We start from the raw sequence: 53,850 nt of genomic DNA on the forward strand, positions 1-53,850 counted from the left end.
CGAGCGCTCGAACCTCCAGCGGCAGGTGATCCACGGCGACGCCGACGTTGGCGAGCCGAAGGTCGAGTCCGCGGCGCGGTACGTCGACCGGCTCAATCCCGACACCGACGTGGAGGCCCACGAGACCCGGCTCGACGAGGGGAACGTCCGCGACCTGCTGGCCGACTACGACGTGGTCGTCGACTGCGCGGACAACTTCCGGACGCGGTACGTCGTCAACGACGCGGCCCGGATCGAGGGCCTCCCGGTCGTGCACGGCGCGATTTACAAGTTCGAGGGGCAGGCGACGACGCTCGTCCCGGACGGCCCCTGTTACCGATGTCTGTTCCCGGAGGCGCCCGAGCCCGGGACGGTGCCCGACTGCGCGGCGACGGGCGTGCTCGGCGTGCTTCCCGGCACAGTGGGCTGTATCCAAGCCACCGAGGCGATCAAGCTCCTGCTCGACGCCGGGGAGACGCTGGACGGCCGGCTCCTGTTTTACGACGCGATGGACCTGACGTTCGAGACGGTCCCCTACCGCCGGAATCCGGACTGCCCGGTGTGCGGCGACGACGGCATCGAGACGATCGACGGGATCGACTACTCTGGCGGCTGTCGGGTGAACGCGGACTAGCGGCTCGGGCGAGGCTCCCGCGTCGGGCCGCCCGCCGCTCACAGCGAGCGCTCGGTCATCGACGAGCCGTCCCCGGCGCCCGGGCCGTCGGTCGCGAATCCCGACCGGACGCACCACCGACAGTAGCGGAAGTCGGGACGGTTTTCGGCCCCGCAGTGCCGGCAGACGACGGTCTCGCCGTCGACGTCGAGCGGGGGCGGGTCGCCGTCCGGGTCGGTCCCGGTCGCCGTCGAGTCCGCGTCGGCGGCCACGGCGAACTCGGGCCCGGCGGTCGAGACGGCCTCGGAGTCGCCCCCCGAGGCGGACTCGGTCTCCGAGGGCGACGAGTCGCCGGCGGACCCGAGGATCTCGGGCGGGCCCCAGTCCCGCTTCGCGAGGAGCCACGCGAGCGCGAGGTTGGCCGCGAGCACCCCGACGAACACGGCGGCGACCGGAAGGAGGTCACCTCCCGTCATGTGTGGGGTGTTAGCAGGCGAGGAATATATGACCAGCGGTGATCGAGGGCGGGATCGGCTCGATGCCCCAGCGGTCGGCCTCGGTTCGGCGGCGGTCGGCCTCGGTTCGGCGGCGGTCGGCCACAGTTCCCCCGCACTCTTAGGGCGGCCCGTCGAACGGGGGGACGTATGAAGGAGATCGTCCACACCGACGCGGCGCCCGAGGCGGTCGGGGCGTACAGCCAGGCGACGACGAACGGCGAGCTCGTGTTCACGGCCGGGCAGATCCCGCTGACGCCTGACGGCGAACTCCTCGACGACGCGCCGGTCGCCGAGCAGACGGAGCGCGCGCTCGACAACCTCGTCGCCGTGCTCGACGAGGCGGGCGCGACGCCGACCGACGTGCTGAAGACGACCGTCTTCCTCGCCGACATCGACGACTTCGACGAGATGAACGAGGCGTACGCCGGGTACTTCGACGAGTCGCCGCCGGCGCGGTCGGCGGTCCAAGCGGGCGCGCTCCCGAAGGGCGTCGGCGTCGAGATCGAGGCGGTCGCCGTCGTCGAGTAGATGGGCGCCGAGCGCGACGAGACCGGGAGCGGAGCGGACGCGGCGGAGCCTCCCGCGCGGCCGACGAAACGCGCCAGGGCGAAGTCGGCGGCGCTGTGGGGGCTCGTCGGCGGGTTCGCCTTCCTCGTGGTCGCGCAGGGGTTCCTGCTCGTCGCGGGCGGCCTCCCGGTCGGATACGGCGGGCTGATCGGGCTCGCCGCGGCGATCGCCGTCGCGTCCGCCGGAATCGCCTACGCGGCCGAACACCGACTGCGGGCGAAGCGCGTGAAAAGAAGGACTTAACAGTCCCAGCGGATTATCTCGGAGCGAGCCAGGATGGCCGAGTGGTAAGGCGCACGCCTGGAAAGCGTGTTCCCTTCCGGGATCGGGGGTTCAAATCCCTCTCCTGGCGTTCTTTGTCGACGCCGACCACGAGCGAGGAGCGGAGCGACGAGCGAGTCCGGCGTCGACGAACCCGGACGAAGGGATTTGAATCAGGGAGTGAAGCGAGCGGGGCGAGCGGAACGACTGGGGCTCAAATCCCTCTCCTGGCGTTCTTTGTCGACGAATTCACCGCTGTTAGCCGCGGTGCCGTCTGCTTCCCGACCGTTGTCTGACTGTCTCACACACTGACACAAGACTCATGTGTATGGGTGGTGTTGACACGGGTGACGATGCCAGACACGAAATCAGGTCGCGAGCGGAAAGGAAAGAACAAGCGCCGGCAGCTGGAGAGCCGTCTCAACCGACGCGAGCTCGACGCCCCCGACGAACCACCGGAACCGTCCCTCGACGAGATCGACTCGGAATATCTCGACGAGGACGAGCTCGATCGGTGAGCGCTCGCGACCGAACGCCGTCTCCGTTTTTCCGTCGGTAACCCCGCCCGAGAGCTGTTCATCCGTCCATCGTGCGCCGAGAACGACTGATCACCGGGAGCGACGCTTCGTCCGTCACCGATCCCTCACATCCGCACCGTGGCGGGCACTGACATATATAAACGAGGCAGTACGGACGTCCGAACCCTCTCGGAGAGCCATGCTAACTATCCCCACAAACAGACGGTGAGCGTTCCGGAGTCGTGCGGTTTTCTCGGATCGGTAGCCGTCGGCCGCGGTGGCGCTCGATCGCTCCTCAACGATGGGTTTATATAGAATCACAATCAATCAAACGCTGTATGAGCCAGCGAATGCAGCAGGGGCAGCCGATGATCATCATGGGCGATGACGCCCAGCGCGTCAAGGACAAAGATGCGCAGGAGTACAACATCTCCGCGGCGCGCGGCGTCGCCGAGTCCGTACGGTCGACGCTCGGGCCGAAAGGGATGGACAAGATGCTCGTCGACTCGATGGGCGACGTCACCATCACGAACGACGGCGTCACCATCCTGCAGACGATGGACATCGACAACCCGACCGCCGAGATGATCGTCGAGGTCGCCGAGACCCAAGAGGACGAGGCCGGCGACGGCACGACGAGCGCGGTCGCGATCGCGGGCGAGCTCCTCAAGAACGCCGAGGACCTCCTCGAACAGGACATCCACCCGACAGCGGTGATCAAGGGCTTCAACCTCGCGAGCGAGTACGCCCGCGAGCAGGTCGACGAAATCGCCACCGAGGTCGAACCCGACGACACCGAGACGCTGAAGAACGTCGCCGAGACGTCGATGACGGGTAAGGGCGCCGAGCTCGACAAGGAGACCCTCGCCGACCTCGTCGTCCGCGCGATCCAGGGCGTCACCGTCGAGGCCGACGACGGCTCCCACGTCGTCGACCTCGCGAACCTCAACATCGAGACCCGCACCGGCCGCGCGGCCGGCGAGTCCGAGCTCCTCTCGGGCGCGGTGATCGACAAGGACCCCGTCCACGACGACATGCCGACCGACTTCGAGTCGGCCGACGTCCTCCTCCTCAACGACCCGATCGAGGTCGAGGAGGCCGACGTCGACACCTCCGTCAACGTCGACTCGCCCGACCAGCTCCAGAAGTTCCTCGACCAGGAGGAGAAGCAGCTCCGCGACAAGGTCGACACGATCGTCGAGAGCGGGGCCGACGTCGTCTTCTGTCAGAAGGGGATCGACGACCTCGCCCAGCACTACCTCGCGAAGGAGGGCGTTCTCGCGGTCCGCCGGACGAAGAAGTCCGACCTGAGCTTCCTCAAGAACGTGCTCGGCGCGCCGATCGTCACCGACCTCGACTCGCTCACCGCCGACGACCTCGCGGTCGGCTCGGTCGAGCGCGACGAGGAGGAGGGGCTGTTCTACGTCGAGGGCGAGGACGCCCACGGCGTCACCCTCCTGCTGTACGGCACGACCGACCACGTCGTCGACGAGCTCGAGCGCGGCATCGAAGACGCGATCGACGTCGTCGCGACGACCGTCTCCGACGGGCGCACGCTCCCCGGCGGCGGCGCCATCGAGGTCGAGCTCGCCCGCCGGCTCCGCGACTACGCCGACTCCGTCTCCGGCCGCGAGCAGCTCGCCGTCGAGGCGTTCGCCGACTCGCTGGAGCTCATCCCCCGCGTGCTCGCCGAGAACGCCGGGCTCGACGCGATCGACCTGCTCGTCGACCTGCGCGCGGCCCACGAGGCCGGCGACGCGCACGCCGGGCTGAACGTCTTCTCCGGCGAGGTCGTAGACACGGCCGAAGCCGGCGTCGTGGAGACGGCCCAGGCGAAGGAGCAGGCCATCTCCTCGGCCGCCGAGGCCGCGAACCTCGTGCTAAAAATCGACGACATCATCTCCGCGGGCGACCTGTCGACCGGCGGCGACGACGACGAGGGCGGCGCCCCGGCCGGCGGCATGGGCGGCATGGGCGGTATGGGCGGTGCGATGTGAGCTTCGAGTAGGAAACTCACAGCCCCCTGACGCGTTCCGTTTCGACCGCGCACCGCTCCTCGACCACGCACCTCGCGTTCCCCCGGTTCCGTTTTTTGGCATCCGATCCGGAGAGCCGCGGCGCTGTCGGAGCGTGACTGAGGATCGCTGCGGGTACGTCGGCCTCGCCGCTACGCGGCTGATAAACGAGAGAATCCGAGAGACCGCGGCGGGCTTACTTGCCCTGGCGGTCGTTGCCGGTGACGCTCGGGCGGGTCTTCTCCGTGCCCTTGCCGCGCGTGCGCTGGCCGCGGCCCTTCGTGCCGGCGGAGGTGAGCCCGCGGAAGGCGCGCCCGCGGTGGTCGTCAGAGGTGATCCAGCCGAGGTCGTCGTCGTTCTCGATCGCGGGGTGGGCGGGGTCCACGAGGATCACTTCGTGCCACTTCTGCGAGCCGTCCTCACCGACCCAGTAGGAGTTGAGCACGCGGAGGTTGCGGTACTTCCGCGAGGCGCGCTCCTCGGCGATGCGCTGGATCGACTTGCGGCGCGAGAGCCGGTTGACCCCCTGCCGCTTCGAGCGGCGGCCGGCCTTGTGGCGCTGCTTGCGCGAGCCGCCCTTCCGGACGCTCACGCGGGCGACGATGACGCCCTGCTTGGCCTTGTAGCCGAGTTCGCGGGCCTTGTCGAGGCGGGTGGGGCGCTCGATGCGCTCGATGGCGCCCTCGTCGCGCCACTCCTGTTTGCGCTGCCACTGCAGCTCCGCCAGTTTCCCCTCCTTGGGGGACCGCCATGCCTCCTTGATGTGCGAGTAGAAGCTTCGTGCCATATTGTTGTCCGCGGACGGTTGCGATTCAGCCGCGAGGCGGCCACATGTCGTCTCGTCCCGGGGGCGTCGACGGCGTTGACGAGCTCCGCTCGTCAGCCCACCAGACGCAGTCTGATGACGTCGACGGCGCCCCGGCGGCGAGTGCCCGCTGTGTCCGCAGCAGCGAGTTGTCCGTATTTCCCGCGGTTCGCCCTTAACCGCTTCGCTACGGCGTTCGCGTGGGGAGCGGTGGCACGCGGAGACGGCGGGGGCGCGTCATCGGTACCGATCGCGTCGACGCGGCGCGGCCGACATCGCGTCCCTGTGCGCCCGGCTTGCTCCTCCCTGTGCGTCCGGCTCACCCACCCGCCGCGTTTTTACCAGCGTCGAGCCCTATGACCGAACGGGCGCGGTCGGACACGTCACCGCCTCGGGTAGGGGGTCGTGTCCGGCCGCGCCGCATTTCCCCCGGACCGACGCTCCGCGCCGTCGGGGCGTCAACCGCGCCGCGATCCGACCCCAGAGGCACACGCCGCACGCCGGCGGTCCGCGATGCGGTCGGTCGACGGCGACGACGACGGACTTGTCAGCCGGCGATGACGACGAACCGATCAGCCGGCGACGACCTCGTCGCGTGAGATATTCTCGAGAGACTCTCCGAATAAGAACGCTCTTATCGGTCCGAGGTCGACGGAGCGGTATGCCCAAGATAAGCGTCGAGATCCCGGGCGAACTGCTCGACGACCTCGACGAGCACGTCGGCGACGACGGGAAGTTCGTGAATCGCAGCGACGCCGTCCGCGCGTCGATCCGCAAGACGCTCGACCTCCTCGACGAGATCGACGCGCGTCACGACCGACTCGACCCCGACGGCGACGAGGCGGAGCGCGAGGCGAGCGATGAGTAGCCGGACGCGGACCGCGGGGACCGACGGCCCCTTCGCGGTCGACCCCTTCGACCGCGGCGCGGTGGCGGCGGTCGGGCTGATCACCCTGTTCGTCGTCGCGCTCGCGACCGCGCAGCTCACCGCCGCGAAGGTGATCGCCCTGCCGCTGCCGGTCGCGCTCCCCGTGGTCGGTCCCGAGATCACCCTGCCGGGCGCCGCGCTCGCGTACGCCCTGACGTTCCTCGCGTCCGACTGCTACGCCGAGCTGTACGGCCGCCGCGCGACGCAGGTGGTCGTCAACGTCGCGTTCCTCGCGAACTTCCTCGTGCTCGCCCTCGTCTGGTCGACGCTCGCCGCCCCGGGCGTGAACCCCGAGGTCTCGGCCGCGTTCGAGACCGCGCTCGCCCCGGCGACGGGGGTCGTCGCCGGCAGCCTGCTCGCGTACGTCGTGAGCCAGAACTGGGACGTGTTCGTCTTCCACGCGATCCGCGAGCGGACCGGCGAGCGCCTGCTGTGGCTGCGCAACATCGCCTCGACCGCGACGAGTCAGCTGCTCGACACCGCGATCTTCGTCGGCGTCGCCTTCTACGCCGCCCCGGTCCTGCTCGGCACCGGCGAGCCGTTCGAGCCGTCGCTCCTCCTCGCGCTCGGGCTCGGTCAGTACCTCCTCAAGCTCGCGATCGCCGTCCTCGACACGCCGATCGTCTACCTCGTCGTCGGCGCCGTCCGGGAGTAGCGCCGCGTCCGGTCGCGGTCGACGGCCCACACTAGTTGCGACGGATCAGCAGACCGCCAGCGCTCGCGGGGGCGACGCGGGCAGGTCCGCGGGCACGCGCTCGAAGGAGTCACCCGCGTCACCCGTCCGGTAGAGCCCGCGGTCGGACGCCGCCCAGAGCTCTCCCGCCTGATCGCCGCTCGCGAGAACGGCCCGGTACGTCCCCTCACCCGTCGGCATCCCCCGGTCGACGAGCCGGTCGAACCCCGCTCCGTGCCGATAGCGGTAGAGGTACGCCTCGCCGTGGCGGTGGGCCGCGTTCGCCCCGGCGGCCGCGCTGACGAGCGCCGTCCCCGGGTCTCCGGGATCGACCGTGAGCCCCCAGAGGTACCCGTGGTCGAGTCCCGCGTCGACGATCCGCCACGACGCGCCGCGGTCGTCGCTCACGGCGAACCCGTCGTTCGACGTCGCGTAGACGCGGTCGGGCGCGTCCGGGTGCGTCGCGACCGCGTGGTTGTCCCGTCGGGAGCCCTCCGGGCGGTCGATCCACGTCGCGCCGCCGTCGGGCGTGACGACGAGCGCGCCGGCCTCGATGGCGACGAACCACCGTTCCGGGTCCACCGGGCACGGCTCGATCCACCGGACGTGGTGAGTGTCGGGGCGGGGCGGGAACGACCACGACTCCGCCGAGGGGACGTCGACCAGTCCCTCGACGCGCTCGAAGGTCGCGCCGCCGTCGAGCGAGCGGTACGCCTGCGAGGGCTCCGTCCCGACCCAGACGACCGAGGGGTCGTGCGGGCTCGTCGCGACCGCGGTGACCGCGTCGGGACCCGACCCGCCCGGGCCGAGGGTTTCGCGCGCGACGCGCTCGAAGGTCTCACCGCCGTCGAGCGAACGGAACAGCCCCGCATCGAAGGTGCCTGCGAGGACGCGGGCGCCGGCTTCGGAGCCCGCGGCGGCGGCACTCGCGGCGGCGCCATCCGCGTCGCCCTCCGTCCCGGCGGTGACCGAGAGGCACTCGACCGAGCGGTCCGCGAGCCGGACGGCGACGTCGCCCGACTCGGGGTCGACGAGCCGGAGCCCGTCGTCGTAGGCCGCGTGGAGGCGTGCGCGCATGGCGGAGAGTTCGCCGCGTCGCGACAAAAGCCTTCGACGGGCGCAAGAGACTTACCCGCCGCCACCGTGGGAACAGTAAGCATGGATCTCCGCGTGCAGGGTGACGTTCCCCCCGACCCGTTTCTCGGCGCCGCCGACCTCTTCGAGACCGAGTGCTCGCTCGCTGACCCGGTCCATGTGAAGGTCCGCGACGACCCCGACGAGCGGACGTGGGCCGGCCACTACGACGGCTACCACGTCCTCAACGTCTCGAAGCGCGCCGCCACCAGCGCGATGGCGCGTGAGCTGGCCGTCCACGAGCTCTCGCACATGGCCCGGTACGAGGAGGGTCACGCCTCCCACGTCCAATCCACCGAGGAGGCGCTGTACCTCGGGCTCTCCGGCGAGACGGTGGAGCGCCGCAAGCTCGCGCACTGCTACCAGATCGCGAATCACATGAAGGACATCTACGCCGACGACATCACGCTCTCCGTCGCGCCCGCGGACAAACTCCTCGGCTTCTTAGAGTCCACGCTCGCGACCGCGGTCGCCGACCGGCCGGACGTCTCGCGGGACGGGTCCCCGCCCGTGACGGCCGGCGCCGACCCGGAGATCACGGCCGTCAACGCCGCGTTCGCGCTCGCTCTCGTCGAACGCCACGACATCGCCGGCCCGGACCACCGGATCTACGACCTCGCGCGCGCCGCCGGCAGCGACACCGACGCGGTCGACGTGAACGCATTTAAAAAGCGCTTCCTGGCGCTCGGCCCCGACCCCTCCGAGAGCGACTACCGGAAGGCGCTCGTCGGCGCCGCGCGGGCGTACGCGGTGTGAGAGAGAACGGTGAGAGGGAGCGGCCCTTGGCAAAATTCGGTTACCGAGCGGATGAGTGCGGCGGCTATTTATAAATAAACGGTGCGGTGGCGCGCGCCTGCGAGGCCGCATCGCGGCCGAGCAGCGCGCGCGAGGGACGCCGCGAGCGATGTGGGCGACCGCAGGGAGCCCCAAGCGAGCGGCGAGGCTGGGGAGGCGTGAGGCGCGGCTGCTGTGCGGGGCGGGACTCAAAGGGGCAGCCGTGAGCGGGACGCAGGAGTTCACGAGAGCAAAGCTCTCGTGAGCCAATCAGAACGCTTTGCGTTCTGATGACGACGAAAGGACCGCAAGGAGGGAGCGATAGCGACCGACTGAGGAGCGTGGTTCGAGACGCCTTCGGCGTCTCGTCATCACGAAAGGCGCAGAGCGCCTTTCGAACGACAGCGAGCGTGCGTCCCGCTCACGGCTGGGGCTTTGCAGGTGTTCACCGAAGACAAGTCGTCAGCAGATTGTAACCGATCAAAAACGGTCGGACCCAGCTGAGAATTATTTATAAACTATTTATACCGCGTCGTCGGCCGCCGTCTCGGCCTCCCCGGCCCCGCCGTCCTCGCTCCCCTCGCCGTCGACGTCGAGCACCGTCACGCGCGCCGACATGATCCGCGTGTTATCGACGCGCTCGATGCGGATCCGGACCCCGTCGAACTCGATCTCCTCACCCTCCTCGACGAGCCGGCCGGCGCGGTTGAAGACGAAGCCGGCGAGCGTCTCGAACTCCTCGCCCTCGGGGAGGTCGATGCCGAGGATCTCGTTGACCTCGTCGATGTTCACCTCGCCCTGGACGACGGCGACGTTCTCCTCCAAGAACTCGACGGGCGCCTCCTCGTCGCCCTCCAAGATCTCGCCGACGATCTCCTCGACCATGTCCTCCAAGGTGATGATCCCCTCGGTGGTCCCGAACTCGTCGATGACGGTGACCATCTGGAGGCGGTTCTCCTGCATCTCCGCGAGCAGCTCGTCGGCGTTCTTCGACTCGGGGACGTGCAGCGTCGGCTTGACGACCCGCGCCAGCGAGGGCTCGCCCTCGGAGTAGCGCAGCTCGCGGACCAGGTCCCGCACGGTCACCACGCCGATGATGTTGTCGAGGTTCCCCTCGTAGACGGGGACGCGCTCGTGGTCGGCCTGGATGCACGTCTCGATCGCCTCCTCGACCGACGACTCCTTCGCGACCGCGGTGACGTCGAGACGGGGCGTCATCACCTCCTTGGCGATGGTGTTGTTGAACCGGAAGATGCGGTCGAGCATCTCGCGCTCCTCCTCCTCGATGACGCCCTCGCGCTCGCCCGTCTCGATGATGTCCTGGATCTCGTCGCGGGTGACGTACGTCGACTCGATCGCCGCCGACCCGCCGATGATGCTGTTGACGCCCTTCACGATGTAGTCGAACAGCACCACGAGGGGGTACAGCGCGTACTCCGACGCCTTCAGCGGGCGGGCGATCCGGAGCGCCCACGACTCGGTGTTCTCGACGGCGTAGGACTTGGGCGCGCTCTCGCCGAAGATCAGCACCAGCGTCGTGATCCCGAACGTCGTCGCCAGGACCGACTCGCCCCGCGAGAGGAAGAAGCCGAACAGCGCGGTCGCGATGGAGGTCATCGCGACGTTGACGATGTTGTTGCCGACGAGGATCGTCACCAGCAGCCGGTGCGGGTTCTCCTTCATGTCCTGGATCGTCTTCGCGCCCGTGACGCCCTCGTCGACGAGGCTGTCGACGCGGTGCTGCGGGAGCGAGAACATCGCGATCTCAGAGGAGGAGAAGAACGCGGACAGACCGACCAGCACCACGATCGCGAGGATGCCGAGGACGATCACCGTGTTGTCCCCCGGCGTCGGCAGTTGTAGCAGATCGGCCGTCAGCGTGCTCGACGACAAGCCCATGTTCATTCGTCTTCCGTCGGCGGATGGTTAAAGGATTACCTTCGGCGGCCCGTGTCAGCCGCCGATCGTCGGGCCGACGGCGGGATCGGGGGAATGCACGGAGCGTGCCGGGGCCGACACGATTACACGTCCCGCGGCCGAATCGACGCCCATGACGGATCCACAGATCACCCTGTACAGACTGCAGGCGTGCCCGTTCTGCGAGCGCGTCGTCCGGACCCTGAACCGGTTCGGGCTGGAGTACGAGTCCCGGTACGTCGAGCCGATGCACTCGGAGCGGAACGTCGTGAAACGCGTCTCCGGCGCCCGGAGCGTCCCGGCGATCGTCGACCGCGAGACCGGCGTGACGATGTCCGAAAGCGCGAACATCGTGGAGTACCTCGAAGGGACGTACGGGGACGCGGCGACCGACGGGGGCCGCGCGGCCGACGAGGGAGGTGCCTAAGATGCCGGACTTCGACGTCGTCTCCCTGCCCGAGACGGACCACGTCGCCGAGGGCGACATCGCACCCGACTTCACCCGCCCCCTCGTGAACGAGGAGTACTGGGAGGACACCGCGCTCGACGACGCCGTCGACGGGCCGACGCTCCTCCTCTTCCACCCGATGGACGGCGCCTTCCAGGCGACCTACCTCTACAACACGATCGACGACCACGGCTGGGCCGACGACCTCGACGTCCTCGGCCTCTCCATCTCGTCGCCGTACGCCCACAAGCGCCTGCTGGCCGAGCGCGGCGAGGGCGTTCGCATCTTCTCGGACCCCGGCGCGGGCGTGATCGAGGAGTACGGCGTCGCTCACGACATCGACGGCATGACCGGGATCACGGAGTCGCGCCCGGCCGTGTTCCTCCTCGACGGCGACCGCACCGTCGAGTACGCGTGGGTCGCGAGCGAGCACCCCGAGTTCCCCGACGCCGAAGAGATCGGCGACGCGATCGGCCGGCTCGTCGACTGAGACCGCCGTCCGCGGGAACCGCCGATCCCGCCTCGCTCGCGTGCGACGGCGGCGTCCACACACGTCATGCTTTTTTAAACCGGGGCCGAACGAACGCCCGTGACGGACGACACCGACGATCGGGAGCCTCGCCCCGGATCCGAGCCGGAGCCCAGCCGCGACGCCGCGAGCCGCCGAGACGACGTCCGGCGCGCGGCCGCGGCGGTCGCCGACGGCGAGCTCGTCGTCTACCCGACGGAGACGGTGTACGGGCTCGGCGGGGACGCGCTCGATCCCGACGCCGTCGAGCGCGTGTTCGACCTGAAGGGCCGCGACCGGTCGAACCCGCTCTCGCTGGGCGTCGCGAGCGCCGACGACGCGCTCCGCTACGCGCGCCCCACGGAGTTCGCGGTCGCGTTCGCCCGCGCGTTCCTCCCCGGCCCCGTGACCGTCGTCGTCGAGCGCGGCGACGCGGTCCCGGACGCGCTCACCGCCGGCAGCGACCGCGTCGGGCTCCGCGTCCCCGACCAACCGGTCGCCAGGGCGCTCCTCCGCGAGACCGGTCCCCTCACCGCGACGAGCGCGAACGTCTCCGGGACCGGCAGCGTCACCGACCTCGACGACCTCGACGACCGGATCCGCGAGGGCGTCGGCGCGGTGATCGACGACGGGGAGGCGCCCGGCACGGAGAGCACCGTCGTCGACCCGGAAGCGGGGACGATCCACCGCCGCGGCGCGATGGCCGGCGCTATCGAGGCGTGGCTGGCGGACCCGCCGGTGTAGGGCGAGGCGTGGCTGGCGGACCCGCCGGTGTAGGGCGAGGCGTGGCTGGCGGACCCGCCGGTGTAGGGCGAGGCGTGGCGTAGAACAGCGGGCGGCCTCAGACCGACAGCGGACCCTTCTCGCTCAGCACCTCGATCTCCTCGGCGTCGACCGCGTCCACGTCGAGCCAGTGGGGGACGTACTCGCGTTTGTCGTACGCCTCGCGCTCGTCCTCGCTACCGACGGTACACCAGAGCTGGGGCTCGTCCGGGCCGTGCCAGCCGCCCTGCACGTTGATGCCGAAACAGACCAGCTCCTCGCCGTCGTACTCGATCACCGCGTCCCGCCGGATGTCGGGGTCGCCGCGAATGATGAGGTGTTGCATACCCCGTCGTTCGGGGGTTCCGTGCTTAATCGCTTCGATACGGCGGATCGACCGACGGGGACGCTGGGGCGGCGGGCGCGGCGGCGCGTCGCCTCAGGCTGAGTAGTAGTACTCGCCCTCGCGCTTCTGCTTGCTGTCGAGCTGCGAGTCCGGCTTGTTGATCCGGGGGCGCCCCGTGCGCTCGTCGCGGCGGAAGGTGATGTCGAGGTCGGAGAGGAACTCGTTCATCCCGTCGCGCATGTCCTGCGGCGGCGCGGCGTGCCCGCGCTCGGCCGGCTCGCCGTCGAACACCATCAGGCGGTCGGCCAGCAGGTCGATCATGTAGATGTCGTGGTCGATCACCATGACGGTCGCGTCGTGGTTCTCGGCGTACCGGCGGATCGCCGTCGTCGCCCGGACCCGCTGCTCGACGTCGAGGTGCGCGGAGGGCTCGTCGAGCAGGAACAGGTCGGCGTCCTCGGAGAGGCACGCCGCGATCGCGACGCGCTGGCGCTCTCCGCCGGAGAGGTCCGTGAGGTTCTGCTCCATGATCCGGTCGAGCTGGAGCGGCTGGGCGATCTCCGTGTTCCAGTAGGAGCTGCCGAACTCGTCGGTGATAGAGGAGAGGAACGCGTCGACGCGCATCGGCTGGTCGATCTCGACGTACTGCGGCTTGTACGCGATGTCGAGCGCGAAGTCGAGCGACCCCTTGTCGGGCTCCAGCGAGCCCGCGAACAGCTTCGCGAGCGTCGACTTCCCGATCCCGTTCGGGCCGACGACGCCGAGCACCTCGGAGTGGTTGATCTCGCCGCCCTCGACGTGGAGCTCGAACTCGCCATCGCCGTACGACTTCGAGAGGTCGGGGTACTCGACCAGCGTCTCACTGCGCGAGGCGACGCGGGGGGCGTGCTCCTCGAAGGTAATCGCGGAGGGCCGGATCCGCATGTTCTCGTTGTCGAGGTACCCCTTCAGGTACTCGTTGATCCCGTTGCGAACCGACTTGGGGTCGGTGATGACCCCGTACGCGCCCGGCTCCCCGTACGCGACGTGGAGGGTGTCGGCGAGGAGGTCAAGGATGGCGAGGTCGTGCTCGACGACGAGCATCGAGCGCTCGGTGTCGTCGTCGTCGGCCAGCTCGCGGATGAGCCGGGCGACGATCATCCGCTGGCCGATATCGAGGTACGGCGTGATCTCGTCGAGGAAGTAGAAGTCGGCGTCGCGGGCCAGACACGCCGCGATGGCGACGCGCTGGAGCTCGCCGCCGGAGATGGAGTCGATGTCTTGGTCCATCACCGGGGCGATGTTGAGCCGCTCGATCAGCTCGTCGAGCGCGCCGCGCTCGTCGGTGCGCTCCAACAGCTCGCGGGTGTTGCCGTCGAACTGCTTGGGGATCTGGTCGACGTACTGCGGCTTGCGCGCCACGCTCACGTCGCCCTCTTTCAGCGACTTCAGGTAGTTCTGGAGCCCCGTGCCGCGGAAGCGGTCGAGCACCCGGTCCCAGTCGGCCTCGCCCTCGTGGTCGCCGAGGTTCGGGACCATCTCGCCGGCGAGGCCGTGGACCGCCGTCGACTTCCCGATCCCGTTGGGACCGAGGATGCCGGTGACGTTGCCCGGCTCCGGGGTCGGGAGCCCGTACAGCGAGAAGGCGTTCTCGCCGTAGCGGTGGACCGGCTCCTCCTCGAGCTCCGAGGGGAGATTGATGATCTCGATCGCGTCGAACGGGCACTTCTCGACGCAGATACCGCAGGTCTCGCCCAGACAGATCTCCTCGGAGATGTGGATCTGGTCCGGGTCGCCCTCGACCGCGTCCTCGCCGCGCTCGGTGATGCACTCCTTGCCCGTCCGGTTCGGCGGGCAGTAGTTCGCGCACTCGTAGTTACACCGGTCGGGCTGGCACCGATCGAGGTCGACCACGGCGATGCTGTCGTCCGCCATCTTACGCCACCAGCTGCACGCCGGACGTGGCCAGCACGGTGTAGCTGATGAACCACAGCGTGAACGTCAGGAACGCCACGTAGAGGTTGTCTTTGACGCCGAAGTCGCCGATTCCGATGACCTTGTACAGCGGGTACTGGGCGAGCACGAACGCGCCGAGGACCAGCACGACCGTGGTGCTCTGGGCGGCAGCCACGGTCGTCCCCACGTACGCGGCCGAGACGACGCCGGCGGCGATCCCCGCCAGACAGCAGATCGTCGTGACGACCACGCCGCGCGCGTGGCCGGATATGCCCGAGTCGTCGCTCATACCAACGGATCCGCGAGCGCCCGTGAAAAGCCGTTCGTTCCGCCCGCCGAGCGCGATCGAGTCGAGGGGTCGGCTCGAACCGAGACGGAAGCCGACTGGACGGGCGCCGACGGAGAGCGCGCGCGAGCCACATCGCTGACTGACTGGTCAGTCGATCCGGGGTATTCCGGATTATGTTGCTGGTTGTCAACGAATTAACCGGCAATATAAGCCGTCTTTTGCGACAAAATCGCCGAATCGGGGGCGTGGGCCATCAACATTTATGACGATGTGCGGTTTCGAATCGTAACGATGGAAGGAACCCAAACGGAGGGGCTCGACGACCTCCCACCGAGCGCCAAACTCGTCTTCAAGGTGCTCGAGTACAACGGCCCGCTGACACAGAAAGGCATCGTCGAGGAGTCGATGCTGTCTGCACGGACCGTTCGGTACGCCCTCGAGCGACTCGAGGGGATCGGGGTCGTCGACGAGGACGTCTACTTCGCGGACGCGAGACAGAACCTCTACAAGCTCACCGAGCCCGCACAGGAGTTCACCGGCGAGGAGAGCGACGCCTCCTGTACCGCCGACTGAGCCCGCACCCACCGGTCCGCACTCGACCGACTCGCCGATATCCCGGTCGTTCGCGCCGCCGAGCGATGCGTCGGTCTCCGGGTCATTCTGACCGCTCTATCCTCGCTCGACCCGCTCTATCCTCGCTCGACCCGCTCTATCCTCGCTCGACCCGCTCTATCCTCGCTCGACCCGCTCTATCCTCGCTCGACCCGCTCTATCCTCGCTCGACCCGCTCTATCCTCGCTCGACCCGCTCCGTCCTTATCCGAGCCACGCCGCTCTGTTCCTCACTCCGGCCGATCCGTCGACGCCTCGCCGGCTCCCCGCACCGCCTCGGCGATCGTGAGCGCGACGGCGACCAACAGCGCGAACGTCGCGGCCAAGACGAACGCCAGGAACAGGTACCAGACGTCCGGGCCGAACAGCGGGTACTCCCGGGTGTCGATCACGGGACCGAGCAGTTCCAGCATCCGGACGAGGTACAACAGGAGCGCGAGACCCGCGCCCGCGACGAGACCGATCCGGACGTTCCGGTAGAACGCCAGCGACTCGAGGAGGACGAGCATCGGGGGCTTGGTCGAACTGTCGTCGGTCACGGGGGCACGTAGCCGCCCGGCGCGCAAAGAGCCTCCGGAACGGCGCGGCGCCCGATCGCCGCCGCCGGAACATCACGATCGAAAATAGACGTTTCAGGGGCCTAACTACGTCAATAACAGAGATAAAGTGAGAGGGGAGAAAAGCGGGGGCATGGCGAAAGTCGTCCTGTCGTCGTTCGCGATGATCGACCCGGAGACGTACCGCGAGGTCCTCGACGAGCGCGTCGACGAGCCCGTCGAGATCGAGGTCGCCGACCTGGGGTCGGCCGAGCGGGTGACCGAGGCGGCCGCAGGCGCCGACGCGGTCGTCACAGACATCAACACGCCCGTCACCGCCGAGGCGCTCGCGGCGCTCGATCTGCGGGTGGTCGTCAGGTCGGCGGTCGGCGTCGACAACATCGACGTCGGCGCCGCGGCCGACGAGGGCGTCACCGTCACTCGCGTCCCCGACTACTGCACCGACGAGGTGGCGACCCACTCCGTCTCGCTGCTGTTCGCCTGCCTGCGGTCGCTGAAGGCGTACGACGACGACGTCGCCGCCGGCAGCTGGAACTGGGAGGCCGGGCGGCCGATCCGCCGCGTGAGCGCGTCGACGATCGGGCTGCTCTCGTTCGGCCCGATCGCGCAGCGCGCCGCCGAGCAGCTCTCCGGCTTCGACGCGGAGCTGATCGCCCACGACCCGTTCGTCGACGCCGAGGAGATGGGGGAGTACGGCGTCGAGAAGGTCGATTTCGAGGGGCTGTTCGACCGCGCCGACCACGTCGGCGTCTACGCGCCCCTGACCGACGCGACGCGCGAGATGGTCGACGCCGACGCGCTCGCGCGGCTCAGCGAGAACTCGGTCCTCGTCAACGTGAGTCGGGGGCCCGTCGTCGACGGCGACGCCCTGCTCGACGCGCTGGAATCCGGGGCGATCAAGGGCGCGGGCCTCGACGTGCTCGCCGCGGAGCCGCCGCAGGACGACCCGCTCGTCGGCCGCGACGACACGGTCGTCACGCCCCACGCGGCGTGGTACAGCGAGGAGGCCAGAGACGACCTGAACCGGAGCGGCGCGGCCGACGTCGCCGCCGTCCTCAACGGCGAGACCCCGGACGGGCGGGTCGACCCGGACGCCGACTGGTTGTAACGGCCGAGGAAAGCGACGAGACGGTTTATAAGCGATCGAGCGCGTCGAAGTCGTCGGAGTCGTTGGAGTCATCAGAGTCGTCGGAGGCGTCGCCGCCCTCCGATACGCCGCCATCGAGCGTTCCGCCGTCGTCCGCCTTCGCCGCCTCGAACTCGCCCGCTTCCAGCCCCGCCGCCAGCCCGGGGCCGAGGTCGTACGTGTCCCGGACCGTCTGCGCGAGCACGCCGTCGCGGTCGAAGACGACGTAGACGGCGACGAACTCGTGGGCGGCGGGCCGCAGCACGAACACCTCCCGCGGGTCGTCGTCCTCGCGGGACTCGTTGACGCGTGCGATGAGGGGCTCGACAGGGAGCCGCCCCGCCCGGAGGTCTGCGAAGGCGTCGCCGCCGGGCGCGTCGGCGAACAGGTACAGCGCCCCGTTCGGTTCGCCGTCGTTCGACCGGGTCGTGATCGAGCCGACGGCCTCGCCCGCGGCGCGAATCTGCTCCCACGTCTCGACCGCCGCCTCGAACATCCCCTCGACGCCGTCGGCGAACCGGAACCGGCTCTCGCGGACGACCTCGACCTCGTCGAACCGCGCCGAGCCGTCCGTCCACGCCAGTGTCGCGTCGACGACGTAGCCGGGCTTTAGCGACGCCACGCGCTCGGCGAGCTCGTCCTCGTACCCCTCAGCGGTCGCGTAGAGGGGGTCGAACTGCTCCTCGGCGTCGGGCGCCGTCGGGTCGACCGGTCCCTCCGGGAGCTCGACGAGGACGAACTCCTCCGAGGCGTCGGCGGTGTCGGTATCGAGATCAGCGACATCGGCGTCGGGGTCGTCTTCGATGTCCGGGCGCGGCCGCCGGTCGTGCACGCGGAACCGGCCGCTCGTCGTCGGGTCCATACGCGGGGATCGGTCGGCGGGCGGATAAGCGGGTCGGACCGGGTCACGACCGCGCCGGTGCCCGCGCCGACCCCACCCTCGTCGATCTCGCGTCAATCCAGTCCTCGCCGGCCTCGCGTCAACCCAGTCCTCGTCGGTCTCGCGTCAACCCAGTCCTCGTCGGTCTCGTGCCGACCCCGACGCGGTGGCGGATCCGTGTCGTTATGGGGCGGGCGGCCCAACGGAACGGTAAATGGGGATCCTCGAGGACAAGTCGAACGCCCGCCTGTTCTACAAGTACCTCTCGAAGGTGTACGACCAGGTCAACCGGTTCAACTGGAACGAAGAGATGCGCGCGGAGGCGCTCTCCTGGCTGGAGTTCGGCGATGACCCGAAGGTGCTCGACGTGGGGTGCGGGACCGGGTTCGGCACCGAGGGGCTGCTCGAACACGCCGACGACGTCCACGGGCTCGACCAGAGCGTCCACCAGATGGAGAAGGCGTTCGAGAAGTTCGGCAAACACGACCGGGTGAACTTCTACCGCGGCGACGCGGAGCGGCTCCCCTTCCGCGACGACACGTTCGACGTCGTCTGGTCGTCGGGCTCGATCGAGTACTGGCCGAACCCCGTCGAGGGGCTCCGGGAGCTGCGCCGCGTCGCGAAGCCGGGCGGACAGGTGCTCGTCGTCGGTCCCGACTACCCGCACAACCGCGTCCTCCAGCGGGTCGCCGACGCGATCATGCTCTTCTACGACGAGGAGGAGGCCGACCGCATGTTCGAGGCGGCGGGCTACGACGCGTTCGAACACCACATCCAGCGGGCGACCCCGCGGAGCCCGCGAGCGATCACGACGGTGGCGCAGGTCCCCGAGGAGTAGCGCGCGGAGCGGGAGACGCCAGCGCTCTTCTACCCCGGCTCGACGACCGTCTCCAGCGTCGCGACCGGCCGCCCGTCGACCGAGATCTCGACGGCGACCGTGCGGCCCGGCTCGAGGACCGGATCGTTCGTCCCGGCGACTCGGAACGACGCCGACCCGCCGACCCGCCAGTCCCCGTCGCTAGCGGCGTTGAACGCGCCGGTCGGCCCCGGCCGGAACCCCGCCGCAGAGAAGAACGGCACCGGCGGTTGGCGGGCGAGCGGCTCGCCGTCGACGGTGACGCGCACGTCCAGTTCGCTCGCGTCGAGGGCGTCGCCGCCGCGGTGCGTGACGGTGACCCGATCGTCGGTCGCCGACAGCGACAGCGACGCCGTCGGGGCGGGCTGGACAGGCTCGGCGGGGGAGCCGAGGGCGACGGTGACGACGCCGCCCGCGAGGACGACGGTGATCGCGAGCAGGAGAACGCCGGCGACCGGGGCGATCGCACGGTCGGAGCGGCGGGCGGCGCTCGGGGCGTCGCGAAGCGACGAGAGACATGGGAGCGGCGGTGAGCGGTCGAGCGGCACGGGGCGGCTGGCCGCGGTATCGGATAAAAACGTCGGGGAGATCGAGCGAGTCGGCTCCGAACGGCGCTACTCGTCGTCGACGAGCCGCGGCGTCGGGATCGGCCGGAGGCCGTCGACGACGACGACGCGCGGCTCGTCGACGACGGTGATGCGGTACGACTCCGCGGGCGAGAGCGTGCGGACGACGCCGTCGTCGTTCGTGTTCCCGATCGCCCTGCTGTCGCCGCCGCCGACGCTCTTCGTGACGGTGACGTCGGGGGCCGGCTCGCCCGTCTCCTCGTCGAGGACGGTCACGGTCACCGGCCCGCCGACGTAGCTCCGCTCGACGGTGACGTTGAACCCGTCGCCGGTCGCGGCGACGCGTTCGGTATCGGGGAAGTCGTCGAGGTCGATCCGCTGGTGTTCGACGAACACCCGCTCCGTCCCGCCGCTGACGAAGGTGCGGAGGAGGCCGTATTCGTGCGGGATGGTGATCCGCTGGACCGCGCCGGCCCCGAACGCGTCGGGCTGCCGGAGCGCCGCCGTTTCGGGGTACGACTCGGTCGTCACCTCGATCGCCCGGTCGTTGCTGATCGGGCCGCCGCCGCGGTCCCAGCGGTCGTACCGGAACGTCTCGCGGACGTACTCGCCGTCGACGATCGCCGCCAGCGTGACCGAGCTCGCGGTCGACTCGACGTGAATCTCCGTGGCCGAGCGCTCGCCGCGGGCGGTCGAGAGCGCGAGGTCGCGGACGGGGCCCTCGTACACTTGGAGCGCGACCTGGAGCTCGTCGAGCCGGGTCGGCGAGCTGAAGCCGTCGGTCTCCTCTGAGAGCGCGTCGATCTCTTCGAGCCGGTGGTCGTACTCCCGGGCGGTGGCGGAGATGCGGACGAGCTCGTTGAGGAGCTCTCGGTCGGAGAGGTTGCCGGACGCGTGCGCGCTGAACACGTCCGACTGACGGCTGCTGAGGCTCACCTCGTCGCGCTCGACCTGACTGAGCGCCGCGAGGATCAGGCGCTGTCGCTCCGTGTTCGTCTCGGCGTTCTCGATCCGGTCGACGACCGCCGCGGTCTCCGCGGCGGCGTCGGCGTCGTCGACCGAGAAGGAGAGCGCCGGGCCGAGGTTCGCGCCGCGGAGGGCGCTGCTGACCCGCGGATCGGCGTCGGCCGGTGCGGAGAGCGTCCGGAAGGTGAGGTTCGCTCGGTCGATCTGCGACGGGCCGGTCTGCGGCCGGGACGGAGCGATCGGGTCGGCCGAACCGACCGCGACCGGGTCGACCACGACCGGATCGGCGGAGTCGACCGCAACTGGTCCGGAAGCCTGGACGACCGCCGGAGACTCGGACCCGGCGGCGGGGGATATCGCCCCCGCGACCGGAACGACGAGCAGGAGGACCGCGACGACGACCGGGAGGGCTCTCATCACGTATGGGTTCTCTTCCCGATATAAAAAATCCACCTCAACGGACGCGCGGCACGGAGCGACGAGGCGTCGGTGGCCGCCGGGGACGGCGAAACCGGCTATGGAAAGCGTTTTGCCCGGTCCACGAGAGAACCGATGTGCATGCGGAACCCCCCGTCTCGCGTCCTCCTCGTCTCGCTGTTCGCCTTCCTCCTCGTCGGCGGCGGCGTGGCGCCCGTCGCAGGGGCCGCGGTGACGACGCCGCCGGCGCCCGCGTCAGACGCCGCGCTTTCACACGGACAGCCGACGGACGCGCCGCTCGCGGTGACGCCTCCCGAACCGACCGCGACCCCCGTCGGACAGATCGACTCCGATTTCGACCCGAACACGGCGACGCGGATCCGGATCGAACCGACGCCGGACCGCGACGCGCGGTGGGAGGTGTCCGTCAGGTACGCCCTCGCCGACGAGACGGAGGTCGGCGCCTTCGAGACCGCCGGCGAGCGGTTCCTCAACGGCGAGGTCGGCCCCGATCCGGCGCTGTTCGAGGGGTTCGCGCGGGAGGCCAGTCGGAACGTGGACCGGACGATGCGGATCCGGGACGTCGACCGCGAGGTGATCGTCCACGAAGACCCGTCAGAGTTCGACATCGCGGAGGACGAGACCGCCGCCGTGGGCGAGCTCCGGCTGACGTTCGTCTGGACGGAGTTCCTCGGGACCGACGGCGAGAACCTCGTGTTGGGCGACGCGCTGACCACGCCGGAGGGGACGTGGCTCCGGTCGCTCGGCGAGGGACAGACGCTGGAGGTGGCGACGCCGGAGGGGTACACCGTCACCGGGACGCCCGGAGCCACCGTCCCGCTCCGCGATAACGCCGTGATCGTCGAGGGGCCGCGGACGTTCGGCGAGGACGAGCAGGTCGCCGTCGTGTACGCGCCGACCGGTGCGGTGGGCCCCCCGTGGGAGATGCTCACCGCCGCGATCGTCGTCGCAGCGCTACTCATCGCTGGGAGCATCGTCGGCTATCGACGGAGGGGCGGTGACACCGGCGGCGCGGCGGGAGCGAACGGCGCGAACGGCGCGACGAGCACGGACGGCGACACACAGGGGACGGACGCCGGCGCCGACGCGGCGCCGGGCGCGGCCGCGACCGCCGGCTCCGGCCCTGACGGAGGGAGCGACGCGGACGGGGAGACGGAGCCCGCGGACGACCCCTCGCTGCTCTCGGACGAGGAGCGCGTCGAGCGGCTCCTGGCGGAGAACGGCGGGCGGATGCGGCAGGCCGACATCGTCACGGAGACCGGCTGGTCCGACGCGAAGGTCTCGCAGCTCCTGTCGGCGATGGCCGACGAGGGGCGCGTCGAGAAGCTCCGCCTGGGTCGGGAGAATCTGATCTCGCTTCCCGACGGGAACGACGATGACGGGAGAAACGGCGACAGGGGCGGCGGCACCGACGACACGGGCGGCAGCACCGGCGATACGGGCGGCAGCGATGCAGACGACGGCGGCCGCATCGGCCGCAGCGACCGGTAGCGAGGCCGTCGTCCGGACACCGATATCGGCCCCGACCGACGCCAACTCTTCGCGGCGGGTGAGGCGTTCCGAAAACCCTTACAGGGCGAACGACCGAGTATCGATCATGAAAGTTCTGGTGACCGTTAAGGAGGTCGCGGAGGCGGACGACGACTTCGCGATCGAGGGGACCAACATCGCGGCGTCGGACCTCGAGTACGACCTCAACGAGTGGGACGACTACGCGGTCGAGGCCGCGGTCCAGCTGGCGGAGGCCGGGATCGCCGACGAGGTCGTCACCGTCACGATCGGCCCGGAGCGCGCCGAGGAGACGATCCGGATGGCGCTCGCGAAGGGCGCCGACCGCGCGGTCCGCGTCTGGGACGACGCCTTCGAGGAGGGGTTCGCCGACGTGGCCGCGAAGGTCTCGACCCTCGAGGCCGTCGTCGAGGCCGAGGATCCCGACCTCGTGCTCGGCGGCGTGCAGGCCGCCGACACCGGGTTCGGCGCGACTGGCGTCGCGCTCGCGGAACGGATCGGCTTCGAACACGCCGCGGTCGTCAACGACCTCGACGTCGACGCGGACGCGGGCGTCGCCCACGTCCACCGCGAGCTTGAGGGCGGCGTCGAGGAGCTGACCGACGTCGACCTCCCCGCGGTGTTGACCGTTCAGACCGGGCTCAACGAGCCGCGCTACGCGAGCCTGCGCGGCATCCGACAGGCCCAGCGCAAGGAGATCGACGCGAAGGACCTCGGCGATCTGGGGCTGACCGCCGAGGACGTGGAGAGCGCGCTCGCGATCACCTCGATGTACGAGCCCGAGAGCGAGTCGGACGCCGAGATCATCGAGGGCGACGCCGGCGAGGCCGCGGGACGCCTCGCTGAGGTCCTCCGCGATAAGGGGGTGAGCGCGTGATGGCGGACGTGCTCGTCGTCGCCGAACACCGCCGCGGGGAGCTCCGCGACGTCTCCTACGAGGCGATCACGGCAGGCCGCGAACTCGCCGACGCGCGCGGCGGAGAGCTCCACGTCGCCGTCATCGCCGGCGACGTCGACGCCTTCGCCGAGGACCTGAACCGCGAGGGCGTGGACGCGATCCACACCGTTGGGAACGGCGAGGAGTTCGACCACAACGTCTACCAGGCGGCGATCGCGGCGCTGCTCGACCGGACGGACGCCGCCACGGTCGTGGCGCCGAACTCGGTCAACGGCCTCGACTACGCTCCCGCGGTGGCCGAGGACCGCGGCCTGCCGCTGGTGACCGACGCGACCGGGTTCGAGTACGACGGCGGCCTCACCGTCGTCCGCGAGATGTACGGCTCGAAGGTGGAGACGACCGTCGACGTCGACGGCGACCGCCACGTCCTCACGGTCCGCGGCGGCGAGTGGGCGCCCGCCGAGGGCGTCGGCGACGCGACGGTCGAGTCGGTCGAGGTCGACCTGCCCGAGTCCGGCGCGCGCGTCACCGGCTTCGAGGAGGTCGGGGGCGGCGACGTCGACATCGCCGACGCCGACGTGCTCGTCTCGGTCGGCCGCGGCATCGAGGAGGAGGAGAATCTAGAGCTCGTCGAGGGGCTCGCCGACGCGCTCGGCGCGACGCTCTCCGCCTCCCGACCGATCGTCGACAACGGCTGGCTCCCGAAGAACCGGCAGGTCGGGCAGTCGGGCAAAGTCGTCACGCCGGACGTGTACATCGCGGTCGGCATCTCCGGCGCGGTCCAGCACGTCGCCGGCATGAAAGGGTCGGACACGATCGTCGCGATCAACACCGACCCGAACGCGCCCATCTTCGACATCGCCGACTACGGCATCGTCGGCGACCTGTTCGAGGTCGTCCCCGAGCTCACCGACGAGTTCGCGTAGGCGGCGTCGGCTCTCGGTCCGGCAGCACCCTTCCGGTCCGGCAGCAACCGCCTGATCCGGTAGCAACGTTCTTTTAATTCGGCGGAGTATCGGCCGGTCAGACGGCGCCCGCCGTCGACGCACGATGATCCCGATCCGCGCCACCGTCCCGACCACCGAGGAAGCGAGAGCGCTGCTCACCGGGATCCGGCGGACGGTCGACGTCGACGCCGAGGCGATCGCCGCGGAGCTGGCCGACGACGAGCCGGATCCCGCGCTGCTCGATCTCGTTTCGACCCCGTTCGCGTCCGTCGCCGACGTCGACGAGCGACTGGCGCGGACCGAGTCGTACCTCCGCGAGCGCGGCGACCGGCGCGCGGTGTTCCTCACGGTGTACAGCCGGATGACGGCGACCGTTCGGGACGCGATCGACGACGGCGCGTTCATCGATTCCGAGTGGGCCGCGTCGTACCTCGTCGCCTTCGCGGAGCGCTACCGCCGGGCGCTGGTCGCGTTCGAGCGCCGGGCGTTCGAGTCGCTGCCGCGCCCGTGGGTGATCGCCTTCGCCGCCGCGGCGCGGGGCGAGACGCTCGTCGCGCAGGACGCCCTGCTGGGCATCAACGCGCACATCACCTACGACCTCACCTACACCCTCGGCGACGTGGGTATCGACCCCGACCGCGACGCCAAGCGCGCCGACCACGACCGGATAAACGCGGTCCTCGCCCGGCTCGTCCAGACCGCGCAGGACGCGCTCGTCGAGGCGTACGCCGCGATCGGGATCGCGGGGATCGACCGGCTGCTCGATCCCCTCGACGACCGCCTGGCCCTGCTCGGACTGAAGGGGGTCCGGGAGTTCGCCTGGCGGAACGCCGTGTTGCGCGCCGACCTGCCGGCGTGGATCGGCGAGCGCTACGTCGACTGGCGGACAGAGACCGTCGCGACGGGCGCCGCGGCGGTCGTGCTCGCGCCCGAGGCCGACATCGACGTCGACGCTGACGTCGACGCCGAGCGCGACGCGACCGCTCGCCTGCGGGAGGCGGAGGCCGACGCCGACGCGGCGGGAGCGTTCCGCGAGACGATCCGGCGACGGATGTAGGCCGCGTGGGGGAAGAGATCGGCCCGAGCGCGGTCCGTTCTCGGTTCGTTTATCACCCCGCCGGCCCTCCGATCCGGCATGAGCGAGGCCGACGAGCAGACGGCTGCGACCGCGACCGGCCGGGAGATCTGGATCGAGAAGTACCGGCCGCAGTCGCTCGACGACATCCACGGGCAGGAGGAGATCGTCGAGCGGCTCCAGAGCTACATCGAGCAGGACGACATCCCGCACCTTCTTTTCAGTGGTCCTGCCGGCGTAGGAAAGACCACCGCGGCAACCGCCATCGCCCGCCAGGTGTACGGTGAGGACAACTGGCGCGGCAACTTCCTCGAGCTTAACGCCTCCGACCAGCGCGGCATCGACGTGGTGCGCGACCGGATCAAGGGGTTCGCGCGCTCCTCGTTCGGCGGCGACTTCCGGATCGTGTTCCTTGATGAGGCAGACAGCCTCACGGATGACGCTCAGTCAGCACTTCGCCGCACGATGGAGCAGTTCTCCGACAACACCCGCTTCATCCTCTCGTGTAACTACTCGTCGAAGATCATCGACCCGATCCAGTCGCGCTGCGCCGTCTTCCGCTTCTCGCCGCTCTCGGACGCGGCCGTCGCCGCGCAGACCCGCGAGATCGCCGCGGCGGAGGGGATCGAGGTGACCGACGCGGGCGTCGACGCGCTCGTGTACGCGGCCGACGGCGACATGCGCCGCGCGATCAACTCGCTGCAGGCGGCGGCGACGACCGGCGACGTCGTCGACGAGGAGGCGGTGTACGCGATCACGGCCACCGCGCGGCCCGAGGAGATCGAGTCGATGGTGACGAACGCGCTGGAGGGGGACTTCTCGCGGGCGCGGGCGACCCTCGACACCCTCCTCACGGAGACCGGGATGGCCGGCGGCGACGTGATCGACCAGCTCCACCGCTCCGTCTGGGAGTTCGACCTGAGCGAGCGCGAGGCGGTCGCGCTGATGGAGCGGATCGGCGAGGCCGACTACCGCATCGCCGAGGGCGCCAACGAGCAGGTCCAGCTGGAGTCGCTGCTCGCGTCGCTCTCGTTAGAGGAATAGGTCGGTTCTGTCGGAGTCGTCGTTTCGATTACGGCGTGTGATCTCGGTTATTTATAAGCGATTGGCGCTAGCAGTGGCGGACGAACCGCCTCCGAGACCTCAACCGCTCAGTTATACGTGAGCGATACTGGATCGACGGTGACCACCTCTAAAGCCCCAGTCACGAGGACGGCGCACGCTCGCTGTGCGCTTCGGTCGCTCACTTCGTTCGCTCCCTGCAGTGCGTGCGTCGCCTCCGCCGTCCTCGTGACTGCCCCTTTGAGTCCCACCCGACCGCAGCCTCACGCCTCCCCAGCCTCGCGGCTCCCTACGGTCGCCGCGTCCCTCGCGCGGCGCTCCTCGTGGCCTGTCGGCCACTCGGAGGCGCGCGCCACCGCAGCCGCCTTCAGTTATAAATCGACATCGCCGTCCCGGGGCGCTCTTTTTAAACCGAGCGCGCACTGACGAAGGGTACAGAATGCTCGTCGTCGTCTCCGACACCCACTCGCACGAGGAGTCGAAGCTGCAGGGGCGCACCGCGGCGGCGGTACGCGAGGCCGACCTCGTCGTCCACGTCGGCGACTTCTACCGCGAGCCGGTGCTCGACGCCTTCGAGTCAGCGGCCCGGAGCCTCCGCGGCGTGTACGGGAACAACGACGACGCCGCGATCCGCGACCGGCTCCCCGAGGTCCGCACGGTCGAGTACGCGGGCGTCCGGTTCGCGGTCACCCACCGCCACCGCAGCGGGGACACGGGGCTGGTCATGCTCGGACGCGGGCGCGACGCGGACGCCGTGGTCTGCGGCCACAGCCACCGGCCGCGGTTCGACGACTCGGGCGGCCTCCCCATCTTGAATCCCGGGAGCCACGCGCAGCCGCGGGGGAATCGCCCGGCCCACGCCGAGCTGGAACCGGCCGCCGAAGGGAGTGGCGCAGAGCACGACCCGGACGCGGCGACCGCGCTCGACGGGCGACTCGTCACGCCCGAGGGCGAGGTCTTCGAGACGTTCCGGATCGAGCCGTGAGAAAACGCCGCCCGCGGGGGGAGAGCGGGCGGGACGCGACGCCCCGCGGGCCGACCCGCGTCGGCGATCCGGGACGTCCGGTGGAGGGGGCAGGGGGGAGTGGAAGCGGTCGTCGACGCACCGGATCCGACCGACGCGGGCGATCGCGGGGGGAGAGGGCCGAAGCGGGGGGTCGCGTCTCCACGTTACGGCGGTGACATCTTATACCTAGCTTAGGGACAAAAACGCGTTTTAGTCACCGCCGAGCCCCGGCGACGGACGCGGCTGCCGAAACGCATAACACCGTTCCGACGGATTCGACTGTATGCTCTCGGTAGAACCGATGTTCGTCATTATTCTCGTCGCCCTGCTCGGGCTCTTCTTCTTCGGGTTTCTGCTCGTCCGGCGCACCCTGACCGGGCTCCGCGAGGGGTACGAGGACGGCCAGCGGTAATGGTCGTCGCTACCGTCCTCACCCTCGGCGTCGCCGGCGCGGCGAGCCTCTTCATGGCGTGGTCGATCGGCGCCGGTTCGTCGGGATCGACTCCGTTCGCACCGGCGGTCGGGGCGAACGCGATCTCCGTGATGCGAGCCGGGCTGATCGTCGGCGTCCTCGGGCTGCTCGGCGCGGTGTTACAGGGCGCGAACGTGACCGAGGCGGTCGGCACCGAGCTGATCGGCGGCGTCACGCTCACCGCCGGCGCGGCCATTATCGCGCTGGTCACCGCCGCCGGGCTGGTCGCGCTCGGCGTGTTCGCTGGGTATCCGATCGCGACCGCATTCACCGTGACGGGCGCGGTCGTCGGCGTCGGCCTCGCGATGGGCGGGGACCCCGCGTGGCCGAAGTACAGGGAGATACTCACGCTGTGGGTGCTCACCCCGTTCGTCGGCGGCGGGATCGCCTACGCCGTCGCGCGGTCGCTGACCGGAGAGCTGTTCCCCGAGCGGGGGCTCACCGCGGCGCTCGCGGGGATCGTCGGCGCGCTCGTCGCGAACGTCGGGTTCGCGCTCCTCGGCCCGCCGGGCGAGCAGGCGTCGCTCTCGCAGGCGCTCGGCCCCGTGCTCGGGGTCGGGTCGATCGGCACGCCGATCGTCACGGCCGCGGTGGCGGCCGGCGTCGCCGCAGCGGTGTACCTCGACCTCGGCCGCGACCGCGCGGGCGCCCAGCGGCGGTTCCTGTTGGCGATGGGAGGGCTCGTCGCGTTCTCCGCCGGCGGGTCGCAGGTCGGACTGGCGATCGGACCGCTCGTCCCCCTGTTCGTCGGCGAGGCGGGCATCCCGCTGTGGGCGCTGCTCGTCGGCGGCGGCGTCGGCCTGCTGGCCGGCTCCTGGACCGGCGCGCCGCGGATGATCAAGGCGATCTCGCAGGACTACGCCTCGATGGGGCCGCGGCGGTCGATCTCGGCGCTCATCCCCTCGTTCGCGATCGCGCAGACCGCGGTCGCGTTCGGGATCCCCGTCTCGTTCAACGAGATCATCGTCTCCGCGATCGTCGGCGCCGGCTACGCCGCCGGCGACGCGGGCGTGAGCCGGGCGAAGATGGGGTACACGGTGCTTGCGTGGATCGGCTCGCTCGTTGGGGCGCTCGCGCTCGGCTACGGGATCTACTCGGCAGTGCAGTTCGCCTTATAAGAGAACGCGCTCGTCCGCTACGCGTCCGGGTACGTCGGCGCCCGGGCGGACCGCGCGCTCCCGTCCGCGGACGGGAACGGGAGGTCGGAACGGGTCGCCGCGACCTCGTCGCCGTCGACGCGGACGGTGACCGCGTCGAGGTCGGCGTCGTACCGGACCAGCGCCAGCGCGATCGGATCGCCCGAGGCGGGACCGACCGCGGCGCGGGTCACCTCGCCGACCGCCTCGTCGCCGGCGAAGACGGCCGCGCCGGGCGTCGGCAGGACCGCGTCGTACCCCTCGGGATCGGCGTCGCCGTCGATCTCGGCGGTCGCGTCGGCGAGCCCGTCGAGCGCGAGGCCGACGAGTCGCCGGCTCGGACGACCCTGGTTCTCGACGCGAGAGACGACCTCCTGGCCGACGTAACACCCCTTCTCGAAGTCTAAGGCGTTGCGGAGCCCGAGGACGTTCGGCACGGTTCCCTCCAGCTCGTACTCGAAGAGCGGCGTGCCGGCCTCAGCGGAGAGCGCGTCCCACGTCCGGTAGCCGAACGGGGCCGCGTTGAGCCCGCGGTTGATCAGCGTGTCGAACACCTCCTCGGCGTGCTCGGCCGCGCAGACGACCTCGTACCCCTCCTCGCCGAGGGGGGCGTCGGTCGCGATCACGGTGACGCCGGCGTCGACCATCGAGCCGCGGACGAACGAGAGGGGCTTCTCGGGAGCGCCCGGGCCGCCGAGCACCGAGGCGATCTTCTCGGTCGATTTGGGGCCGTGGACGCCGAACACGCCGAACTCGTCGGAGGCGTCCGCGACCGTCACGTCTTGGATGAACACCTTCTCCGACCAGTCCTCGGCGACGGCCTCGGCGCGCTCGGGCGGGAGGAACACGAGCAGTCGCTCGTCGGCGTTGTACACGTACATGTCCGTCTCGATGCCGCCCTGCGGGTCGAGCAGGAGCGCGTACACCCCCTGCCCGTCCTCGGCCGGGACCCGGTTGGAGACGGCGTTGTCGACGAACTCGACGCGGTCGTCGCCGGTGATCGCGAGCACGCCGTACCCCATCTCGATCGCGCCGACGACGTTGCGGACCGCCTTGCCGACGCGCTCTGGCTTCCCGTAGTGGTCGACCACCCGACGGCCGCCGCGGTCGCGGTACGTCGCGCCGTGGGCGCCGTGGGTGCCGGAGACGAGAGTCATACCCCAACGAAGCCGGGGAGCGGCAAAAGGTCGCTGGCTCGTAGTCGGTCGCGAGCGCGTCGATCGCGACGCGACCGCGGCGGCGCGAAGGCGGACGGACTACAGCCCGAGCCGGTCGCGGATGGTGTCGACGAGTCCGCCGTGGCGCTCCTCGCCCGGCGCGTCGGGGTCGGGGATCACGCGGTCGTGCGCGTAGACGCGAACGTGCTCCTCGCTCTCGACGGTGATGAGCGAGTCCTCCTTCAGCGCCGAGAGCGCTTCCTCGACGGCGTCGATGTCGGCGTCGACAGCCGCGCGGAGCTCCAACACCGTCATCCCCTCGTCGCCGCGGTCGACGAGCGCGTCCAACAGCGCGACCTCGACGTCGGGCCGGTCGCGGTATTCCGGCTTTGCGGCCATGGCCGTCAGTTGGACAGGACGGGGTTTACCTTTACCGGCGAGGGGTCACCGGACCAGCCGAGAACAGGAGCCGCAGAGGTTCTCCTCTTTCACGTCGACCTCGCGGACGGTGGGGGAGAAGGACATGACGCACTTGCTGTTGTCGCAGTGTTCCAGCCCGAGCGTGTGACCGATCTCGTGGACCACTTCCTTGCGGACCCGGTCGGAGAACACGTCGACCGCGGGCTTCGTGGACACGCCGCCGTCGGAGGAGGTGCGGAGCCGATGCGTCGAGATCACGGAGCCGTTGCCGTTGAGGTACGCTAGTCCGAACACGTAGTTCCGGCGGCGGTAGTAGAGGTCACGCGGGGTGATGCCGATGTTCTTCTCGCCGCCGCCGACGCGGCTGACGGTCTCGATCAGGTCCTCGGCGCGGTACTGGTCGCGACCCTCGTCGTAGGCGGTCTCGGGGATCGGCTGATCGTCGTGGACCGTGACGTCACAGTCGTACACCGATCGGAGCGCGCCGGAGGCCTCCCGTTTCACGCGGGGGGTGACCTCCCCGACGGGAACGATGTCCACGAGCATGGAACCGCTTTTGACCGCCGCAATCATAAAGCCCGCGCCGTGGTCTCACCGCCCCGTCGGGCGCTCGTCGAGGAGCTCGCCCGCCACGATCGGCTGCTCGAGGTCGGCGTCGGCGATCGCCCCGGCGTCGCGCGATCGCTCGCCGAGCGCGGCCGCGACGTCGTCGCGGTCGACGTCGCCGTCGGCGAGCGCACGCTGGCGGCCGCTCGCGAGACCGAAGGACCGACCATCACGGGATCGCTCCGCGCCGTCGAGGCCGACGTGTTGGATCTGGCGGGCGGGGAGAGCGGCTCCGGACCGGGCGGAATAGCGGGCGAGTTCGACGCGGTGTACGCCTGTAACCTCCCGGCTGAGCTCCAGCGTCCGACGGTCGCGCTCGCCGAGCGGTTGGACGCCGCATGCCTGTTTACCACGCTCGGCTTCGAAGAACCGACGATCCCGGTTCGGCGCCGGTCCCTCCCGGAGACGACCGTGTACGTCGCCCGGGACGGCACCGCGGGAAGCGACTCCCCCGGTGCCGCCGGCAGGCGCTGAGGACCTTCCGGCCGAATCGGCCGCGAACCCGAACGTTCTTTCCCTCACCTGCCGGCGTACGGGTATGCAGGTCGACGCAGTCGTTCTCGACATCGACGGCGTCCTCGTCGACGTGGGCGACTCGTATCGACGGGCGATAATCGAGTCCGTCGACAGGGTGTGCGGCAAGACGATCGACCGCGACACGGTGCAGGCGTTCAAAGACGCCGGCGGGTTCAACAACGACTGGGAGCTGACGGACGCGGCCGCGCTGTACGTGCTGGCCCGCCGCGAGGGGCTCGGGATGGACCCCGACGCCTTCACCGACCGAGTCGCCGAGGCCGGCGGCGGGCTCTCGGCGGCGAAGGCGGTCGTCGGCGACCTCCCGCGGGTCGCGCAGGCGCGGGTCCGCGACCAGTGGGACACCGAGCGCCTCCGCGAGACGTTTCAGGCGCTGTACCTCGGCGAGGAGCTGTACCGCGAACTGGAGGGCGGAGAGCCGCCGCTGTCGGCGCCGGGGTACATCCACGACGAGCCGACGCTCGTCGAGCGAGAGACGATCGCCGACCTGACCGAGCGGTTCGACGTTGGCGTGCTGACGGGGCGTCCCGCGGCCGAGGCGGAGATCGCCTTGGAGCGCGTCGGCCTCGACGTCCCCGAGGACCGCCGGTTCACGATGGACGACTGGGAGGAGGGGAAGCCGCACCCGCGGGCGCTCGTCGAGCTCGCGGAGCGGTTCGACGCCGAGCGCGTCGCCTTCGCCGGCGACACCCTCGACGACGTCCGGACCGCGCGCAACGCCGACGACGAGGACGCGAGCCGGGTCTACTACGGGGTCGGCGTGTTGACGGGTGGACTCACCGGCGAGGAGGGACGCCGGAAGTACGCCGAGAACGGGGCCGACGCCGTCGTCGACGACGTGAACGAGCTGGTCGGACTGCTGGAGTAGGGCTCTCGGGTATGCGTGGCTCGCGGAAAATGATCGGCGTGAGAGAATGGGCCTTGCCGGATTTGAACCGGCGATCACTCCGTTATGAGCGGAGGGCTTTGAGCCAGACTAAGCTAAAGGCCCGCGTCGATCCGTGTTATACGAGGGGTACTCTTTAGATTACCGCATTATCCCGATTGGAGACGACTGAGGACAGTATCGATCCGGTACTCTTCGTGCCAATTGATATTCGTTCGATTGTTGTTCGCGGCGGGTTCGTATCGGATCGTGGTCGCCGCCGCTCCGGCGTCTTCGATGGGGACGAGGTACACGTCCTCTGTTCGGACGTTGAGGACGGCGAAGTAATCGATTTTTCCGTCGTAGCCCGCCCGTTCGTAGCCTTCGCTTTTCGTCCAAACGCTTCGAGTCCGGAACTCCACCGCGCCGTCGTTTTTGCCGTCGTACGCCGTCTTGACCTGTAACCGATAGAATTCACCGTCGATTCTGGCGACGAGGTCGTATGGATCGTTGTCGTACGCCGGTGTGAGCACGGAGACGTCGCGAGCGAGCAACTCCGCCGTGACGATCGCTTCCGTGGCCTGTCCGCGCTTCTGTGGTTCTCCGAGACTGTCGTACTGCTCAAAGCGCGACATACGACCGTCTGAGTCGTTATCGTATAAAGACAGATCCGCGAGGGAAACCGGGAGAAAGGGACGCCGAAGCCAGGACTCGAACCTGGGACCGCCTCGTGACTGTGACGTTCGGGGGAGTTCCGCCGAGCGTCGTAACAGCGAGGCGCTCTACCAACTGAGCTACTTCGGCTCATCTTCGGATACTCGCGTTCTTTTGATATGGCTTTCGTTTCCGCCCGACTCGGGGGAGACGAGTTGGCACGGCGTCGGCGACGCGGTCGCCGTCGGCGTCGCGGACCGCCCCGCCGCCCCCGCGACCGACACGTTTTCGGCCGGACCGCGAGAGGGACGAGTATGAGCGATCCCGAGTCGGACGGTGCCGGGTCCGACGAACTCGAAGCTGTCCTCGCGCGCGTCCGCGACCGGGCCGTTCCGGAGCCCGAGGAGCGCGAGCGCCTGCGGACGGTCGCCGGCGAACTCGCGGAGCGGGCCCGCGAGGCGATCGCCGACCTCCCCGTCGACGCCGACGTGGTGCAGGTGGGGTCGACGGCGCGCGGGACGTGGGTCTCGGGCGATCGCGACATCGACCTGTTCGTCCGGTTCGACGCCGACCTCGACCGCGCCCAGCTGGAGGAGTACGGGCTCGCGGTCGGCCACGCCGTCCTCCCCGACGGCCACGAGGAGTACGCCGAGCACCCGTACGTGAAGGGGACCTACGAGGGGTTCGACGTCGACCTCGTCCCCTGTCACGACGTGGAGACGGCGGCGGAGCTCGTCTCCGCTGTCGACCGAACACCGTTCCACGACGCGTACCTCTCCGCGCGGCTCGACGAGGAGCTCGCCGCCGATGTGGTTCTTGCGAAGGCATTTTTAAAAGGGATCGGCGCCTATGGGAGCGACCTCCGCACGGAGGGGTTCTCCGGCTACCTGACGGAGCTGCTCGTGTTGGAGCTCGGCGGGTTCGTCCCGCTCGTCGAGTCCGCCCGGAGCTGGCATCCGCCGGTGGAGTTCGACCCGGAGGGCCACGCCGAGGCGACGTTCGACGACCCCCTCGTCGTCGTCGACCCCACGGACCCGACTCGGAACGTCGCGGCGGTCCTCTCGGCCGCGAACGCCGCGCGGTTCCAGCACTACGCCCGCGAGCTGCTCGCGGCGCCACGCGAGGCGCTGTTCGAGCCGGACGACCCGGAGCCGCTCGACGCCGCGGGCGTTCGGGACCACCTCGACCGGCGGGAGACGACGCCCGTCGCCGTCGTCTTCGACGCTCCCGACATAGTGGACGACCAGCTGTGGCCCCAGCTCCGGCGCTCGCTCGACGGGATCGTCCGCGGGCTGAACGCGCACGGGTTCGACGTGTTGCGCTCGCAGGCGATGGTCGGCGACGATCGAGCCGAAGAGGAGTCGGGCGGGGGCGTCCGCGCCGCGCTGTACGCTGAACTGGAGGTCGCGGAGCGGCCGGCGGTCCAGCGTCACGAGGGGCCGCCGGTCGCAGTACGGAAACACGCCGCGAGCTTCTACGAGTCGTACGCCGACGACGTCGACCCGGAGACGTACGGCCCGTTCATCGACGGGAACCGGTACGTCGTCGAGCGGGAGCGGGAGTTCACGACGGTGCGGGCGTACCTCGAGAGCGAGGCCGCGGGCGACGTGGCGCTGGGCGCGCAGGTGGAGCGGGCGTTCGCGGAGCGCGACGTGTTGGTCGGCGACGCCGTCGCGACGCTGGCGCCGACGTTCGGAACGACGCTCCGCGAGTTCTACGAGCCGCACCCGTGAGCGCCTCTCGAGGCGGACGGCGTCCCGGACCGCGACCTCACCCCGAGACGCGGTCCGAGATCAGGTACACGAGGGCGACGATCGCGACCAGCACCGCCCCGATAGCGGACATGAAGGCGGCGACGCGCGGGAAGACGAGCCAGAAGGCGACGTAAAACGAGAAGCCGAACGCGAGGAGTCCGACGATCACGACGCCGCGAGTCGGGTTCTGGACGGCGGCGACGAACACGCGCTGCGGGAGTGAGAGGTCCTCGAACGACGGCGCATCGTCGCCGAACGCTCCGCCGGCATCACCCGAGGGCGCGGCCTCCGCGTCGGAGTCGACGGGACCCGGACCGCCCGCTGCGCGCTCGGCGTCGGCGCCCCCGTCCACCCGGCTCTCGGCGTCGTCAGTCACGCGAGACGGTACGTCCCGGAGGCGCCTGTACCTGTCGCTCCCGGGCGTCGCGTCCGGAGGACGGCCGGGTCGCGCGCTCACGCGAGCGCGGCGACGAGCGCCGACCCGGTGAGGAACGCCGCCAGCGCGGCGAGCAGGTTCGCGGCGGCGAATCCGACGGCGACGTCGCCCTCCCCGGCGGCCGCGGTCGACACCGTCTCGACGGCGAACGAGGAGAACGTGGTGAACGCGCCGCAGAATCCCACCGCGAGGAGCGCGGTCGCCACGGCCCCGACCGGCGCGGCGAGAACGGCGCCGAGCGCGAGGCTCCCGAGCGCGTTGACGACGACGACCGATCGTCGTCCCTCGATCCGAAGGGCGACGACGTGTCTGGCGGTCGCGCCGAGCGACCCGCCGACCCCGACGAGAGCGGCCGCGAGGAGCGGGTCGGTCACGACCGTCCCCCGATCAGGAGTCCGCCGAGCGCGGCCGCGAACCCGAGCGTGTAGCTCGCGGCGACGTACGCGGCGCCGAGCGGTCCGCCGAGCGCGACGGCGTCTCCGACGAACGTGCTGTAAGTGGTGAACGACGAGAGCACCCCGGTGCCGACGAACAGTTGTGTCCGGGTCGTCGTCGCGCGGGAGACCAGCAGTCCGAGCGCGAACGAGCCGACAACGTTGACGACGAGCGTGCCGGCGCCGGTGGATACACCGACGGCGACATCGACCCCGTGTCTGGCGACGGCGCCGAGGAAGCCGCCGGCGGCGACGAAGAGGAGACCGAGCGGCGTCCGTTCCATGCGAACGCGTCGGCAGGGGTCACCTTGGGCCTTCGGACTCGGCCGCGGCCACGTCGCTCGCACGAGGGCTCGCGCCGCCGTGCGGCGTCCGCCGCTCGCGGACCCGGACGGTGTGGGCCGTCTCGGTCGCGTCGTCGACGACGAGCGCCTCGCCGGTCCCGGTCGGGAGCCGCGAGGCGAGGTCGCCGGCGAGGTACGTCGCGTCCGCCTCCGCGAGCCGCGCGACGTCGCGCTCGGCGGTGAGCCGGTGACAGACCAGCAGGTCGGACTGCGAGACGGCGACGCTCGGCAGGGCGCCGGGGCGCTGCGTCGCGCAGACGAGTGAGACGCCCGGCGCGCGACCGCGTGTCAGGAGAGTCCTGAGCGCGGGGTCGGCGATGCCGTCGAAGAAGGCGTGCGCCTCGTCGACGAGCAGCCACGGGAGCCGGCCGAGGTCGCCGTCGATACGGGCGTCGTAGAGCCCGCGGGCGACCGCCCTGACGACGGCGGCCGCGGCGGCCTCCGGGACGCCGGCGAGGTCGAGCACCGTCGGCGAGCCGTCGGCGGCGAGCGACGAGACCGGCGGCGCGTCGGCGTCGAACACGCCCCAAGACGCCGCGAGCCGGAGGTGGTTCGCGGCGGCGCGGCGTGCAGTGTCGGGCGCGTCGGCCTCGACGACGCGGTCGCGCAGGTCGGCAACCGAGGCCGCCTCCGCGCCCTCCGCCGCGTCCGCGACGGCGCGCCACACCACCCCGCCCGGACCGCTCGTCGGGTCGAGCCCGAGCAGGTCCGGCCACGCGGACGCCGGGATCGCGTCCGGGCGGATCGCCGGCTCGACCGCGCGGCCGCCCGCGGCGCGGAGCCCGTCGAAGACACCCATCGGATCGACGATGACCGGCGAGACGCCCGGCGCGTCCGCGAGCCCCTCGGCGAGGACGCCGAGCGTGTACGACTTCCCGGTGCCGCGCTTGCCGAAGACGACGCCGGCGTGCGGTCGGTCCGCGTCGACGCCGACGGCGGCCCCGGCGCTACCGTCGCGAGCGAGAAAGGAGCCGAGGCGGACCGTCGGGAGCGGGGTTCCGGTCGCGCGACGCTCGTCCTCCTCGCGTCCGAGCACGTGCATGCCCGGCGGTGGTCGCGGCATCGCTCAAAAGGGTCGGGGAGGCGGGACGGACGGAGCCGCCGGCCCCACACTTCCGCGTCCGACGGTTTATGAGTGATGCCGCGGCCAGCGGGCCGTATGTCCGATTCGAAACGCGACGGACGCACCGCGAACCGCCGATCGTTCCGCACGGACAGGCGCGCCATCGAGGGGCTGCCGGTCAGGCTGGTGATCGCCCTCGTCGTCGGCGTCGCCAGCCTCAGCGTGATGATGGGGATGATCGGGGACATCGAGGGGCTCGCCGCGACAGAGGTCGACGCCCAGCCGCAGCCGGAGGTGACGACGCCGGGCGAGCAGTCCATCGACGTCGCCGTCCTCGACCCAGACGGGTCGCGGGTCGCCGACGCCACGGTGATCGTCCGCAGCGGGTCGGCGCAGATCGACGGGGTCACGACGGCGGAGACGAACGAGGAGGGCGTCGCGACCGTGGACGTCGCGCCCGAGTTGGGACCGAACCAGCCGGACGGGACGCTCACGGTCGAGGTCAAGCCGCCCGCCGAGGGCGACTACGTCGACGAGCGGGAGAACACGGCGGTGCTCGTCGTCGAGGAGTGAGGCGGGCTCGGCGGAGGAGTGAGGCGGGCGCGGCGGGTCGGTCGCCGCGGGGGTGGCCGCTCGCTCAGAGCCGGTCGTCCCAGTCGATCCACTCCTGCTCCCAGCCGGCTCGCGCGAAGTGGCCCTGCTCCGCCCGTTCGGCGTCCTCGCGGCGCGTGCGGTTCCGCTCCACGCCGCGCTGCTCCCCGTCGACGAGCATCGGCCGGAGCCGGGCCGGGCCGGCGGTCTCGACGGTGCGGAACCCCGCCGGCGCGTCGTCGTCCGGCTCCGCCGTTCCGTCGGGCGCCGGCTCGACGGCTGCCACGGTCTGGACCGCGTTGCCGCGCGGGTAGACGAGCCGTCCCCCGTCGGCGAGCTGGTCCCTGAGCGCGCGCGGCAGTTCGAGGACGGCCGCTTCGAGGAGGATCCGGTCGTAGGGCGCGTACTCCGGCAGCCCGTTGGCGCCGTCGCGACGGTCCACGAGGACGGCGTCGTAGCCCGCCGCGGAGAGGTTCGAGCGGGCGAGCGAGACCGCCTCCCGGTCGATGTCGATCGCGTGGACGTGTCTCGCGCCGGCGATCTCGGCGAGCATCGCCACCGAGTAGCCGACGCCGGCGCCGACCACGAGGACGTCATCGCCCTCGTCGGCGTCCAGCGCGGTGATCAGCCGGACCGCCGTCGCCGGGGCGAGGACCCGCGTACCGGCCTCGTCGCTCGCGGAGTTCGCGTACGGCGAGTCGTCCACGAACGTCTCGCGCGGGACCCGCTGGAGGGCGGTCAGCACGGCGGCGCCGAGCGGCTCGCCGAGCTCGTGTTCGAGCCCCTCGATCATGTCGGCCCGCAGCGATGCCTCGTCCATGGTCGGGCTCGGTGCTCGGTCGCCTAAAACCGCTCGTTCGCCGCGGCCTCGAGAGCGCGCTCGGCGCGGCCGCCGGCCGTCACTGCATCGGCACGAAGCGGACGCCCCCGTGGTCCTCGCGGTCGACGCCGTCCTCGCGGACCGTCAGGCGCACGAGCCGCTGGCCGCCGCGATCGAGGATCCCTCCGCCGCCGACCGGCGCGACGACGCGACCGCCGGTCCGGACCTGGTCGACGATCGGATCCGGGACCTCACCGGTCGGCGCGCACGTCAGGGACGCCGCGTCGAACGGCGCCTCGTCGCGGAACACCTCGCGGCCGTCACCGGCTCTGACTGTCACGTCGTACCCGAGCCGGTCGAGCCGCTCGCGGGCCTCCGCGGCGAGTTCGGGGACGTACTCGGCGCTGTACACGTTGCCCGGCCCGACGACCTCGGCGAGGACGGCGGCGTGGTAGCCGCAGCCCGTGCCGACTTCGAGGACGCGGTCGCCGCGGTCCAGATCGAGGAGGTCCGTCATCACCGCGACCATGTGCGGCGCGCTGATCGTCTGGTCGTGGCCGATCGGAAGCGGTCGGTCGGCGTAGGCGCGCGATCGGTCACCCCCGGGGACGAACTCGTGCCGCGGGACGGCCTCGATCGCCGACAGCGTACGCTCGCTCGCGTCGAGCCGCTCTCGGAGCCCATTCACGAGCTCGCGGCGGGCGGCGGCGAGGTCCGGACCGTCCCCGCGGTTCGGATCGGTCTCGCGTCCCGGATCGTCGTCGGATTCCGGTCCGTTCGCGTCCACCATGCGGGCCACTAGCACGACGAAGGTGGAGAAACTATCGGCGCCTCAGCTCACGTCGATGCTGTGACCGCCGCCACCCCCCGACCGCTTCGGCAGCGTGACGGTGAGGACCCCGTTTTCGTACGAGGCGGTCGCGCCGTCGGCCTCGACGGGCTCGGCGAGCGGGATCCGACGCGAGACGGACCGAGATCGGCGCTCGCGACGGTGATACCGGACGTCAGAATCGGTCGCCTCGCCCTCCTCGCCCGCGACCTCGACGTCGCGCTCCTCCTCGCGGGTCGCCGCGATCGACAGCGACTCCTCGCGCAGTTCGACGTCGATGTCGTCGTCTTCGAAGCCCGGGAGGTCGGCGAGGACCGTGATCGACTCGTCGTCCTCGATCACGTCGACGGCGACGTCGCGCGCGCCGGGGAGTTCGGGACCGCCGGGCGTGTCGAGCGTGCCGCCGAGCTCCTCGAACTCCCGGCCCATCCGTTCGAGCAGTTCCTCAATCTCGCCGAAGGGATCGCGTCGCGTCATACAGGTCAGGATTCGTGGCGGAGCGACTTGAACGTACGGCCGGGAACGGACAGTCAATCAACGGACGGACGAGAGCGAGTTCCGAGCGGCCGGCGCCGGGACCTAGAGGAACGGGCGCCAGTAGTACGGGCTCACGAACCCCTCGATGAACGCGGCGACGGCGATCAACACCCCGACGCCGACCAGCACCCAGAACGCGTCCTCCAGCGCGTCGGCGAACTCCGCGCGGGAGCGCCGCCCGCGGAGCGTTCGCCACGAGACGATCCCGAGGTGGACCCCAAGCGCGCCGGAGACGAACAGCGCCGGGATCTCGAGGACGCCGTGGGGGACGACGAACGCCGCGAGCGCGACAAGATTCTCCTCTAACGCGGCCGTGGCGCCGAGCGCGAGGCCGTTGAACGCGATCGACGACAGCGCCGGGACCACGAGCGCGACGCCCGCGAGCGAGGTCGCGATCGCGACCGACCAGTTGTTGCCGAAGAAGTTGAGGGCGGCGACGGGCGGGAGGTGGCCGACGAGCCGCGACTCGATCGACGTCGTGATCGCGCCGACGAACGGGTCGACGGCGAGCCAGCCGAGCGCGCCGAACCCGACCCCGACGAGGACGACGACCGCGTGCAGTCCCGGCGTCCGGCGCACGAACGCGGTCAGCTCGCGCCAGCCGCGGCGGACGCCCCCGGAGAGCTGCGCGCGGAGGGTCGCCTCGGGCGGATCGAGCGGATCGACGGCGCCCCGGTGGTCGCCGTAGAGGACGGTCTTCAGCAGGTCGAGGGCAGGCGCGGCGGCGACCGCGCTGACGAGCGCGACGACGGCCCCGCCGCCGAGGAACGCCAGCGCCGAGGCGGCCGACGAGATCCCGACGAGGACCCCGACGGCGACGACCAGGTACGCGGCGGCGTCGGCCGGGTTCGACCGGACGAAGCCCCCGGCGCCCTCCACGGCGCCGACCGCGCCCGCGTCGTCGACGACGACGGCGGCCGGGGCGAACGCGAAGACGATCCGAACGAGCAGGAGGGCGACGAGCCCGACGAGCAGAACGACCAGCGCGGCCGCGGCGCCGAGGAACGGATTGACGACGAACGCGGCGCCGATCGCGAGCCCCCCGAGAAGGAGGACGCCGAGCCAGCAGCAGAGCTCGGCGACGTAGAGTCCGAGGAACGTGAGCCAGCGGTCCCGGACGCCCGCGATGCCCGCGGTGAGCCCGCGGTCGCTCCGGAGCCGGGCGACGACAGCGGACATTTGGCCGGCCGAGACCGCGGCGTAGGTCAGGACCGCGATCGCCACCGTCGCGATGGTTCCGGCCGCGAGGAGCGCGACCGCGGTCGGCGACACGAGCGGTTCGAGCGCGGGCGCGAGCGACTCGCTCCACGCCTGCAGCGCCTCGGGGTCCTGCGTGTCGGGCGGCGTCAGATCGAGCCCCGCGAGCGCCTCGCGGGCGGTCGCGAGTCGACCGGTGAGTTCGAAGTGGAGGTAAACGCCGGCGAGCGCGGTGAACAGCCCGATCCGAGCGATGACGGGGACCGCCGTTCCGAGGAGGTAGAACGGGATCAGGTCAGCGGGGCGCCGCCGGAGGGTGGAGACCGCGGCGGTGACGGCGGATGACAGATCCATGCGAAGCGGTTCGGCCGTCCGACACTTAACGAGTCCGCGTGTCGCCGGACGGTCCACCGCCGAATCGGTTGGCGCGTCCGCAGTCAGTCCGTCGCCGGCTCCTCTGTCTCGTCGACGTCCGGATCGTCGAGCCCGGTGCCGCGCTCCGCCATCAGCGCCGCGGCCCGATCGGCCCAGCCGGAGTACCGGAACCCGGCGGCGACCACGAGCGCCATCCAGACGTACGCAAGCGAGACGCCGACGTACGCGCCCGTCGGCCCGAATCCGGCCGTCCGGCCGAGCAGCCACGAGGCGCCGAGGAACAGCCCGAACATCCCCGACACCCGCGCGACGAACGGGATCCGGGTCTCGCTCGCGCCCTGTAGCGCCCCGGAGAGCGCGGAGAAGCAGGCGAGCGCGGCGCCGGCGACCCCGTAGACGCGGGCGAAGTCGACCGCGTACCGGACCGTCGGCGCGTCGTCGGTGAACAGCGGGACGAGCCGCGGCGCGACGACGACGAGCCCGACGCCGATCGACCCGACCGTGAGCACGCCGAGCCCGGCGACCGCCCACCCGTCGAACCGCGCACCGTCCGGGTCGCCGGCGCCGAGCGCCTGGCCGACGAGCACCGAGGCCGCCACGTTGTACCCGCGCGAGAGCGGTCCGGTCACCTGTTGGTACACTCGCCGCCCGATCTGGAAGCCGGCGTTGACCGCCTCGCCGAAGCCCAAGAGGAGGGCGTTGAACGGGAACTCGGCGAGCTCCGAGCCGAACCCCTCGGCCACGCGCGGCGCGCTCACCCGGAGGAGCTGGCCGGCGATGGCGGGGTCCCGGGGGCGCGCGAAGCTCGCTTCGGTCCGCGGTCCCCAGATCGCGAGACAGAGGAGCCCGGCGGTGAGCGCGTTCGCGGTCGCCGTCGCCAGCCCGACGCCGAGCACCTCCAGCCGGGGGAATCCGAACAGCCCCAGCCCGAACACGACGGAGCCGGCGATGTTGACCGAGTTGGCGGCGACGTTGACGTACATCGGCGTGCGGGTGTCCCCCGTCCCCTGCAGCGCGCGGGCGGCGACGAGCGCGACGTGGCGCGCGGGGGCGGTCGCGAACACGACCGCGAGGTACGTCGATCCGAGGGCGACGACCTCCGGCGCGGTCCCCTCGCCGACCAGTCGGCCGAACACGTCGATCGCGAGCTCGCCGAAGCGGAGACCGACGAGCACGAACGGGACTCCCGCGAGCGCGCCGATCAGGATCGCCTGCGTCACCGCCTCGTCGCGGTTCCCCGTCGCGTCCGCCCCGGTGTCCTGCGAGGAGAGCGCGATGGCGCCGCCGCCGAGCCCGAGCCCGACCCGGAGCGGGAACCGGGCGTAGAGGTCGGCGAGGCCGATGGCGACGACCGCGGCCGGCGAGAACAGCGCGGTGACGAGCACGTCGGTCGTCCGCATCGCGGTGCGGAACGTCTGCTCGGCCATGACGGGCCACGCCAGCGCGAACACGCGCCGCCAGACGTTTCGCAGCCGCGGGACGTCCATGTAAGACGTAGAACGATCGGATCCGTTTTTAAGTATCGGAGGCGGTCGGTGCCGCCGAGGGCGACGAGAGCGGCGGCTCCCCGCTCCCGGTCCCCGTCCGAAGCTTCAAGCGTGCGAACGACCCACACGACCTATGGACGTCTTCGTGTACGGGATCCTGACCGAGCCCGAGCGGGTCGCCGAGGTGCTTGACTCGTTCGTCTTCGTCGGCCCGGCGACTCTGACCGGTCTCCGCCTCGTCGAGGGGCGGTATCCGACGCTCGCGCCGGGCGGACAGACGGCCGGTCGGCTCCTCCGGACCGACGAGGTGGCCGCGCTCGACGAGTACGAGGGCGTCGAGGACGGGCTGTACCTCCGGGAGAACGTTCCCCTCGACGCCCCCGAGGGGCACCCGGATCGGGCCGCCGTCTACGTCGGGGACCCCGACCGCCTCGACGCCGACGCGACGTGGCCGGACGACTCCGCGAACCGCGACCAGGGATTCGCCGAGGGGGTCGAGGCGTACCTCGAGCGGGCCGACGTCCGGGTGCGGCTGACCCCCGAAAACACCGTCTGACGGAGGAATGACGGCGCCGCAGTCGTGCGGTTTCACTTTCACTCCGCTAGCCCCACCTTTTTGTATTCACCCCGTATAATCACACTTGCACGTCACACGCGTGCATTCCCCCCTTCACAGACGGCGAGCCGGTGGCTCGCCCGTCAGATTTCCCCTCGTCACAGAGCGTGCGGTCCGTCGTCCCGCAGGGACGCCGCGCGGGATGAACCGACACGCCGCGCGAGATGACCCGACACGCCGCGCGAGACGACCCGGCAGGCCGTGCCGGACGATCCGGACCGGAACCGATTAGCGGCCAGCCCGGCGACGGAGACGCATGCTAACCCTCTCCGACGTCCACGAGGCGCGCGAGCGCGTCGACGGCGTGGCCCGTCACACGCCCTTGGAACGGTCGCGGACCTTCTCCGAGATGAGCGGCGCGGACGTCCGGCTCAAGCTGGAGAACTTCCAGCGCACCGGCGCGTTCAAGATCCGCGGCGCGATGAACCGGATCGCGACCCTCTCCGAGGCCGAGCGCGAGGCGGGCGTCGTCACCGCGAGCGCGGGGAACCACGCGCAGGGGGTCGCCCTCGCGGCCCAGCGCGCCGGCGTCGACGCCACCGTCGTGATGCCGAAGTTCGCGCCCGTCTCGAAGGTGAAGGCGACGCGCGGGTACGGCGCCAGCGTCCGGCTGGAGGGCGTCGACTACAACGAGGCGCAGGCGTACGCCCACGAGCTGGAGCGCGATGAGGGTCGGACCTACGTCCACGCGTTCAACGACCCGGTCGTGATGGCCGGACAGGGGACGCTCGGCTTAGAGATCGTCGACGACTGTCCGGAACTCGATACGGTCGTCGTCCCGATCGGCGGTGGGGGCCTCATCTCGGGCGTCGCCGTGGCGATCAAAGAGCAGCTCTCCGACGTGCGGGTCGTCGGCGTGCAGGCCGAGGGCGCGGCCTCGGCGGCCAAATCCCTAGAAGCCGGCGAGGTCCGAGAAATCGACAACGTCGACACGATCGCCGACGGGATCGCCACGCGGTCGGTCGGCGAGGAGACCCTCGAGGTCATGGCGGAGTACGTCGACGAGGTCGTCACCGTCGATGACCGCGAGATCGCTCTCGCGCTCACGCTCCTCTTAGAACGCTCGAAGACGCTCGTGGAGGGCGCCGGCGCGGTCGCGCTCGCGGCCGTCCTCTCGGAGGCGTTCGAGTACGACGACGGCGAAACGGTCGTCGCCGCGCTCTGCGGCGGCAACATCGACCTCAATCGGCTCGGCACCGTGATCCGGCGCGGGCTGGTCCAGATGGGCCGGTACCTCAAGATCACGGTCGACCTGAAGGACCGCCCGGGCGAACTGGAGCGCGTCTCCAGCATCGTCGCCCGCACCGGCGCGAACGTGTACGCGGTCCACCACGACCGCACCTCGCGGGACGTCGCCGTCAACGCCGCCGAGCTCGAACTCGAATTAGAGACCGACGACGCCGAGCACGCCGCCGACATCGTCGACGCGCTCGAGGCCGACGGGTACGACGTGGAGATTCTGTCGTAATCGGTCAGCGACGGCGACGCTATTTATAAACGAGCGCGGCGGTGCGGTGGCGCGTGCCGACGAGCGCCCGAAGGGTGCGAGTCGCACGCGCGAGGGAGTCAGTCGCCGGAGCGAAGCGGAGGCGACTGACGAGGCTGGGGAGGCGTGAGGTGCGGTCGCGGTGCGGGGCGGGACTCAAAGGGGCAGTCGGGAGGGCGGCGCAGGCGACGTAAGCACCACAGGAACGAGCAAAGCGAGTGACGAGGAGCGCAGCGAGCGTGCGCCGCCCTCCCGGCTGGGGCTTTGGCGGTGTCCTCCCCAGCAGCAGCCACGTATCACCGAGCGGCTGGGGTTTTGGAGGCATTCACCGTCGATCTACTGCCAGCCATTTATAAGCGAACGGCTGAGGCCTTGGCGGTGTTGGCCGCCGGTTCCACGTCAGCTTCCTGAGGAGTTTGTGGCGTTACTCGACCGGTCGGAGGCCGAAACGCTCCCGCTCACGCTCGTCGACCCGCCGAGGAGCGAGGAGTCCGAGTCGCCGCGCAGCGTCGTGACCGTCTCGCCGTCGTGCTTGACGATCAGTTTCCAAGGGTCGTCACCCGCGGGAATCCGCATCGTGCCGTTGTAGCGGACGACGCCCGAACACGACCGCGACGCGTTCCCCGCCTCCTCGATCGGGACGTCGAGGACGTAGGCGGACTCGTTCAGGCGTTCGAACGTCGGGCCGCCGACCGCGTGCGAGGAACTCGGCAGAGAGACGTTTCGAGCGTACGTTATCTCCGTGTTCCCCGGTCCGGCAGACACCGAGGTCGAACTGTTGGCCGCGAACTCGTCGGGACAGCGGACCTCGTCGGAATCGAAGCCAAGCAGCGCCGGCGGATCGCTCGCTCCGCCGAGGAGGCCGCCGGGCCCTCCCGACACGGGGCCGGCGAGGGCGACGGCGCTACCGGTCACGAACAACGCGAGCGCAGCGACGACGACGACCAGACCGCGTCTGTTCATTCCGTTTCGAACGACGGGAGAGGCGCGGATAGTACCACGTATAACGCAAAGAAGGGTTTGAGTCACCGATCCCCTCACGGGTGCGAACGGGGGGCGTCGGAGCGGTGACCCGGACGCACCCGAAACGACGAACCGCCGCTCAGTCGTCCGCGGCCGCGGCGTCGACCTCGGCCTCGTACAGCTCGCCGGCGCGCTCGCGCTCGGAGAGGTACTCGTCGGCGTCGAGCGCCGCCTTCACGCCCATCCCGCTGGCCGTGGCCGCCTGCTGGTAGTGGAAGTCCACCACGTCGCCGGCGCCGAACAGCCCCGCGACGCCGGTGCGTGTCTGCCCGCCGCCGCGGCCGCCCTCGGTGATCAGGTAGCCGTCGTCGTCGGTCTCGATCCCCGTCCCCTCCAGGAAGTCGGTGTTCGGGGTGTGGCCGATGGCGAAGAAGACGGCGCCCACGTCGAAGTCGTACTCGTCGACCTCGTCGGCGGTCGCCGGGTCGTCGAGCTTCTCCTTGGGGTGGCCGTCAGGGTGCTCGACGAGCGTCACGCGGTCGATCCCGTCCTCGGGGGTGCCGTGGATCTCGGTGAGCTCGGTGTTGAGGAGGAGCTCGATCTCCCCGTCGTCGACCTTGTCCATCGTGCGGTCGATCCAGACGTCCTCCGCGCGGAACTCCTCGCGCCGGTGAGCGATGTACACCGTGTCCGCGAACTTCGTCAGGAAGTTCGCCTCCTCCATGGCCGCGTCGCCGCCGCCGACGACGAGCATGTCCTCGCCGCGGAAGAACGCGCCGTCGCAGGTCGCGCACGTCGAGAGCCCGTACCCCATCAGCTCGTCCTCGCCGGGGACGCCGAGCGTCCGGGCGCTCGCGCCGGAGGCGGCGATCACGGCGTCGGCGGTGTAGACGTCGCCGTTCGTGAGCTCGACGCGGAAGTGGCCCGCGGGCTCCTTCGAGACGTCGGCGATGATCCCGTTGCGGGTCTCGGCGCCGAACTTCTCGGCCTGCGCTTTCATGTCGTTGATCAGCTCCGGCCCGGAGATCCCCTCGGGGAAGCCGGGGTAGTTCTCCACGTCGGTGGTGAGCGTGAGCTGGCCGCCCGGCTCGTCGCCCTCGATGAGCAGGGGGTCGTTGTTCGACCGCGCGGCGTAGATCGCGGCGGAGAGTCCCGCGATGCCGGTGCCGGCGATGATCAGTCGACGGTGATCGACAATATCGTCATTCATGCAATACTGTTCGCCGTCGGGAGGTATGTAGGTTGCGCCATCGGGCGCGGCGAGCGGTCAACTCCTCGGTCCGCCGTGAAACGGGCCTTCCGCCGGCCGCTTAGTCGTTCGGAAACTCCGGCAGCGAGCCGGCCGGCTGAGTCGGCGCGTCGTCGAGCGCCTCGAAGAAGCGTCCGGAGACGAACGTCTCGACGACTTCCGGCAGCGACTCCGACTCCGAGACCTCCTCTAAGATGCCGAGGGGGACCTGCGCGCCGGCCATCGTGGCGTGTCCGCCGGCGGAGCCGACCGGATCGAGCGCGTCCCGGAGCAGCTCGCCCACGTCGAGGTCGGCGCCGCGCGACCGCGCGGAGGCGTATATCACCCCGTCCATGTAGCCGTAGACGAAGGTGACGGTGACCCCGTCGAGGTCGAGGAGCCGCTCGGCCGCCTGCGCGAGGGTGTCGCGGTCGCTGATCTCGCCGACGCAGGAGGCGACCGTAGACCCCCGCACGTCCCGGCCCTCGATGGCGTTCGCGAGCACCCGGAGCGTCTCCTGGCTCACGCTCGGGCTCTCGACGCGTTCGAGCGTCGACTCGTCGGCGAACGGCGACAGCGACGCCGCTGCCTCAAAATCGGGGATCGACGTCGACCGGGTGAAGTCCTTCGTGTCGATCCGGATCCCGTACAGCAGCGCCGTGGCGAGCTCCCGCCCCGGCTCGACGCCGAACCGCGAGAGGTACTCCTCGATGAGCGTGCTCGTCGCGCCGGCGTCAGGCCGGATGTCGACGAACTCCCCGGCGACCGGGCCGCGGGGCGGGTGGTGGTCGACGACGATATCGACGGGGTGCTCCTCGGGGAGGCTGTCGTTGATCCCCGCCCGCGAGTGATCGACGAGGGCGATCCCGTCGTAGTCGTCGAGGTCGATCTCCCCGAACGTCGACAGCGAGAGGTCGAGCAGGTTCACCAGCGCGCGGTTCTCCTGGTGGGCGATCTCGCCGCCGTAACAGGGGTCGGCCGGGACGCCGACGACGTCGGCGACCCGCGCCAGTCCGATCGCGCTCGCGATGGCGTCCGGGTCGGGGTTGTCGTGGGCGACGACGAGGAGGGGACCGGAGAGCTCGCGGAGCGTCGCGAGCAGGCGGACCGGCAGCTCGTCGCCGTCGGCGCCGGTCGCCTCGCTGACGCGCGCGACCAGCGCCTCGACCGGGTCGACGACGCGGTCGGCGACCGCCTCCAGCGCCGACTGCTGGTCCGCGGTCGGGTTCGCCCCGACGTGGGCGACGATCATCGCGTCCGGGTAGCGGCCCCGGGCGGCCTCCGCGGCGGCGACGTTGCGCGCGGGGTCGTCGCTCGCGACCAGTACGACCGCGGCGCGGTCGGGGTACGAAGACGGGTCTGTCGGGTCGGCCTCGACGGTGGCGACGTTGCGGTCGCGGAGCGTCGACGCCCACCCGGTGTCGTCGGTGATCGCGACGAGCTCGCCGCGCTCCTCGCGGGTGCGCTCGACGAGCGTGTTCCCGACCGCGCTACAGCCGAGCAGCAGACGCCGGGCCATACCGGTGCGAGGGGATCGGAGAGGAAAACGCTGCCGTCATTCGTCCGCGGCGTCCGCCCGGGCGGCGTCGCCCGGGTCGCCGCCCTCGTCGTCTCCGTGTTCGCCGTCTCCGCGCTCCGCGTCGCCGCCCTCGCGGAGGGCACCGTTCACCGCGGCGGCGACGTCGACCGCGGCGCGGTTCTCCGCCACGTCGTGGACGCGCACGAGGTCCGCCCCCCGGTCGGCGGCGAGCGCGGTCGCGGCGACGGTGGCGTGTTCCCGGTCGTCCGGATCGCGGTCGACCGCCCCGAACATCGACTTGTGCGAGTGGCCGATGAGCACGGGGCAGTCGAGCGCGGCGAACTCCCCGACGCGGTCGAGCAGCTCGAACGCCTCGGCCGCCGACTTCCCGAACCCGAGCCCGGGGTCGACGATCACCCTGTCGCGGTCGATCCCGGCCGTGTCGGCGAGCGCCAGCCGCTCGCGGAGCGACGCGATCACGTCGCTCACGGCGTCGTCGTACTCGGGGTCGTTCGTCGGGTCGACCGGCGCGTCGAGGCTGTGCATCACGACGACCGGGCAGTCCGCGTCGGCGACGACCTCGCGCATCGCGGGGTCCTCCAGCCCGGTCACGTCGTTGATGACGTCGGCGCCCGCCTCCAGCGCGGCCTCGGCGACCGGCGCCTTCCGCGTGTCGACCGAGACCAGCACGTCGCCGTCGGCGACCGCCGGTACCGACTGCGCCGCCTCGATCGTCGGGACGACGCGGTCGATCTCCTCGTCGACGGGGACCGGATCCGCGCCCGGGCGGGTGGACTCGCCGCCGACGTCGACGACGTCGACCCCGGCCTCGACCATGCGCTCGACGCCCGCGACCGCGTCCGCCAGCGCCTCGTGGCGCCCGCCGTCGTGGAAGGAGTCGGGCGTGACGTTGAGCACACCCATCACGGCGGTGCCGTCGGTCCAAGGGTAGTCGGGGGCGGTCGCGTCGGCGTTGGTATTCGACTCCCTCTCGTCGAGTCCGAGTCGGTCGGCGATATCGTCTGCGACGCCCGCGAACCCCCCGCTCTCACGGTCGCGCAGGCGGTCGAGTAGTACGCGATACTCCGCGACCGTCGCGCCGAGCGTGATCGGCACGTGCTCACCGCCGGGGACCCGTCCCTCGCCCGCCCCGAGCCCCCCTATCGCGGCGTCGCCGCCGACCGCCCGGATCGCCGCCGCGAGGCGCTCGGCGCGGTCGCCGCGCAGCCGGAGCGTGAGGACGCGGTGGTCGATCCCCTCGGCGCGGGCCGCGGCCGCCTCGGGCGGGACGCCGGCCGCGTCGAGCGCGCGGACGGCGGCGCTTCGGTCGGCCCCGTCGCGTCCGCCCGCCCCGCCGCGCCGACCCGCCCCGTCGACCGACCGCGGCGTCACGGTCCGGAGCCGGGCCGCGCGCGCCTCGGCGACCGCGAACAGCGAGCCGACGAGCAGCACGCAGTCGCCCGGGTCGGCGCGGTCGACCGCGGCGTCGAGGGCGGCGGCCACGTCGTCGCCGACGGTCACCTCGCCGACACCGGCCGTCCGGAGTGCGGCCGCGAGCACCTCCGGATCCTCCGCGCGGTCGAGCGCCGGACGGCAGGTGACCGCGGAGGCCGCGTCGGGGAGCGCGCTCGCGGCGCCCGCGTGGTCCTTGTCGTGCATCGCCGCGTACACGAGGTGGAGGTCGTCGTAGTCGTACTCGGCGAGCGTCCCCGCGAGCGTCCGGCAGGCGGCCGGGTTGTGCGCGCCGTCGAGCACCGTGAGCGGGGCCGTGTCGACCACCTCGAACCGGCCGGGCCACGTCGCCCGCGCGAGCCCGTCGCGGACCGCGGCCTCGGGGAGCGGATCCGTCTCCTCGCCCTCCTCCCCCTCGGCCACCGCCGCCGCGGTCCGCCGGGCCAGCGCGACCGCGACGCCCGCGTTCGTCGCCTGGTGGTCGCCGACGACCGGGATCCGGTAGGTGCCCGCCGCCTCGCCCGCGAGCGTCACCTCGGCGTCGGTCGGGCTCACGCGCCCGTCGTAGGCGACGGAGAGGGCGGGGGCGTCGTGGCCGTCGGACTCCGGATCGGAATTCGCCCCCGCCACCGTCGCGACCGGCGCGTCAGCCTCGTCTGCGACCTCGCGGACGACGTCGAGCGCCTCGCCCTCGCAGGCCGTCACGAGGGAGGCGCCCGGCTCGGCGATCCGGGCCTTGGTGCGGGCGATCTCGGCTATCGTGTCGCCGAGGACGGCGGTGTGTTCGAGCGAGACGTTCGTCACGGCGGTCGCGACCGGATCGACCGCGCTGGTCGCGTCGTACTCGCCGCCGAGGCCGACCTCCAGCACCGCGACGTCGACGTCGCGGCGCGCGAAGTCGCGGATCGCCATCGCCGTGACGACCTCGAAGAAGGTGAGGGGTTCGCCGGCGGCCGCGCGCTCGACGAGCCACGGCTTCGCCTCCGCGACGAAGGCGGCGATCGCGTCCTCGGTCATCGGCAGCCCGTCGACGCGGGCCCGCTCGGCGAGCGCGGAGAGGTGCGGCGAGGTGTAGAGGCCGACCGAGAGCCCGGCCTCGCGCAGGATCGACTCCGTCATGCGCGCCGTGCTCCCCTTCCCGTTCGAGCCGGCCACCTGCACGAACGGCACGTCGTCCTCGGGGTTACCGAGCCGGTCGAGCAGCGCGGCGACGCGCTTGGTCCCCGGCTTGACCGAGAAGCGGCGGAGGTCGAAGAGGAACGCCGCCGCCTCGTGGTAGTCCATGTCCGTGGGTCGGCGCCGCGTCGCTTAGGAGTAACGGACCGGTGCGGACCGGGTCGGTCTCCCGGCCGCGAAGAGCAACCCTTAGGCGCGCGGCACCCCGACTCTGTCCTATGAACGAGACAGCGGCCGCGTCGGCGTCCGCGGTCGACGCGGCGGCGGTCGACGGCGCCGCCGACCCGGTGATCGCCGGCGAGGGCGTCCGGCGGACGTACGGCGACGTCGTCGCGCTCGACGGGGTCGACCTCCGCGTCGAGGCCGGCGAGGTGTTCGGGCTCATCGGTCCCAACGGCGCCGGGAAGACCACGCTCGTCCGCGCGCTGACGGGGACGACAGACGCCGAGGGCGACGTCAGCGTGTTCGGCGTCCCGCCCCGCGAGGTCGACCCGCAGCGGGTCGGGCTGCTCCCGCAGTCGTTCGACCCGCCGGAACGACTCACCGCGAGCGAGCTGGTCGAATACTACGGCGGCCTCTACGACGACGCCCGCGACGTCGAGTCGGTCCTCCGGGACGTTGGGATGGCCGACGACGCGGACGCGTGGTACGAGACGCTCTCGGGCGGGCAACAGCGCCGGACGTGCGTCGCGACCGCCATCGTCAACGACCCCGACCTCCTCTTCCTCGACGAGCCGACCACGGGGATCGACCCGGCCGGCCGACGGTCGATCCACCGCCTGATCGAGCGGCTCGCCGACGGCGGCACGACCGTCTTCCTCACGAGCCACGCGATGGACGAGGTCGAGCGGCTCGCCGACCGCGTCGCGCTCCTCCGGGACGGCGCGGTCGTCGCCGTCGGCCCGCCCGGCGAGCTGATCGCGGAACACGGCGGGGCACCCCGGCTGGACGTGACCCTCGACGACGCCGCGAGCGACGCGGCGGTCGGCGGCGTCGAGGCGGGCCTCGCTGGCGACGCCGCCGTCGAGTCGACCCGCGACGGGCTGCGGATCCGCGGCGTTCGACCCGAAGCGATCGGCGACGCGGTCGACGCCCTCGACGCGGCCGGGGTCGCCTTCGAGTCGCTCGCGTGGACCGAGCCCTCGCTGGAGGACGTCTACCTGCGGCTCACCGGCGAAGAGTACTCGCCCCGCGCCGGCGGCCCGCCGAACGAGGTCCGCGAGTCGGCGGCGGCGGACGGGGGCGACCGATGACGCGCGTCGGCCGGATCGGCACCGAGGCGACCGCGGCGGCGCGGTCGTTCCTCCGCCGGCGGACGGCGGTGTTCTTCACGTTCTTCTTCCCCGTGATCCTCGTGGTGATCTTCGGCGCCTTAGTCCGCACGCAGCCCACCGGCGGGGGGCTGTTCGCGGAGCCCGCCGGCTACTACATCCCCGGCTACCTCGCGGTCGTCGTGCTCTTCACGCCCCTCTCGCGGGTCGGCTCCGAGATCGCCCGCCACCGCGACGGCGGCCGGTTCGAGAAGCTGGCGACGACGCCGCTCTCGCGGGCGGAGTGGCTCCTCGCGCACACCCTCGTCAACGTCGCGATCATCGGCGCGGCGAGCCTCCTGATCTTCGGACTCGTCCTCGCGGTGACCGACGCCGAGCCGGTCGTTTCGCCCGCGCTCGCCGTCCTCCCCGTCTTCGTCGCCGTCGGCGTCGCGCTGTTCTGCGGGGTCGGGGCGGTGCTGGGCGCGCTCACGGACTCGCAGGACGGCGTGATCGCCGCGAGCAACACGGTCGCGCTCCCCCTCCTCTTCCTCTCCGAGACGTTCGTCTCGCCAGACCTGTTGCCGGCGTGGTTCCGCCCGGCCGTCGCCGCCTCACCGCTGACGTACTTCGCGCGCGGGACGCGGGCGATCGTCCACGAGCCCGGCGCGTGGGTCGGCGACCTGGCCGTCCTCTCGGTCCTCGCCGTCGCGTTCCTCGCGGTCGGCGCGTACGCGGTCCCGCGGACGGACTGAGGCCGGAGAGGGGCGCCGGTCGAGGCGAGGGGGTACCGGCCGGGAGGGTCGGCGTCGCCGAAGCCGGTCATTTATATCGTCCGGCACCGTCTCGGTGAGACGAGAGAGGGCCAGTGTTGACCGTTCAATTCACCTGTTCGGACTGCGCGCAGACCATCGAGGTCAACGAGGAGATGCGGGAGACGATCCTCGCGGCGGGCTGTCCGGTCTGTACGACCGACGCCGACG

General features: G+C 71.0%; 59 protein-coding genes and 3 tRNA genes (2 of these 62 running past the window's edge). 32 read left to right on the plus strand and 30 right to left on the minus strand.

Features of this window, described 5'->3' with window-relative positions; all coding sequences use genetic code 11:
• Positions 1-613: the 3' portion of a molybdopterin-synthase adenylyltransferase MoeB gene (gene moeB / locus Hrr1229_RS04440; protein WP_123114006.1), read on the plus strand. 200 nt of this gene lie to the left of the window's left edge; the window shows 613 of its 813 coding nt (coding positions 201-813); its start codon lies off the left edge, out of view; the stop codon is at positions 611-613.
• 38 nt (positions 614-651) lie between these two features.
• Here the strand turns inward: moeB and Hrr1229_RS04445 are convergent, their stop codons facing one another.
• On the minus strand, positions 652-1,068 hold the full coding sequence (locus Hrr1229_RS04445; protein ID WP_123114005.1) for a zinc ribbon domain-containing protein: 417 nt from the start codon (positions 1,066-1,068) through the stop codon (positions 652-654).
• 168 nt (positions 1,069-1,236) lie between these two features.
• Between Hrr1229_RS04445 and Hrr1229_RS04450 the strand changes: the two genes are divergently transcribed.
• From Hrr1229_RS04450 to thsB, 5 genes are all read left to right on the plus strand, one after another.
• Positions 1,237-1,617: a Rid family detoxifying hydrolase gene (locus Hrr1229_RS04450; RefSeq protein ID WP_123114004.1), complete on the plus strand. Its 381-nt coding sequence runs from the start codon at positions 1,237-1,239 to the stop codon at positions 1,615-1,617.
• Positions 1,618-1,899: a hypothetical protein gene (locus Hrr1229_RS04455; RefSeq protein WP_123114003.1), complete on the plus strand. Its 282-nt coding sequence runs from the start codon at positions 1,618-1,620 to the stop codon at positions 1,897-1,899. It abuts the gene before it with no gap.
• A 27-nt stretch (positions 1,900-1,926) separates the two neighbouring features.
• Positions 1,927-2,008: transfer RNA gene (locus Hrr1229_RS04460), tRNA-Ser, on the plus strand.
• Between the two features lie 262 nt (positions 2,009-2,270).
• Positions 2,271-2,435, plus strand: coding sequence for a hypothetical protein (locus Hrr1229_RS04465; protein ID WP_176329357.1), 165 nt, complete (start codon positions 2,271-2,273; stop codon positions 2,433-2,435).
• Between the two features lie 350 nt (positions 2,436-2,785).
• Entirely contained in the window at positions 2,786-4,432 is a 1,647-nt protein-coding gene (gene thsB, locus Hrr1229_RS04470; protein WP_123114920.1) for a thermosome subunit beta, read from the plus strand.
• 214 nt (positions 4,433-4,646) lie between these two features.
• Here the strand turns inward: thsB and Hrr1229_RS04475 are convergent, their stop codons facing one another.
• Positions 4,647-5,237, minus strand: coding sequence for a 50S ribosomal protein L15e (locus tag Hrr1229_RS04475; RefSeq protein WP_123114002.1), 591 nt, complete (start codon positions 5,235-5,237; stop codon positions 4,647-4,649).
• A 679-nt stretch (positions 5,238-5,916) separates the two neighbouring features.
• Here Hrr1229_RS04475 and Hrr1229_RS04480 point away from each other — a divergent pair.
• Entirely contained in the window at positions 5,917-6,123 is a 207-nt protein-coding gene (locus Hrr1229_RS04480) for a type II toxin-antitoxin system ParD family antitoxin (protein WP_123114001.1), read from the plus strand.
• Positions 6,116-6,838, plus strand: coding sequence for a queuosine precursor transporter (locus Hrr1229_RS04485; RefSeq protein ID WP_123114000.1), 723 nt, complete (start codon positions 6,116-6,118; stop codon positions 6,836-6,838). The genes Hrr1229_RS04480 and Hrr1229_RS04485 overlap by 8 nt, the downstream gene beginning before the upstream one ends.
• A 45-nt stretch (positions 6,839-6,883) precedes the next feature.
• On the opposite strand, the gene Hrr1229_RS04490 is transcribed toward Hrr1229_RS04485, so the two are convergent.
• Complete coding sequence (locus Hrr1229_RS04490) at positions 6,884-7,933, minus strand: hypothetical protein (protein WP_123113999.1); 1,050 nt, start codon at positions 7,931-7,933, stop codon at positions 6,884-6,886.
• An 81-nt stretch (positions 7,934-8,014) separates the two neighbouring features.
• Here Hrr1229_RS04490 and Hrr1229_RS04495 point away from each other — a divergent pair, with 81 nt between their 5' ends.
• Positions 8,015-8,746 (plus strand): DUF5781 family protein, encoded by a 732-nt coding sequence (locus tag Hrr1229_RS04495; protein WP_123113998.1) that lies wholly within the window; start codon positions 8,015-8,017, stop codon positions 8,744-8,746.
• Positions 8,747-9,286: 540 nt separating this feature from the next.
• Here the strand turns inward: Hrr1229_RS04495 and Hrr1229_RS04500 are convergent.
• Positions 9,287-10,663 (minus strand): hemolysin family protein, encoded by a 1,377-nt coding sequence (locus Hrr1229_RS04500; RefSeq protein WP_123114919.1) that lies wholly within the window; start codon positions 10,661-10,663, stop codon positions 9,287-9,289.
• Between the two features lie 151 nt (positions 10,664-10,814).
• On the opposite strand from Hrr1229_RS04500, the gene Hrr1229_RS04505 reads away from it, so the two are divergent.
• From Hrr1229_RS04505 to Hrr1229_RS04515, 3 genes are all read left to right on the plus strand, one after another.
• Complete coding sequence (locus Hrr1229_RS04505; protein ID WP_123113997.1) at positions 10,815-11,108, plus strand: glutathione S-transferase N-terminal domain-containing protein; 294 nt, start codon at positions 10,815-10,817, stop codon at positions 11,106-11,108.
• Between the two features lies 1 nt (position 11,109).
• Positions 11,110-11,619: a redoxin domain-containing protein gene (locus Hrr1229_RS04510; protein ID WP_123113996.1), complete on the plus strand. Its 510-nt coding sequence runs from the start codon at positions 11,110-11,112 to the stop codon at positions 11,617-11,619.
• Between the two features lie 99 nt (positions 11,620-11,718).
• Positions 11,719-12,381: an L-threonylcarbamoyladenylate synthase gene (locus tag Hrr1229_RS04515; RefSeq protein WP_123113995.1), complete on the plus strand. Its 663-nt coding sequence runs from the start codon at positions 11,719-11,721 to the stop codon at positions 12,379-12,381.
• Positions 12,382-12,478: 97 nt separating this feature from the next.
• On the opposite strand, the gene Hrr1229_RS04520 is transcribed toward Hrr1229_RS04515, so the two are convergent.
• From Hrr1229_RS04520 to Hrr1229_RS04530, 3 genes are all read right to left on the minus strand, one after another.
• Positions 12,479-12,745 carry an HAH_0734 family protein gene (locus Hrr1229_RS04520; protein WP_123113994.1) on the minus strand — a complete coding sequence of 89 codons (267 nt, stop codon included), beginning with the start codon at positions 12,743-12,745 and terminating at the stop codon, positions 12,479-12,481.
• Positions 12,746-12,838: 93 nt separating this feature from the next.
• Positions 12,839-14,659, minus strand: a complete 1,821-nt coding sequence (locus Hrr1229_RS04525; RefSeq protein ID WP_123113993.1) for a ribosome biogenesis/translation initiation ATPase RLI — start codon at positions 14,657-14,659, stop codon at positions 12,839-12,841.
• A gap of 1 nt (position 14,660) precedes the next feature.
• On the minus strand, positions 14,661-14,969 hold the full coding sequence (locus Hrr1229_RS04530; protein WP_123113992.1) for a hypothetical protein: 309 nt from the start codon (positions 14,967-14,969) through the stop codon (positions 14,661-14,663).
• Positions 14,970-15,260: 291 nt separating this feature from the next.
• Between Hrr1229_RS04530 and Hrr1229_RS04535 the strand changes: the two genes are divergently transcribed.
• Positions 15,261-15,542: a helix-turn-helix domain-containing protein gene (locus tag Hrr1229_RS04535; RefSeq protein WP_123113991.1), complete on the plus strand. Its 282-nt coding sequence runs from the start codon at positions 15,261-15,263 to the stop codon at positions 15,540-15,542.
• Between the two features lie 268 nt (positions 15,543-15,810).
• Here the strand turns inward: Hrr1229_RS04535 and Hrr1229_RS04540 are convergent, their stop codons facing one another.
• Positions 15,811-16,089 (minus strand): hypothetical protein, encoded by a 279-nt coding sequence (locus tag Hrr1229_RS04540; protein WP_123114918.1) that lies wholly within the window; start codon positions 16,087-16,089, stop codon positions 15,811-15,813.
• A 181-nt stretch (positions 16,090-16,270) separates the two neighbouring features.
• On the opposite strand from Hrr1229_RS04540, the gene Hrr1229_RS04545 reads away from it, so the two are divergent.
• Complete coding sequence (locus Hrr1229_RS04545) at positions 16,271-17,245, plus strand: C-terminal binding protein (protein WP_123113990.1); 975 nt, start codon at positions 16,271-16,273, stop codon at positions 17,243-17,245.
• Between the two features lie 25 nt (positions 17,246-17,270).
• On the opposite strand, the gene Hrr1229_RS04550 is transcribed toward Hrr1229_RS04545, so the two are convergent.
• Positions 17,271-18,125, minus strand: a complete 855-nt coding sequence (locus Hrr1229_RS04550) for a DUF6663 family protein (RefSeq protein ID WP_123113989.1) — start codon at positions 18,123-18,125, stop codon at positions 17,271-17,273.
• A 232-nt stretch (positions 18,126-18,357) separates the two neighbouring features.
• Here Hrr1229_RS04550 and Hrr1229_RS04555 point away from each other — a divergent pair, with 232 nt between their 5' ends.
• Positions 18,358-18,981: a methyltransferase domain-containing protein gene (locus Hrr1229_RS04555; RefSeq protein WP_123113988.1), complete on the plus strand. Its 624-nt coding sequence runs from the start codon at positions 18,358-18,360 to the stop codon at positions 18,979-18,981.
• Between the two features lie 29 nt (positions 18,982-19,010).
• Here the strand turns inward: Hrr1229_RS04555 and Hrr1229_RS04560 are convergent, their stop codons facing one another.
• Positions 19,011-19,463 (minus strand): type IV pilin N-terminal domain-containing protein, encoded by a 453-nt coding sequence (locus Hrr1229_RS04560; protein WP_123114917.1) that lies wholly within the window; start codon positions 19,461-19,463, stop codon positions 19,011-19,013.
• A 150-nt stretch (positions 19,464-19,613) separates the two neighbouring features.
• The gene (locus Hrr1229_RS04565; RefSeq protein ID WP_123113987.1) at positions 19,614-20,948 is read right to left on the minus strand and encodes a hypothetical protein; all 1,335 of its coding nucleotides are present in this window, start codon (positions 20,946-20,948) and stop codon (positions 19,614-19,616) included.
• A 141-nt stretch (positions 20,949-21,089) separates the two neighbouring features.
• Between Hrr1229_RS04565 and Hrr1229_RS04570 the strand changes: the two genes are divergently transcribed.
• The 8 genes from Hrr1229_RS04570 to Hrr1229_RS04600 all read left to right on the plus strand — a co-directional run bounded on the left by Hrr1229_RS04570 (position 21,090) and on the right by Hrr1229_RS04600 (position 29,056).
• Positions 21,090-22,460, plus strand: coding sequence for a helix-turn-helix domain-containing protein (locus Hrr1229_RS04570; RefSeq protein ID WP_123113986.1), 1,371 nt, complete (start codon positions 21,090-21,092; stop codon positions 22,458-22,460).
• A gap of 106 nt (positions 22,461-22,566) precedes the next feature.
• Positions 22,567-23,355, plus strand: a complete 789-nt coding sequence (locus Hrr1229_RS04575; RefSeq protein WP_123113985.1) for an electron transfer flavoprotein subunit beta/FixA family protein — start codon at positions 22,567-22,569, stop codon at positions 23,353-23,355.
• Positions 23,355-24,302: an electron transfer flavoprotein subunit alpha/FixB family protein gene (locus Hrr1229_RS04580; RefSeq protein WP_123113984.1), complete on the plus strand. Its 948-nt coding sequence runs from the start codon at positions 23,355-23,357 to the stop codon at positions 24,300-24,302. Before Hrr1229_RS04575 ends, Hrr1229_RS04580 begins: the two co-directional genes overlap by 1 nt.
• 124 nt (positions 24,303-24,426) lie before the next feature.
• Entirely contained in the window at positions 24,427-25,380 is a 954-nt protein-coding gene (locus Hrr1229_RS04585) for a DUF5995 family protein (RefSeq protein WP_123113983.1), read from the plus strand.
• Between the two features lie 78 nt (positions 25,381-25,458).
• Complete coding sequence (locus Hrr1229_RS04590; RefSeq protein ID WP_123113982.1) at positions 25,459-26,442, plus strand: replication factor C small subunit; 984 nt, start codon at positions 25,459-25,461, stop codon at positions 26,440-26,442.
• Positions 26,443-26,899: 457 nt separating this feature from the next.
• Positions 26,900-27,445 carry a metallophosphoesterase gene (locus Hrr1229_RS04595; protein WP_123113981.1) on the plus strand — a complete coding sequence of 182 codons (546 nt, stop codon included), beginning with the start codon at positions 26,900-26,902 and terminating at the stop codon, positions 27,443-27,445.
• A 304-nt stretch (positions 27,446-27,749) separates the two neighbouring features.
• On the plus strand, positions 27,750-27,878 hold the full coding sequence (locus Hrr1229_RS18125) for a hypothetical protein (RefSeq protein ID WP_255212559.1): 129 nt from the start codon (positions 27,750-27,752) through the stop codon (positions 27,876-27,878).
• Positions 27,878-29,056 carry an inorganic phosphate transporter gene (locus tag Hrr1229_RS04600; protein ID WP_123113980.1) on the plus strand — a complete coding sequence of 393 codons (1,179 nt, stop codon included), beginning with the start codon at positions 27,878-27,880 and terminating at the stop codon, positions 29,054-29,056. The genes Hrr1229_RS18125 and Hrr1229_RS04600 overlap by 1 nt, the downstream gene beginning before the upstream one ends.
• Positions 29,057-29,073: 17 nt before the next feature.
• Here the strand turns inward: Hrr1229_RS04600 and Hrr1229_RS04605 are convergent, their stop codons facing one another.
• The 3 genes from Hrr1229_RS04605 to Hrr1229_RS04615 form a co-directional block, all read right to left on the minus strand.
• Positions 29,074-30,231 carry a glycine cleavage T C-terminal barrel domain-containing protein gene (locus Hrr1229_RS04605; RefSeq protein WP_123113979.1) on the minus strand — a complete coding sequence of 386 codons (1,158 nt, stop codon included), beginning with the start codon at positions 30,229-30,231 and terminating at the stop codon, positions 29,074-29,076.
• Positions 30,232-30,330: 99 nt separating this feature from the next.
• Positions 30,331-30,630, minus strand: a complete 300-nt coding sequence (locus Hrr1229_RS04610) for a DUF6432 family protein (protein WP_123113978.1) — start codon at positions 30,628-30,630, stop codon at positions 30,331-30,333.
• A gap of 45 nt (positions 30,631-30,675) precedes the next feature.
• Positions 30,676-31,197, minus strand: coding sequence for an archaemetzincin family Zn-dependent metalloprotease (locus tag Hrr1229_RS04615; protein WP_123113977.1), 522 nt, complete (start codon positions 31,195-31,197; stop codon positions 30,676-30,678).
• 39 nt (positions 31,198-31,236) lie between these two features.
• On the opposite strand from Hrr1229_RS04615, the gene Hrr1229_RS04620 reads away from it, so the two are divergent.
• Complete coding sequence (locus tag Hrr1229_RS04620) at positions 31,237-31,731, plus strand: UPF0146 family protein (RefSeq protein ID WP_123113976.1); 495 nt, start codon at positions 31,237-31,239, stop codon at positions 31,729-31,731.
• Between the two features lie 64 nt (positions 31,732-31,795).
• Complete coding sequence (locus tag Hrr1229_RS04625; RefSeq protein ID WP_123113975.1) at positions 31,796-32,659, plus strand: TIGR01548 family HAD-type hydrolase; 864 nt, start codon at positions 31,796-31,798, stop codon at positions 32,657-32,659.
• Positions 32,660-32,706: 47 nt separating this feature from the next.
• Here Hrr1229_RS04625 and Hrr1229_RS04630 read toward each other — a convergent pair.
• From Hrr1229_RS04630 to Hrr1229_RS04640, 3 genes are all read right to left on the minus strand, one after another.
• Positions 32,707-32,782 (minus strand) — tRNA-Ile (locus Hrr1229_RS04630).
• A gap of 44 nt (positions 32,783-32,826) precedes the next feature.
• Positions 32,827-33,291, minus strand: a complete 465-nt coding sequence (locus Hrr1229_RS04635; RefSeq protein WP_123113974.1) for a group I intron-associated PD-(D/E)XK endonuclease — start codon at positions 33,289-33,291, stop codon at positions 32,827-32,829.
• Between the two features lie 61 nt (positions 33,292-33,352).
• A tRNA-Asn gene (locus tag Hrr1229_RS04640) sits at positions 33,353-33,460 on the minus strand.
• A gap of 164 nt (positions 33,461-33,624) precedes the next feature.
• On the opposite strand from Hrr1229_RS04640, the gene cca reads away from it, so the two are divergent.
• Positions 33,625-35,043, plus strand: coding sequence for a CCA tRNA nucleotidyltransferase (cca, locus tag Hrr1229_RS04645; RefSeq protein WP_123113973.1), 1,419 nt, complete (start codon positions 33,625-33,627; stop codon positions 35,041-35,043).
• A gap of 37 nt (positions 35,044-35,080) precedes the next feature.
• On the opposite strand, the gene Hrr1229_RS04650 is transcribed toward cca, so the two are convergent.
• The 4 genes from Hrr1229_RS04650 to Hrr1229_RS04665 all read right to left on the minus strand — a co-directional run bounded on the left by Hrr1229_RS04650 (position 35,081) and on the right by Hrr1229_RS04665 (position 37,320).
• Positions 35,081-35,440, minus strand: coding sequence for a hypothetical protein (locus tag Hrr1229_RS04650; protein ID WP_176329359.1), 360 nt, complete (start codon positions 35,438-35,440; stop codon positions 35,081-35,083).
• 77 nt (positions 35,441-35,517) lie between these two features.
• The gene (locus Hrr1229_RS04655; protein WP_123113972.1) at positions 35,518-35,874 is read right to left on the minus strand and encodes a CrcB family protein; all 357 of its coding nucleotides are present in this window, start codon (positions 35,872-35,874) and stop codon (positions 35,518-35,520) included.
• On the minus strand, positions 35,871-36,218 hold the full coding sequence (locus tag Hrr1229_RS04660) for a CrcB family protein (RefSeq protein ID WP_123113971.1): 348 nt from the start codon (positions 36,216-36,218) through the stop codon (positions 35,871-35,873). Before Hrr1229_RS04660 ends, Hrr1229_RS04655 begins: the two co-directional genes overlap by 4 nt.
• Before the next feature lie 19 nt (positions 36,219-36,237).
• A complete protein-coding gene (locus tag Hrr1229_RS04665) occupies positions 36,238-37,320 on the minus strand; it encodes a DUF87 domain-containing protein (protein WP_255212560.1) in 1,083 nt (360 codons plus the stop codon).
• A gap of 117 nt (positions 37,321-37,437) precedes the next feature.
• Here Hrr1229_RS04665 and Hrr1229_RS04670 point away from each other — a divergent pair, with 117 nt between their 5' ends.
• Entirely contained in the window at positions 37,438-37,914 is a 477-nt protein-coding gene (locus Hrr1229_RS04670) for a carboxypeptidase regulatory-like domain-containing protein (RefSeq protein ID WP_123113969.1), read from the plus strand.
• Positions 37,915-37,978: 64 nt separating this feature from the next.
• Here Hrr1229_RS04670 and Hrr1229_RS04675 read toward each other — a convergent pair whose 3' ends face one another.
• The 5 genes from Hrr1229_RS04675 to Hrr1229_RS04695 form a co-directional block, all read right to left on the minus strand.
• Positions 37,979-38,752: a protein-L-isoaspartate O-methyltransferase gene (locus Hrr1229_RS04675; protein ID WP_123113968.1), complete on the minus strand. Its 774-nt coding sequence runs from the start codon at positions 38,750-38,752 to the stop codon at positions 37,979-37,981.
• 79 nt (positions 38,753-38,831) lie between these two features.
• The gene (locus Hrr1229_RS04680; protein WP_123113967.1) at positions 38,832-39,542 is read right to left on the minus strand and encodes a protein-L-isoaspartate(D-aspartate) O-methyltransferase; all 711 of its coding nucleotides are present in this window, start codon (positions 39,540-39,542) and stop codon (positions 38,832-38,834) included.
• Between the two features lie 42 nt (positions 39,543-39,584).
• Positions 39,585-40,058 (minus strand): Hsp20/alpha crystallin family protein, encoded by a 474-nt coding sequence (locus Hrr1229_RS04685; RefSeq protein ID WP_123113966.1) that lies wholly within the window; start codon positions 40,056-40,058, stop codon positions 39,585-39,587.
• 102 nt (positions 40,059-40,160) lie between these two features.
• Positions 40,161-41,669 carry a stage II sporulation protein M gene (locus Hrr1229_RS04690; RefSeq protein ID WP_123113965.1) on the minus strand — a complete coding sequence of 503 codons (1,509 nt, stop codon included), beginning with the start codon at positions 41,667-41,669 and terminating at the stop codon, positions 40,161-40,163.
• Positions 41,670-41,752: 83 nt separating this feature from the next.
• A complete protein-coding gene (locus Hrr1229_RS04695; RefSeq protein WP_123113964.1) occupies positions 41,753-43,177 on the minus strand; it encodes an MATE family efflux transporter in 1,425 nt (474 codons plus the stop codon).
• Between the two features lie 133 nt (positions 43,178-43,310).
• Here Hrr1229_RS04695 and Hrr1229_RS04700 point away from each other — a divergent pair, with 133 nt between their 5' ends.
• Both Hrr1229_RS04700 and ilvA read left to right on the plus strand, forming a co-directional pair.
• Entirely contained in the window at positions 43,311-43,733 is a 423-nt protein-coding gene (locus tag Hrr1229_RS04700; protein WP_123113963.1) for a gamma-glutamylcyclotransferase family protein, read from the plus strand.
• Positions 43,734-44,049: 316 nt separating this feature from the next.
• Entirely contained in the window at positions 44,050-45,261 is a 1,212-nt protein-coding gene (gene ilvA / locus Hrr1229_RS04705) for a threonine ammonia-lyase (protein WP_123113962.1), read from the plus strand.
• A 417-nt stretch (positions 45,262-45,678) separates the two neighbouring features.
• Here ilvA and Hrr1229_RS04710 read toward each other — a convergent pair whose 3' ends face one another.
• From Hrr1229_RS04710 to folP, 4 genes are all read right to left on the minus strand, one after another.
• Positions 45,679-46,242 carry a hypothetical protein gene (locus Hrr1229_RS04710; RefSeq protein ID WP_123113961.1) on the minus strand — a complete coding sequence of 188 codons (564 nt, stop codon included), beginning with the start codon at positions 46,240-46,242 and terminating at the stop codon, positions 45,679-45,681.
• A 139-nt stretch (positions 46,243-46,381) separates the two neighbouring features.
• Complete coding sequence (locus Hrr1229_RS04715; protein WP_123113960.1) at positions 46,382-47,452, minus strand: FAD-dependent oxidoreductase; 1,071 nt, start codon at positions 47,450-47,452, stop codon at positions 46,382-46,384.
• A gap of 100 nt (positions 47,453-47,552) precedes the next feature.
• Positions 47,553-48,989 carry a DHH family phosphoesterase gene (locus Hrr1229_RS04720; RefSeq protein WP_123113959.1) on the minus strand — a complete coding sequence of 479 codons (1,437 nt, stop codon included), beginning with the start codon at positions 48,987-48,989 and terminating at the stop codon, positions 47,553-47,555.
• A 36-nt stretch (positions 48,990-49,025) separates the two neighbouring features.
• A complete protein-coding gene (gene folP, locus Hrr1229_RS04725) occupies positions 49,026-51,725 on the minus strand; it encodes a dihydropteroate synthase (RefSeq protein WP_123113958.1) in 2,700 nt (899 codons plus the stop codon).
• A 110-nt stretch (positions 51,726-51,835) separates the two neighbouring features.
• Between folP and Hrr1229_RS04730 the strand changes: the two genes are divergently transcribed.
• From Hrr1229_RS04730 to Hrr1229_RS04740, 3 genes are all read left to right on the plus strand, one after another.
• Positions 51,836-52,870, plus strand: coding sequence for an ABC transporter ATP-binding protein (locus tag Hrr1229_RS04730; protein WP_123113957.1), 1,035 nt, complete (start codon positions 51,836-51,838; stop codon positions 52,868-52,870).
• Positions 52,867-53,622, plus strand: a complete 756-nt coding sequence (locus Hrr1229_RS04735; protein WP_123113956.1) for an ABC transporter permease — start codon at positions 52,867-52,869, stop codon at positions 53,620-53,622. Before Hrr1229_RS04730 ends, Hrr1229_RS04735 begins: the two co-directional genes overlap by 4 nt.
• A 113-nt stretch (positions 53,623-53,735) precedes the next feature.
• On the plus strand, positions 53,736-53,850 hold the 5' portion of the coding sequence (locus tag Hrr1229_RS04740) for a zinc ribbon domain-containing protein (protein ID WP_123113955.1). 35 nt of this gene lie beyond the right edge of the window; only the first 115 of its 150 coding nucleotides appear in the window; the start codon lies at positions 53,736-53,738; the stop codon falls past the right edge of the window.

This window comes from Halorubrum sp. CBA1229, from assembly GCF_003721435.2.
Lineage (GTDB): Archaea > Halobacteriota > Halobacteria > Halobacteriales > Haloferacaceae > Halorubrum.

Coding starts and splice junctions, on each gene's coding strand:
- Hrr1229_RS04445 (WP_123114005.1), bottom strand. CDS start 1,068: ATGACGGGAGGTGACCTCCTTCCGGTCGCCGCCGTGTTCGTCGGGGTG.
- Hrr1229_RS04450 (WP_123114004.1), top strand. CDS start 1,237: ATGAAGGAGATCGTCCACACCGACGCGGCGCCCGAGGCGGTCGGGGCG.
- Hrr1229_RS04455 (WP_123114003.1), top strand. CDS start 1,618: ATGGGCGCCGAGCGCGACGAGACCGGGAGCGGAGCGGACGCGGCGGAG.
- Hrr1229_RS04465 (WP_176329357.1), top strand. CDS start 2,271: ATGCCAGACACGAAATCAGGTCGCGAGCGGAAAGGAAAGAACAAGCGC.
- thsB (WP_123114920.1), top strand. CDS start 2,786: ATGCAGCAGGGGCAGCCGATGATCATCATGGGCGATGACGCCCAGCGC.
- Hrr1229_RS04475 (WP_123114002.1), bottom strand. CDS start 5,237: ATGGCACGAAGCTTCTACTCGCACATCAAGGAGGCATGGCGGTCCCCC.
- Hrr1229_RS04480 (WP_123114001.1), top strand. CDS start 5,917: ATGCCCAAGATAAGCGTCGAGATCCCGGGCGAACTGCTCGACGACCTC.
- Hrr1229_RS04485 (WP_123114000.1), top strand. CDS start 6,116: ATGAGTAGCCGGACGCGGACCGCGGGGACCGACGGCCCCTTCGCGGTC.
- Hrr1229_RS04490 (WP_123113999.1), bottom strand. CDS start 7,933: ATGCGCGCACGCCTCCACGCGGCCTACGACGACGGGCTCCGGCTCGTC.
- Hrr1229_RS04495 (WP_123113998.1), top strand. CDS start 8,015: ATGGATCTCCGCGTGCAGGGTGACGTTCCCCCCGACCCGTTTCTCGGC.
- Hrr1229_RS04500 (WP_123114919.1), bottom strand. CDS start 10,663: ATGGGCTTGTCGTCGAGCACGCTGACGGCCGATCTGCTACAACTGCCG.
- Hrr1229_RS04505 (WP_123113997.1), top strand. CDS start 10,815: ATGACGGATCCACAGATCACCCTGTACAGACTGCAGGCGTGCCCGTTC.
- Hrr1229_RS04510 (WP_123113996.1), top strand. CDS start 11,110: ATGCCGGACTTCGACGTCGTCTCCCTGCCCGAGACGGACCACGTCGCC.
- Hrr1229_RS04520 (WP_123113994.1), bottom strand. CDS start 12,745: ATGCAACACCTCATCATTCGCGGCGACCCCGACATCCGGCGGGACGCG.
- Hrr1229_RS04525 (WP_123113993.1), bottom strand. CDS start 14,659: ATGGCGGACGACAGCATCGCCGTGGTCGACCTCGATCGGTGCCAGCCC.
- Hrr1229_RS04530 (WP_123113992.1), bottom strand. CDS start 14,969: ATGAGCGACGACTCGGGCATATCCGGCCACGCGCGCGGCGTGGTCGTC.
- Hrr1229_RS04535 (WP_123113991.1), top strand. CDS start 15,261: ATGGAAGGAACCCAAACGGAGGGGCTCGACGACCTCCCACCGAGCGCC.
- Hrr1229_RS04540 (WP_123114918.1), bottom strand. CDS start 16,089: ATGCTCGTCCTCCTCGAGTCGCTGGCGTTCTACCGGAACGTCCGGATC.
- Hrr1229_RS04545 (WP_123113990.1), top strand. CDS start 16,271: ATGGCGAAAGTCGTCCTGTCGTCGTTCGCGATGATCGACCCGGAGACG.
- Hrr1229_RS04550 (WP_123113989.1), bottom strand. CDS start 18,125: ATGGACCCGACGACGAGCGGCCGGTTCCGCGTGCACGACCGGCGGCCG.
- Hrr1229_RS04555 (WP_123113988.1), top strand. CDS start 18,358: ATGGGGATCCTCGAGGACAAGTCGAACGCCCGCCTGTTCTACAAGTAC.
- Hrr1229_RS04565 (WP_123113987.1), bottom strand. CDS start 20,948: ATGAGAGCCCTCCCGGTCGTCGTCGCGGTCCTCCTGCTCGTCGTTCCG.
- Hrr1229_RS04570 (WP_123113986.1), top strand. CDS start 21,090: ATGCGGAACCCCCCGTCTCGCGTCCTCCTCGTCTCGCTGTTCGCCTTC.
- Hrr1229_RS04575 (WP_123113985.1), top strand. CDS start 22,567: ATGAAAGTTCTGGTGACCGTTAAGGAGGTCGCGGAGGCGGACGACGAC.
- Hrr1229_RS04580 (WP_123113984.1), top strand. CDS start 23,355: ATGGCGGACGTGCTCGTCGTCGCCGAACACCGCCGCGGGGAGCTCCGC.
- Hrr1229_RS04585 (WP_123113983.1), top strand. CDS start 24,427: ATGATCCCGATCCGCGCCACCGTCCCGACCACCGAGGAAGCGAGAGCG.
- Hrr1229_RS04590 (WP_123113982.1), top strand. CDS start 25,459: ATGAGCGAGGCCGACGAGCAGACGGCTGCGACCGCGACCGGCCGGGAG.
- Hrr1229_RS04595 (WP_123113981.1), top strand. CDS start 26,900: ATGCTCGTCGTCGTCTCCGACACCCACTCGCACGAGGAGTCGAAGCTG.
- Hrr1229_RS18125 (WP_255212559.1), top strand. CDS start 27,750: ATGCTCTCGGTAGAACCGATGTTCGTCATTATTCTCGTCGCCCTGCTC.
- Hrr1229_RS04600 (WP_123113980.1), top strand. CDS start 27,878: ATGGTCGTCGCTACCGTCCTCACCCTCGGCGTCGCCGGCGCGGCGAGC.
- Hrr1229_RS04605 (WP_123113979.1), bottom strand. CDS start 30,231: ATGACTCTCGTCTCCGGCACCCACGGCGCCCACGGCGCGACGTACCGC.
- Hrr1229_RS04610 (WP_123113978.1), bottom strand. CDS start 30,630: ATGGCCGCAAAGCCGGAATACCGCGACCGGCCCGACGTCGAGGTCGCG.
- Hrr1229_RS04615 (WP_123113977.1), bottom strand. CDS start 31,197: ATGCTCGTGGACATCGTTCCCGTCGGGGAGGTCACCCCCCGCGTGAAA.
- Hrr1229_RS04625 (WP_123113975.1), top strand. CDS start 31,796: ATGCAGGTCGACGCAGTCGTTCTCGACATCGACGGCGTCCTCGTCGAC.
- Hrr1229_RS04635 (WP_123113974.1), bottom strand. CDS start 33,291: ATGTCGCGCTTTGAGCAGTACGACAGTCTCGGAGAACCACAGAAGCGC.
- cca (WP_123113973.1), top strand. CDS start 33,625: ATGAGCGATCCCGAGTCGGACGGTGCCGGGTCCGACGAACTCGAAGCT.
- Hrr1229_RS04660 (WP_123113971.1), bottom strand. CDS start 36,218: ATGGAACGGACGCCGCTCGGTCTCCTCTTCGTCGCCGCCGGCGGCTTC.
- Hrr1229_RS04665 (WP_255212560.1), bottom strand. CDS start 37,320: ATGCACGTGCTCGGACGCGAGGAGGACGAGCGTCGCGCGACCGGAACC.
- Hrr1229_RS04670 (WP_123113969.1), top strand. CDS start 37,438: ATGTCCGATTCGAAACGCGACGGACGCACCGCGAACCGCCGATCGTTC.
- Hrr1229_RS04675 (WP_123113968.1), bottom strand. CDS start 38,752: ATGGACGAGGCATCGCTGCGGGCCGACATGATCGAGGGGCTCGAACAC.
- Hrr1229_RS04680 (WP_123113967.1), bottom strand. CDS start 39,542: ATGGTGGACGCGAACGGACCGGAATCCGACGACGATCCGGGACGCGAG.
- Hrr1229_RS04685 (WP_123113966.1), bottom strand. CDS start 40,058: ATGACGCGACGCGATCCCTTCGGCGAGATTGAGGAACTGCTCGAACGG.
- Hrr1229_RS04690 (WP_123113965.1), bottom strand. CDS start 41,669: ATGGATCTGTCATCCGCCGTCACCGCCGCGGTCTCCACCCTCCGGCGG.
- Hrr1229_RS04695 (WP_123113964.1), bottom strand. CDS start 43,177: ATGGACGTCCCGCGGCTGCGAAACGTCTGGCGGCGCGTGTTCGCGCTG.
- Hrr1229_RS04700 (WP_123113963.1), top strand. CDS start 43,311: ATGGACGTCTTCGTGTACGGGATCCTGACCGAGCCCGAGCGGGTCGCC.
- ilvA (WP_123113962.1), top strand. CDS start 44,050: ATGCTAACCCTCTCCGACGTCCACGAGGCGCGCGAGCGCGTCGACGGC.
- Hrr1229_RS04710 (WP_123113961.1), bottom strand. CDS start 46,242: ATGAACAGACGCGGTCTGGTCGTCGTCGTCGCTGCGCTCGCGTTGTTC.
- Hrr1229_RS04715 (WP_123113960.1), bottom strand. CDS start 47,452: ATGAATGACGATATTGTCGATCACCGTCGACTGATCATCGCCGGCACC.
- Hrr1229_RS04720 (WP_123113959.1), bottom strand. CDS start 48,989: ATGGCCCGGCGTCTGCTGCTCGGCTGTAGCGCGGTCGGGAACACGCTC.
- folP (WP_123113958.1), bottom strand. CDS start 51,725: ATGGACTACCACGAGGCGGCGGCGTTCCTCTTCGACCTCCGCCGCTTC.
- Hrr1229_RS04730 (WP_123113957.1), top strand. CDS start 51,836: ATGAACGAGACAGCGGCCGCGTCGGCGTCCGCGGTCGACGCGGCGGCG.
- Hrr1229_RS04735 (WP_123113956.1), top strand. CDS start 52,867: ATGACGCGCGTCGGCCGGATCGGCACCGAGGCGACCGCGGCGGCGCGG.